The sequence below is a fragment of the Streptacidiphilus jiangxiensis genome (genome assembly GCF_900109465.1).
GTDB lineage: Bacteria > Actinomycetota > Actinomycetes > Streptomycetales > Streptomycetaceae > Streptacidiphilus > Streptacidiphilus jiangxiensis.
The window spans coordinates 1-55,144 of the sequence record NZ_FOAZ01000026.1; the positions used below are offsets into that span (position 1 = coordinate 1).

56 protein-coding genes and 1 rRNA gene (1 of these 57 cut by a window edge) are annotated in these 55,144 nt (G+C 71.9%); 25 read left to right on the plus strand and 32 right to left on the minus strand.

Annotated elements, in window-relative coordinates:
- Positions 1-88 (plus strand): 5S ribosomal RNA (gene rrf / locus BMY61_RS35790); the annotation flags it as partial.
- A 130-nt stretch (positions 89-218) separates the two neighbouring features.
- Here the strand turns inward: rrf and BMY61_RS35795 are convergent.
- The 7 genes from BMY61_RS35795 to BMY61_RS35825 form a co-directional block, all read right to left on the minus strand.
- Positions 219-1,268 (minus strand): hypothetical protein, encoded by a 1,050-nt coding sequence (locus tag BMY61_RS35795; RefSeq protein WP_042460161.1) that lies wholly within the window; start codon positions 1,266-1,268, stop codon positions 219-221.
- Between the two features lie 206 nt (positions 1,269-1,474).
- Positions 1,475-3,721 carry a TraM recognition domain-containing protein gene (locus BMY61_RS48510; protein WP_052439525.1) on the minus strand — a complete coding sequence of 749 codons (2,247 nt, stop codon included), beginning with the start codon at positions 3,719-3,721 and terminating at the stop codon, positions 1,475-1,477.
- On the minus strand, positions 3,721-5,076 hold the full coding sequence (locus tag BMY61_RS35805) for an ATP-binding protein (RefSeq protein ID WP_042460164.1): 1,356 nt from the start codon (positions 5,074-5,076) through the stop codon (positions 3,721-3,723). Before BMY61_RS35805 ends, BMY61_RS48510 begins: the two co-directional genes overlap by 1 nt.
- A gap of 39 nt (positions 5,077-5,115) precedes the next feature.
- Complete coding sequence (locus tag BMY61_RS35810) at positions 5,116-6,654, minus strand: SCO6880 family protein (RefSeq protein WP_042460167.1); 1,539 nt, start codon at positions 6,652-6,654, stop codon at positions 5,116-5,118.
- Positions 6,651-7,934 (minus strand): hypothetical protein, encoded by a 1,284-nt coding sequence (locus BMY61_RS35815; RefSeq protein ID WP_042460170.1) that lies wholly within the window; start codon positions 7,932-7,934, stop codon positions 6,651-6,653. Before BMY61_RS35815 ends, BMY61_RS35810 begins: the two co-directional genes overlap by 4 nt.
- Positions 7,924-8,724 carry a hypothetical protein gene (locus BMY61_RS35820; RefSeq protein ID WP_042460173.1) on the minus strand — a complete coding sequence of 267 codons (801 nt, stop codon included), beginning with the start codon at positions 8,722-8,724 and terminating at the stop codon, positions 7,924-7,926. The genes BMY61_RS35815 and BMY61_RS35820 overlap by 11 nt, the downstream gene beginning before the upstream one ends.
- Positions 8,725-8,906: 182 nt before the next feature.
- Complete coding sequence (locus BMY61_RS35825) at positions 8,907-9,215, minus strand: hypothetical protein (RefSeq protein ID WP_042373303.1); 309 nt, start codon at positions 9,213-9,215, stop codon at positions 8,907-8,909.
- Positions 9,216-9,528: 313 nt separating this feature from the next.
- Here BMY61_RS35825 and BMY61_RS35830 point away from each other — a divergent pair, with 313 nt between their 5' ends.
- Together BMY61_RS35830 and BMY61_RS35835 are read left to right on the plus strand one after the other, a co-directional pair.
- Positions 9,529-10,563, plus strand: coding sequence for a C40 family peptidase (locus tag BMY61_RS35830; RefSeq protein ID WP_042460176.1), 1,035 nt, complete (start codon positions 9,529-9,531; stop codon positions 10,561-10,563).
- A 209-nt stretch (positions 10,564-10,772) separates the two neighbouring features.
- Complete coding sequence (locus BMY61_RS35835) at positions 10,773-11,480, plus strand: phosphatase PAP2 family protein (protein WP_052439527.1); 708 nt, start codon at positions 10,773-10,775, stop codon at positions 11,478-11,480.
- Positions 11,481-11,497: 17 nt separating this feature from the next.
- Here BMY61_RS35835 and BMY61_RS35840 read toward each other — a convergent pair whose 3' ends face one another.
- Complete coding sequence (locus tag BMY61_RS35840) at positions 11,498-13,114, minus strand: FAD-binding oxidoreductase (protein ID WP_075004195.1); 1,617 nt, start codon at positions 13,112-13,114, stop codon at positions 11,498-11,500.
- A 202-nt stretch (positions 13,115-13,316) separates the two neighbouring features.
- A complete protein-coding gene (locus BMY61_RS35845) occupies positions 13,317-13,511 on the minus strand; it encodes a hypothetical protein (RefSeq protein ID WP_042460183.1) in 195 nt (64 codons plus the stop codon).
- Positions 13,512-13,609: 98 nt separating this feature from the next.
- Here BMY61_RS35845 and BMY61_RS35850 point away from each other — a divergent pair, with 98 nt between their 5' ends.
- Positions 13,610-14,500, plus strand: coding sequence for an SCO4651 family lipoprotein (locus tag BMY61_RS35850; protein ID WP_042460186.1), 891 nt, complete (start codon positions 13,610-13,612; stop codon positions 14,498-14,500).
- A gap of 108 nt (positions 14,501-14,608) precedes the next feature.
- Positions 14,609-14,803 (plus strand): hypothetical protein, encoded by a 195-nt coding sequence (locus BMY61_RS35855; RefSeq protein WP_042460189.1) that lies wholly within the window; start codon positions 14,609-14,611, stop codon positions 14,801-14,803.
- Positions 14,804-14,844: 41 nt separating this feature from the next.
- On the opposite strand, the gene BMY61_RS35860 is transcribed toward BMY61_RS35855, so the two are convergent.
- Entirely contained in the window at positions 14,845-15,198 is a 354-nt protein-coding gene (locus BMY61_RS35860; protein ID WP_042460192.1) for a metal-sensitive transcriptional regulator, read from the minus strand.
- 207 nt (positions 15,199-15,405) lie between these two features.
- On the opposite strand from BMY61_RS35860, the gene BMY61_RS35865 reads away from it, so the two are divergent.
- Together BMY61_RS35865 and BMY61_RS35870 are read left to right on the plus strand one after the other, a co-directional pair.
- Positions 15,406-16,026, plus strand: a complete 621-nt coding sequence (locus tag BMY61_RS35865) for a DUF47 domain-containing protein (protein ID WP_042460195.1) — start codon at positions 15,406-15,408, stop codon at positions 16,024-16,026.
- A gap of 7 nt (positions 16,027-16,033) precedes the next feature.
- The gene (locus BMY61_RS35870; RefSeq protein WP_042460198.1) at positions 16,034-17,029 is read left to right on the plus strand and encodes an inorganic phosphate transporter; all 996 of its coding nucleotides are present in this window, start codon (positions 16,034-16,036) and stop codon (positions 17,027-17,029) included.
- A gap of 153 nt (positions 17,030-17,182) precedes the next feature.
- Here BMY61_RS35870 and pstB read toward each other — a convergent pair whose 3' ends face one another.
- The 9 genes from pstB to BMY61_RS35915 all read right to left on the minus strand — a co-directional run bounded on the left by pstB (position 17,183) and on the right by BMY61_RS35915 (position 29,162).
- Positions 17,183-17,959, minus strand: coding sequence for a phosphate ABC transporter ATP-binding protein PstB (pstB, locus tag BMY61_RS35875; RefSeq protein ID WP_042460201.1), 777 nt, complete (start codon positions 17,957-17,959; stop codon positions 17,183-17,185).
- 48 nt (positions 17,960-18,007) lie between these two features.
- The gene (gene pstA / locus BMY61_RS35880; protein WP_042460204.1) at positions 18,008-19,075 is read right to left on the minus strand and encodes a phosphate ABC transporter permease PstA; all 1,068 of its coding nucleotides are present in this window, start codon (positions 19,073-19,075) and stop codon (positions 18,008-18,010) included.
- Positions 19,075-20,121, minus strand: a complete 1,047-nt coding sequence (gene pstC / locus BMY61_RS35885) for a phosphate ABC transporter permease subunit PstC (RefSeq protein WP_075004196.1) — start codon at positions 20,119-20,121, stop codon at positions 19,075-19,077. The genes pstA and pstC overlap by 1 nt, the downstream gene beginning before the upstream one ends.
- Positions 20,122-20,311: 190 nt before the next feature.
- A complete protein-coding gene (pstS, locus tag BMY61_RS35890; RefSeq protein ID WP_042460210.1) occupies positions 20,312-21,472 on the minus strand; it encodes a phosphate ABC transporter substrate-binding protein PstS in 1,161 nt (386 codons plus the stop codon).
- 271 nt (positions 21,473-21,743) lie between these two features.
- On the minus strand, positions 21,744-22,142 hold the full coding sequence (locus tag BMY61_RS35895; protein ID WP_042460244.1) for an NUDIX hydrolase: 399 nt from the start codon (positions 22,140-22,142) through the stop codon (positions 21,744-21,746).
- Between the two features lie 59 nt (positions 22,143-22,201).
- Positions 22,202-23,284, minus strand: coding sequence for a CHAD domain-containing protein (locus BMY61_RS35900; RefSeq protein WP_042460213.1), 1,083 nt, complete (start codon positions 23,282-23,284; stop codon positions 22,202-22,204).
- Between the two features lie 57 nt (positions 23,285-23,341).
- Positions 23,342-25,561, minus strand: coding sequence for an RNA degradosome polyphosphate kinase (locus BMY61_RS35905; protein WP_042460217.1), 2,220 nt, complete (start codon positions 25,559-25,561; stop codon positions 23,342-23,344).
- A 183-nt stretch (positions 25,562-25,744) separates the two neighbouring features.
- Positions 25,745-26,581 (minus strand): mycothiol synthase, encoded by an 837-nt coding sequence (mshD, locus tag BMY61_RS35910; RefSeq protein ID WP_236656664.1) that lies wholly within the window; start codon positions 26,579-26,581, stop codon positions 25,745-25,747.
- Between the two features lie 199 nt (positions 26,582-26,780).
- Positions 26,781-29,162, minus strand: a complete 2,382-nt coding sequence (locus BMY61_RS35915; RefSeq protein WP_042460247.1) for a tetratricopeptide repeat protein — start codon at positions 29,160-29,162, stop codon at positions 26,781-26,783.
- Between the two features lie 197 nt (positions 29,163-29,359).
- On the opposite strand from BMY61_RS35915, the gene BMY61_RS35920 reads away from it, so the two are divergent.
- Both BMY61_RS35920 and BMY61_RS35925 read left to right on the plus strand, forming a co-directional pair.
- Positions 29,360-29,815 carry a carboxymuconolactone decarboxylase family protein gene (locus BMY61_RS35920; RefSeq protein ID WP_042460223.1) on the plus strand — a complete coding sequence of 152 codons (456 nt, stop codon included), beginning with the start codon at positions 29,360-29,362 and terminating at the stop codon, positions 29,813-29,815.
- 59 nt (positions 29,816-29,874) lie between these two features.
- On the plus strand, positions 29,875-30,321 hold the full coding sequence (locus tag BMY61_RS35925; protein ID WP_042460226.1) for an iron chaperone: 447 nt from the start codon (positions 29,875-29,877) through the stop codon (positions 30,319-30,321).
- On the opposite strand, the gene BMY61_RS35930 is transcribed toward BMY61_RS35925, so the two are convergent.
- The 6 genes from BMY61_RS35930 to BMY61_RS35955 form a co-directional block, all read right to left on the minus strand.
- Entirely contained in the window at positions 30,318-31,538 is a 1,221-nt protein-coding gene (locus tag BMY61_RS35930) for an MFS transporter (protein ID WP_042460229.1), read from the minus strand. The genes BMY61_RS35925 and BMY61_RS35930 overlap by 4 nt on opposite strands.
- 66 nt (positions 31,539-31,604) lie before the next feature.
- A complete protein-coding gene (locus tag BMY61_RS35935; RefSeq protein WP_042460232.1) occupies positions 31,605-33,059 on the minus strand; it encodes a sensor histidine kinase in 1,455 nt (484 codons plus the stop codon).
- Positions 33,056-33,775: a response regulator transcription factor gene (locus BMY61_RS35940; RefSeq protein WP_042460235.1), complete on the minus strand. Its 720-nt coding sequence runs from the start codon at positions 33,773-33,775 to the stop codon at positions 33,056-33,058. Before BMY61_RS35940 ends, BMY61_RS35935 begins: the two co-directional genes overlap by 4 nt.
- A 61-nt stretch (positions 33,776-33,836) precedes the next feature.
- Positions 33,837-35,069 carry a S1C family serine protease gene (locus BMY61_RS35945; RefSeq protein ID WP_083555242.1) on the minus strand — a complete coding sequence of 411 codons (1,233 nt, stop codon included), beginning with the start codon at positions 35,067-35,069 and terminating at the stop codon, positions 33,837-33,839.
- Positions 35,070-35,142: 73 nt separating this feature from the next.
- Positions 35,143-36,174 (minus strand): LacI family DNA-binding transcriptional regulator, encoded by a 1,032-nt coding sequence (locus tag BMY61_RS35950; protein WP_042461519.1) that lies wholly within the window; start codon positions 36,172-36,174, stop codon positions 35,143-35,145.
- A 134-nt stretch (positions 36,175-36,308) separates the two neighbouring features.
- On the minus strand, positions 36,309-37,037 hold the full coding sequence (locus tag BMY61_RS35955; protein ID WP_042461514.1) for a response regulator transcription factor: 729 nt from the start codon (positions 37,035-37,037) through the stop codon (positions 36,309-36,311).
- Positions 37,038-37,220: 183 nt separating this feature from the next.
- Between BMY61_RS35955 and BMY61_RS35960 the strand changes: the two genes are divergently transcribed.
- The 11 genes from BMY61_RS35960 (at position 37,221) to ygfZ (ending at position 45,353) form a co-directional block, all read left to right on the plus strand.
- On the plus strand, positions 37,221-38,054 hold the full coding sequence (locus BMY61_RS35960) for an alpha/beta hydrolase (protein ID WP_042461511.1): 834 nt from the start codon (positions 37,221-37,223) through the stop codon (positions 38,052-38,054).
- 46 nt (positions 38,055-38,100) lie between these two features.
- Positions 38,101-38,382 (plus strand): MoaD/ThiS family protein, encoded by a 282-nt coding sequence (locus BMY61_RS35965; RefSeq protein ID WP_174514580.1) that lies wholly within the window; start codon positions 38,101-38,103, stop codon positions 38,380-38,382.
- Positions 38,383-38,390: 8 nt separating this feature from the next.
- On the plus strand, positions 38,391-40,277 hold the full coding sequence (locus tag BMY61_RS35970; RefSeq protein WP_143094689.1) for a hypothetical protein: 1,887 nt from the start codon (positions 38,391-38,393) through the stop codon (positions 40,275-40,277).
- 89 nt (positions 40,278-40,366) lie between these two features.
- Complete coding sequence (locus BMY61_RS35975; protein ID WP_042457755.1) at positions 40,367-41,029, plus strand: LmeA family phospholipid-binding protein; 663 nt, start codon at positions 40,367-40,369, stop codon at positions 41,027-41,029.
- A 190-nt stretch (positions 41,030-41,219) separates the two neighbouring features.
- Positions 41,220-41,300: an Ms5788A family Cys-rich leader peptide gene (locus BMY61_RS48905; protein ID WP_369405619.1), complete on the plus strand. Its 81-nt coding sequence runs from the start codon at positions 41,220-41,222 to the stop codon at positions 41,298-41,300.
- Between the two features lie 168 nt (positions 41,301-41,468).
- Positions 41,469-42,311 carry a sulfurtransferase gene (locus tag BMY61_RS35980; RefSeq protein WP_042457758.1) on the plus strand — a complete coding sequence of 281 codons (843 nt, stop codon included), beginning with the start codon at positions 41,469-41,471 and terminating at the stop codon, positions 42,309-42,311.
- A gap of 36 nt (positions 42,312-42,347) precedes the next feature.
- The gene (locus tag BMY61_RS35985) at positions 42,348-42,638 is read left to right on the plus strand and encodes a DUF1416 domain-containing protein (RefSeq protein ID WP_042457762.1); all 291 of its coding nucleotides are present in this window, start codon (positions 42,348-42,350) and stop codon (positions 42,636-42,638) included.
- A gap of 82 nt (positions 42,639-42,720) precedes the next feature.
- Positions 42,721-42,975, plus strand: a complete 255-nt coding sequence (locus BMY61_RS35990) for a DUF3099 domain-containing protein (RefSeq protein WP_042457765.1) — start codon at positions 42,721-42,723, stop codon at positions 42,973-42,975.
- A gap of 200 nt (positions 42,976-43,175) precedes the next feature.
- Complete coding sequence (locus BMY61_RS35995; protein WP_042457768.1) at positions 43,176-43,778, plus strand: heme-binding beta-barrel domain-containing protein; 603 nt, start codon at positions 43,176-43,178, stop codon at positions 43,776-43,778.
- Positions 43,779-43,890: 112 nt separating this feature from the next.
- Positions 43,891-44,352 carry a Fur family transcriptional regulator gene (locus BMY61_RS36000; RefSeq protein ID WP_425314730.1) on the plus strand — a complete coding sequence of 154 codons (462 nt, stop codon included), beginning with the start codon at positions 43,891-43,893 and terminating at the stop codon, positions 44,350-44,352.
- Positions 44,349-45,353, plus strand: coding sequence for a CAF17-like 4Fe-4S cluster assembly/insertion protein YgfZ (gene ygfZ / locus BMY61_RS36005; RefSeq protein ID WP_082015556.1), 1,005 nt, complete (start codon positions 44,349-44,351; stop codon positions 45,351-45,353). Before BMY61_RS36000 ends, ygfZ begins: the two co-directional genes overlap by 4 nt.
- Positions 45,354-45,356: 3 nt before the next feature.
- Here ygfZ and BMY61_RS36010 read toward each other — a convergent pair whose 3' ends face one another.
- Both BMY61_RS36010 and dtd read right to left on the minus strand, forming a co-directional pair.
- Positions 45,357-45,851 carry a hypothetical protein gene (locus BMY61_RS36010; protein WP_052439400.1) on the minus strand — a complete coding sequence of 165 codons (495 nt, stop codon included), beginning with the start codon at positions 45,849-45,851 and terminating at the stop codon, positions 45,357-45,359.
- 1 nt (position 45,852) lies between these two features.
- Complete coding sequence (gene dtd / locus BMY61_RS36015; protein ID WP_042457774.1) at positions 45,853-46,278, minus strand: D-aminoacyl-tRNA deacylase; 426 nt, start codon at positions 46,276-46,278, stop codon at positions 45,853-45,855.
- Between the two features lie 195 nt (positions 46,279-46,473).
- On the opposite strand from dtd, the gene BMY61_RS36020 reads away from it, so the two are divergent.
- The gene (locus BMY61_RS36020; RefSeq protein ID WP_042457777.1) at positions 46,474-47,016 is read left to right on the plus strand and encodes an RsiG family protein; all 543 of its coding nucleotides are present in this window, start codon (positions 46,474-46,476) and stop codon (positions 47,014-47,016) included.
- Positions 47,017-47,062: 46 nt separating this feature from the next.
- Complete coding sequence (locus tag BMY61_RS36025; RefSeq protein WP_042457779.1) at positions 47,063-48,049, plus strand: asparaginase; 987 nt, start codon at positions 47,063-47,065, stop codon at positions 48,047-48,049.
- A gap of 143 nt (positions 48,050-48,192) precedes the next feature.
- Here BMY61_RS36025 and BMY61_RS36030 read toward each other — a convergent pair whose 3' ends face one another.
- Complete coding sequence (locus tag BMY61_RS36030) at positions 48,193-48,720, minus strand: type III secretion system chaperone family protein (protein WP_082015566.1); 528 nt, start codon at positions 48,718-48,720, stop codon at positions 48,193-48,195.
- 10 nt (positions 48,721-48,730) lie between these two features.
- Complete coding sequence (locus BMY61_RS36035) at positions 48,731-50,062, minus strand: glycosyltransferase (protein ID WP_082015557.1); 1,332 nt, start codon at positions 50,060-50,062, stop codon at positions 48,731-48,733.
- A gap of 180 nt (positions 50,063-50,242) precedes the next feature.
- Between BMY61_RS36035 and BMY61_RS36040 the strand changes: the two genes are divergently transcribed.
- Both BMY61_RS36040 and BMY61_RS36045 read left to right on the plus strand, forming a co-directional pair.
- Positions 50,243-51,067 carry a class I SAM-dependent methyltransferase gene (locus BMY61_RS36040; protein WP_042457787.1) on the plus strand — a complete coding sequence of 275 codons (825 nt, stop codon included), beginning with the start codon at positions 50,243-50,245 and terminating at the stop codon, positions 51,065-51,067.
- Positions 51,068-51,251: 184 nt separating this feature from the next.
- A complete protein-coding gene (locus tag BMY61_RS36045) occupies positions 51,252-52,286 on the plus strand; it encodes a C40 family peptidase (RefSeq protein ID WP_042457791.1) in 1,035 nt (344 codons plus the stop codon).
- Positions 52,287-52,370: 84 nt separating this feature from the next.
- Here BMY61_RS36045 and BMY61_RS36050 read toward each other — a convergent pair whose 3' ends face one another.
- On the minus strand, positions 52,371-52,943 hold the full coding sequence (locus BMY61_RS36050) for an O-acetyl-ADP-ribose deacetylase (RefSeq protein WP_042457794.1): 573 nt from the start codon (positions 52,941-52,943) through the stop codon (positions 52,371-52,373).
- 249 nt (positions 52,944-53,192) lie between these two features.
- Between BMY61_RS36050 and BMY61_RS36055 the strand changes: the two genes are divergently transcribed.
- Entirely contained in the window at positions 53,193-54,683 is a 1,491-nt protein-coding gene (locus BMY61_RS36055) for a PP2C family protein-serine/threonine phosphatase (RefSeq protein WP_063773389.1), read from the plus strand.
- Here BMY61_RS36055 and BMY61_RS36060 read toward each other — a convergent pair.
- A complete protein-coding gene (locus tag BMY61_RS36060) occupies positions 54,613-54,972 on the minus strand; it encodes a DUF2516 family protein (RefSeq protein ID WP_042457797.1) in 360 nt (119 codons plus the stop codon). The two genes, BMY61_RS36055 and BMY61_RS36060, sit on opposite strands and share 71 nt — an antisense overlap.
- Before the next feature lie 133 nt (positions 54,973-55,105).
- Positions 55,106-55,144, minus strand: partial view of a hypothetical protein gene (locus tag BMY61_RS36065; RefSeq protein ID WP_042457800.1) — the end only. 528 nt of this gene lie beyond the right edge of the window; 39 of the gene's 567 nt are visible here — the last part of the coding sequence; its start codon lies beyond the right edge, outside the window; it ends in the stop codon at positions 55,106-55,108.

Below are 55,144 nucleotides of genomic sequence, written 5' to 3' on the forward strand. Positions count from 1 at the left end.
CGGTTACATTCCGAACCCGGAAGCTAAGCCTCACAGCGCCGATGGTACTGCAGGGGGGACCCTGTGGGAGAGTAGGACGCCGCCGAACAACCTTTACAGTGAAGCCCCCTGACCATTAGTCAGGGGGCTTCACTGCGTTGTGGGCATGAAATGAAGAACGAAGTGTGGGGCCTGGCGGACGCTTTCGCGTCCGCCAGGCCCCACACGTTTCACACGTTTCAGCCGGCCGGGGTGGCGGGCGGCGGAGGGGCGTGGAAGGGGATGCCGGCTTCCTCCGCGAGCTGGATGTCCAGGCTCTCGCGACGGATGCGGCGGTCGATGTAGTGCAGTCCCTGGGCGAGCGGCGTGAGGGGGAGCGTGAGGAGGCTGGTCAGCAGGCTGACCGGCACCATGGCCGCGATGATCACCAGCTCGGTCAGCAGGACGTGCTTCGCGTTGGCCGGGTCGGTGGTGTTGATCGTGCCGGGGGTGGCGCTCAGGCCCAGTGCGCCGAGGTAGAAGAGGGAGAGGATCTGGTTGACTCCGTACTGGATGACCCCGCCGATCAGGGCGGCCAGGAGGGTGACGCCGAGTGCGCGTCCCCAGGATCCCTCGTTCAGGCGCCAGGCCCGCCTGATCGCCTCGACCGGGCGCTTGCCCTCGAGGACGACCGTGGCGTTGACCGGCACGAGCCGGATGTAGGAGTACAGGTACCACACGAAGGACGCCGCGGCGAGCAGGAACCCGAGCAGGGCGATCAACGCCGCAGCGCCGGAGCCGTTGGCGACGAGCGCCAGGGCCAGGACCACACCGAACGACAGCAGGAACGGGCCGCCGCAGAGCAGCTGCGTCAACAGCGTCGTGCCGGTGAGCCGCCAGATGTACGGGGTGCACTCGGAGAGGATCTGGCGGAACCCGACCCGACGGCCGACGACCGCGTGGCGCAGGGTCGCGATGCTGCTGAGCGTCCCGCTGATCAAGGTGGCCAGGTAGGTGACCAGGATGAGCAGGGCCAGCACGACGACGGCGACGACCACGTTGGCGATCTCGGAGCCGCTGGGGGTCCAGTCGTAGTTGTCGACGTTGGCCTTGGCATCCAGATAGAAGTTGTGGAGCGGGGTCCACTCGATGGCGCCGAAGACGGCGAAGAGCACCGTGCAGCCGACCCCGGTGATCAGCGGGAGCCCGTAGACCGCAAGGAAGTTGTAGCGGATCGTCGCGAAGACCGCGTTGAGGATCTCGCCGATGTCGAGGGGGCGGAGCGGTATGACGCCGGGCTTGGGCGCCATCGGAACCCGCCCCCACGGGCCGGGCCCCATCGGCCCCATCGGCCCCATCGGGCCGTTCGGGCCCCAGGATCCGCCGGGCGGTGGGCCCGGCGGTGTGGGTGGTTGCCACCAACCCCCGTTGCTGCTCATTGCTTTCGTGGTCCTTCGTCGGAGTGTCAGGACCACTGAGCGTACGGCAGGGCACCAGGGGTGGGCAGGGGCGCGGTTCACACCCCCGGGAGGGTGATACGGAAACGTTGCGGCGTCGTCGTCAGCTGCCGGCCGGGCAGCAGCAGGAGCTCGTCCTCGGCCAGGCCCGGCTGGGGGGCGTACTCGGCGGCGCCGACGGAGGCCAGGAGCGCCGCGAGCGGGGCCGGGGAGAGGGGGCCGAGGACGGCGCGGTGGTCCGCACTTGTCCACAGGCTGTGGACAGCGCGCTCGCCCCAGCGGGCGCGTGCCTGCTCGGGGGAGCGCAGCAGGGCGAGGGCGCGCAGTCCTTGGGCGCTGCCATCGGCCATGAGCTGCGGCAATGTCGGAAAGGGCGCCACGGCGGCGATGTCGTCGAGGACCAGCAGCGGCCCAGGGGCGGGGTCCTCGGAGCCCTTCTGCGGGGACGCGTGCCAGGCGCGCTGGACCACGTCGTCCACAAGCGCGGAGAGCAACGGCATCGCACTGTGGGCAGCAGGGCCGAGCGGCACGGCGTCGGTCCGCGGCTCGCGGAGCCGACCGTCGCCGGCGCGGCCGAGGACGTAGAGGCTGCCGGCGGCGCCGCCGGTCAGCAGTGCCTCCGGGTTCAGCGCGGAGTCGGGGGTGCTGGGGGTGCAGGCGGCGAGCACGTGCAGTTCCGCGACCGCGCCCAGCGCCGCGCGGACGCGGCCCAGGGCCGCGTCGAGAGCGGGTGCGGACTGCAGCAGAGCCGACTGGAGCTGCCCGGCCCAGGGCTCCTCCCCGGCTGCCACGTCCACCGGGGTCGCGGCCGACTGCAGGACCGCGACGGCCTCCTGACGCCCCGTGCCGGCACCCGTGCCGGTCACGCCCCCCACCCACCGGGCCACGTGGCGGAAGGGGCGGCCGTCCAGTGCGGCCGCGCGCAGCCAGCAGCGCAGCAGGGTCTCCGCGAGGGCGCGGGCCGCTTGCTCCTCGCGGTCGGCGACCGGTCGCACCGTCGGCAGGAGCAGGGCGCGGGCGCGTGCCGACGCGACGACCGGCTCGGCGCAGCCGCTCTGCGGCGCCCACCGGCCGCGGGTGACCGTGCCGTCCAGGGTCTCCGCAGCGTCCTCGGCGTCCTCGGCGGTCAGGTGCTGGGGATCGAACCGCAGGGCGTGCCGGTAGGGGGGCCGGACGTCCCACAGGTGCGTGTCGGCCGTGACGACCACCAGCGGCCCGCTCGTCGCCCCTGCGATCACGCCGCTGACCAGCGCGCGCCGCGCGACGCTGCCCGCTTCCGGCGCGAAGACGCAGAGTGTGCCGTGCGCCGGCATGGTGAAGCGCCGCACGACGGCGGGTTCCCGATCGGTGCGGGCCCATCCGGCGGCCGTCGCCCCTGCGGGCCGGGGGACGAGCCCGCCGGGGGCCGGTGCCCCGACAGGCCCGGTCGGCGCCGGGGTTGCCTGGGAGGCTCCGGCGATTTCGGCCACGTCTGCCACCACGGTCGCGTCCGCCCAGCCGCCGGTCGGCACGCCTGCTGTCCCCGCTGCTGCCCCGCCCGCCGTCCCGGCCGCCGTCCCGGGTGCCGACGCCCAGTCGGCCTCGGCCGCCCGGCCGGTCGCCGGGCGGGTGCCGCTGCCGTCGGGCCGGCCGGAGGAGGCCCGGTGGTCCGGGTGCGGCACGGTGAGTGGAGCGGTCGGCTGCGCGGGGCCACCCGCACCCGGTGCGCGGCGCGGTCCTGGCGGACCGACCTGCGGTCCCCAGCCCCCGGATGTGTCGGGTACGCCCGATGCGCCCCAACCCTCCGGGTGGGTCGGACGGGCGACCGGTGCTGCGCCGGGCGGCCGCTCCTGGTAGGCGCCGTCGTGTCCTGGCTCCCCGTCGCCTCCTGCCGCGCTCTGTCCCCCCGGGGCCCCGGCGCGCCACGCGGCCTGCGCCTGGTGCGCGGCGCGACGCTTGGCGCGGGCGGCGGCTGCGGAGAGCAGCAGCGTCAGGGCCACGGACAGCAGGGCGAAGAAGGTGAGCCAGAAGGCGGCGGGCGAGGGCAGGTCGGCTCTGGGAGTGCCGGGCCAGGCGCCCGCGAGGTCGTTGGGGGCCGTGGCGAGGTGGCGGATCGCGACCGCTGTGGACAGGAACGGCAGCGGGTGCGGGAGATGCCCGTGCGAGACGAGGGCGCCGAGCCCCGTCGCCGCCCAGACCAGGGCGGTCGTGCCGAGCAGGACGGCGAGCAGACCGACGATCGCGCCGTCGGGAACGCCTCCGGTCCGCCGCGGTGTCTGAGGCGTGGCGGACCGGGGAGGCAAGGACGGGGAGCGCTGGTCGGACATCACGCTGCCGGGTCGTCCGCGAGCTGTTGGGAGGCGCGGGTGCGTTCGGCGATGGCGTCCTCCGTCATGGCACGGTCGGTGTAGACCAGGGGCCGCTCGTGCTCGGTGATGATGTGTTTCACCACCTGCACGTTGCCGTTGACGTCCCAGACCGCGATGCCGGGCGACAGCGTCGGGATGATCTCGACCGCCCAGCGCGGCAGGCCCAGCACCCGGCCCGTTGCCCGGGCCTCGTCGGCTTTCTGCATGTAGATGGTGCGGGTGGAGGCCATCTTCAGGATGGCCGACGCCTCCTTGGCGGCCGCGCCGTCGACCACGTCGGAGAGGTGGTGCACGACCGCGATGAACGACAGGCCGAGGCGCCGCCCGAACTTGAGCAGGCGTTGGAAGAGCTGGGCCACGAAGGGCGAGTTGATGATGTGCCAGGCCTCCTCGACGAGGAAGATGCGCTTCTTCCGGTCGGGGCGGATCCAGGTGTGCTCCAGCCAGACGCCGACGATCGCCATCAGGATCGGCATGGCGATCGAGTTGCGGTCGATGTGCGAGAGGTCGAAGACGATCAGCGGCGCGTCCAGGTCGATACCGGTCGTCGTTGGGCCGTCGAACATGCCGCACAGGTCGCCGTCGACGAGGCGGTCCAGGACGAGGGCGACGTCGAGGCCCCAGGTCTGGATCTCCTCCAGGGAGACGCCGAGCGCGTCGATGGAGTCGGTGTTGGGGGAGCGCAGGGAGTCGATGATGTCGCCCAGGACGGGCTGGCGTTCCGTCACGGTGGCGATGACGTGCGCGTGCGCGGCCTTGAGCGCGAAACCGGCGCGCTCCTCCAGGCCGCGCCCCATCGCGACCTCGATGATGGTGCGCAGCAGAGCCAGCTGCCCGTTCAGGGTGATGGACGGGTCGAGCGGGTTGAGCTTGACGCCGCCGTCGAGGGCCGCCATCGGGTCGAGCCGGATCGGCGTTATCCCCAGGGCGCGGGCGATGAGGTTCCATTCGCCGACGCCGTCCTCGCCCTGCGCGTCCAGGACGACGACCTGCCGGTCGCGGAAGCGCAGCTGCCGCAGCACGTAGGTCTTCTCCAGCGCGGACTTGCCGTTGCCGGACTCGCCCAGCACCAGCCAGTGCGGAGCGGGCAGCTGCTGGCCGTAGAGCTGGAAGGGGTCGTAGACGTAGCCCTTGCCGCTGTAGACCTCACGACCGATGATCACGCCGGAGTCGCCCAGGCCGGGGGCGGCTGTCGGCAGGTAGACGGCTTGGGCCTGTCCGGTGGAGGTGCGCACCGGAAGCCGGGTCGTCTCGTTCTTGCCGAAGAGAAAGCTGGTGAACCCCTCGGTGATGCCTCCGAGCGGTGCTGCCATGGCCGGCCTCCAGGGATGGTTCGGGGGTGCGGGTGGGGGTCAGCGGCGGATGCCGGTGGCGAAGGGGAGGGTGTTGACGAAGGCACGGTGGTGTTCCCGGTCGCACCATTCCAGCTTGAGATAGCTCTTTCCGGCAGAGGCGCGAATGGTGCGCTTGTCGCGCGCCAGCGCTTCGGGGGAGCGTGAGCTGACGGTGATGTACCCGACCAGGTTGACCCCGGCGGCGCCGGAGGCGAGGTCCTCGCCGCGCTGGTCGACGCGGCCGCTGTGGGCCAGGTCGCGCGGGTCGATGGTGCGGTTCATCTTGGCGGCGCGGCTGGCTTCGGCGTCGTCGTTGGTCTTCTCGGTCAGCATCCGCTCGATGGCGACGTCGGTGGGCTCCAGGTCCATGCAGACGGCGACGGTGCGGATCACGTCCGGGGTGTGCACCAGCAGCGGCGCGAGGAAGTTGACGCCGACGGGGGTGAGCGGCCACTCCTTGACCCACGCGGTGGCGTGGCACCAGGGCTCCCGGGTGACCGACTCGCGGGTCTTGGCCTGGAGGTAGTTGGCGTTGGTGGCGTCCAGCTCGGCCGGCCAGGCGTTGCGCTTGGACATGGCCTGGATGTGGTCGATCTGGTGGTCCGGGTCGTACATCGAGTGCAGCAGTGACGCGAGCCGGGCCTGCCCGAGCGGCTGGCGGACGCGGATGTCGGCCTCGGCGAGGCGGGCGCAGATGTCGGTGAGCTCGCGAGCCATGACGGCGGCCAGGCCCTCGTCACCGCGGGCGCGACCCAGTGCCGTGCGGCCCATCGCCTGGGCCTCGGCGGCGAGCTCGCGGGTGTAGGGCATGCAGGCGACCAGGTAGGCGCGGTGCTGCTCGGAGGAGGTGGAGACCATCGCCTGGAGCTGGTCGTAGGACTCCTTGAGCCACTGCGGGGAGGCGTCGTCGCCGCGCCGGGCGACGTCCTTGGCGTGCGCGTCGGGGTCGGCGGGAAGGGTGCGGGCGAGCATCTGCAGGCGCGTCACGAAGCCGTCGCCGTTGGCGACGTGGCGCAGCAGCGTGCCGAACCGTTCCACCAGGGCTTCCTGGTCCTCGCTGTCGCGCAGGCCGACGCCGGGGCCCTCGATCTCGATGGCGGCGGTGACGGTGCGGCGGTCGAGGTGCAGCAGCACGGCCACCTCGTCCGGCCCGAACGGCGCGGCGAGCCAGCGGATCCGTCCGATGCCGGGCGGCGGGCCGATCTCGACCTCGTCGCCGGAGAGCCGGGTGCCGGCCTCCATCGCGGGGGAGCGGTAGCCGGCGGCGGGGGAGCGGGCGATCCGCTTGTAGCTGCGGTTGATCTCCGCCCACTTGTAGAACGTCCGCTTGCGGTAGGGCACGTAGACGATGCCGAAGCCGAGCAGCGGGAACCCGATCAGGCCGATCAGCCGGATGAGGAGGATCGGGACGAGGATCCCCCACATCATGCCGAGGAAGGCGCAGAAGATGATCAGGAAGACCTCGCCGCCTTCGCGGTTCCGCCCGATCACCGCATTCGGCTTGGCCTTGCCGATGAGGTAGGTGCGCCGGTACTGCCCGACGGGTGGGGTGGTCACGGCTGGCTTCCGCCTCCCTTGGCGAACGTGCTGGTGGTACTGGTGCTTCGGGTGGCGTCAGGGCTGCCGCCCTGCGCGGGCGGGGCCGCGGGGGCCGGCGCGTTGCGGGTCGCGTGCGCGGCGATGCCCGGCGTGACACTCCCGCCGCCTGCGGCTGCGCCGCCGCTGCCCCCACCGTTCTCGCCGTCGCGGCCGGCGTGGGTGCTGATGCCCTGCTTCATGAAGTTCGCCGGCCCGTTCACGACGGCCCGGCCGGCGCTCACCGCTTGGGCGCGGGCGCGCCGCATCGCGACCATGTCGTCGCCGAAGCCGGGCACGAACCGGTAGATCACGGAGCTGGCGAAGATGGACAGCACGAGGATCGCCACACCCGAGGTGACGGTCGCGAACGCGTCATTGGCCCCGGCGGAGGACGCGACGGCCCCGGCCAGCCCGAGCACGATCACGATGACGGGCTTGACGAGGATGACGGCGATCATCAGCCCGGCCCAGCGGCGGACGTGCTTCCACAGCTGCTTGTCGACCATCCCGGCGTAGACGACGGTGCCGAGCAGCGCCCCGACGTAGAGCATGGCCGCCCGGACGAACATCTCCAACCACACCATCGCCGCGGCGACGATCGCGATCAGGCTCACCAGCACGAGGATGATCGGCCCACCCCCGATCTTCCCCGAGGTGAGGGTGTCCGCGAAGGTCCCGAGGTACGTCGCGGTATCGGTCTTCGTCCCGGCGGCGATGCCCTGGGTGATCCCGTCCGTGGCACTGACGACGGTGTACAGGATCAACGGCGTGAACGCGGAGGCGAGCACGGTCAGCCACAGGTAGCCGATGGCCTCCCCGAACGCGGTGTGCAGCGGGACCCCACGCGCGGCGCGCTTTATCACGGCGAGGAGCCAGAGCAGCAGCGTGAGGAAGGTGGCGGCGGCGAAGACGATCGCGTACTGCTTGAGGAAGGCGGAGTTGGTGAAGTCGACGTTGGTGGTGCTGTCGATCCCGTCGGAGAGCTTGCGGACGATCCAGGCGGCGGCGTTGGCGCAGCTGTTCGCAAGCGACTGGACCGGGTCGATGGAGCCGGGCAAGGAGCCGGACGTGTTCGTGTTCTGGCCGGCCTGGCACGCCTGAGCGGCCATGCCGAAGAGCCCCTTGCAGTCCTTCGGGCTGGCCGACGGCGACGGTGAGATGGGCCCCGGGGCGGCTGCGGCGGTTCCTGCCAGGACCAGGAGCTGCAGCGCGGACAGTCCTGCCGCGACAGGGACGATCCTGCGGAGGTCAACGGGCATAGCGGAAACCTCCGAACTGGTTGACGGCACTCGCCAGATCCCCATAGCTGGAGACAGCCTGACTTCCGCTGATGGGTGTCGGACCGGACACCTGAGAGAAGTCGTTCACCTTCCAGTCATTCCCGGACCAGACGAGCCTGAGGGTGAGCGTGTACCAGTACTCGGTTACTGGCCGGGTGGATCCCTGGCCGGCGAGCCCTCCGATTGACGTGCTCCAAATCTCGACGGTGGCCCCCGAGTCGGTGAAGCCGTCGATCTTGGTGCCCACGGGGACCGAGCGCGAGACGAAGGTGAGCCCGCTCGGTGCCCGGCCGTTCGTCAGGCCGAACTGTGCGGCTTCAGCGCTGTACGAGGCATCGAAGCGACTGTTTAGGGTGGCCATCGCACTGGGGTCGGCGACGGTCGCGATGATCGCGTGCCGCGACGCCGTCGCGTACATCTCGCTCGAGCCCAGCGCCACCGAGTAGTTCGCCGCGGCGCTCTGCGCGCCCTCGCTCGTGTGGGGGTACTGGACGCCGATGCCGTGGGCCGTCGTGGTGACCGGTTGGGTGCCGGTCGGGGCGGTGGGGGAGACGGCTGTGCCGGCGTCGTTGGAGTGGGTGGCGGGGCCGGTCGTGGGGGAGCCGTTCGTGCGGTTGATCACCGCGACCGCGATCACCAGGAGGAAGACGACGACGAAGACCCCGCCGAGCATGCGGAGGCGTCCGAAGCCAGGGGCCTGCGGCCCCATGGGCTGCTCGCCCGCCGGGAGGCGGGTACGCGTGTGCGGCTGGTCGTCGGACACGGACACGGCAGCCCCCTTGGGACGAGGGTGGGCGGGCAGTCGGGCAAGCGGGCGCACACCCCGGGAAGGGTGTGTGTCAACTCTGTCACCCGGACGGTGGCCCGTGGGCGGGGATTCACCGAACCGGACTAGTCATTTCGGGCTAGTCCACCCGAAGTGGACAGCAGAAACGGGATTCAGACGACTAATCAGATCGCCATCCCATAGACAATGGTGAAGAGAGTCCCCAGCGAACCGATGATGAACACGCCGGTCAACCCGGCGATGATCAGCCCTTTGCCCTGTTCCGCACTGAACGTGTCACGCAGCGCCGTCGCGCCGATCCGCTGCTTGGCGGCGCCCCAGATGGCGATCGCCAGGCAGCCGAGGATGGCGACCGCCATCACGACCTCCACCATCGTCCGGGCCTGGTTGCCCAGGTTGGCGAACGGGCCCCAGTTGGGCGCGATGCCACCGATGATGGTGTTGATGTCACCCTTGCCAGCACTCAGATACACAGCAACCACCCACCTGATCATCATTCAAAGCCCAGCGCCCGGCCATGGCGAAGGGCCCAGCCCTATTCTTGGCCAGATCCGATGTCGACTTGGCCACTTCTTGGCAGTTCCCTGCCGAGGCTCTCGTCACAACTGCCACGATGGGGCCTGATCGCGCAATGACTGCAATGACGTCGCTCCGTCGCTCGCCCGACCCTACCGCTTACTGTCTGTATCACCGGTGATTGCCATGGGCAACGCTCTCACCGACACTGGCGGATGACGCACCGTAACCTCGCCCGAACCACCTGGACCACGCTGGGAGGAGGCCCTGATGGCGGTTCGGCGGAAGGCGCTGCTCGGTGGCGGGCTCGCGGCCGGGCTGTGCGGGTTGTTCGGGTCGTTCGTCGTCGCCGTGATGATCACCGCGGGGAACCTGGACCAGGCCGCCGCGCAGGGGGCGACCACGCTCGCGCCGGGGACGGTGCCCACCGCCTACACGAGCCTCATCCAGAAGTGGGGCAATCTCTGCCCGGAACTGACGCCGCCTCTGCTGGCCGCTCAGCTGTACCAGGAGAGCGGGTTCACGCCCGGCGCCGTCAGTCCCGTCGGTGCGCAGGGGATAGCGCAGTTCATGCCGGGCACGTGGAAGATCTACGGCATCGACCCGACCCACACCCACACCCCCAGCGTGTGGAACCCGGCCGACGCGATCCCTTCCGCCGCCTCCTACGACTGCCAGCTCGCCAAGGACGTCGCGAGCGTGCCCGGCGACCGCACCGCGAACATGCTGGCCGCCTACAACGCCGGTCCGTACGCGGTGATCAGCGCGGGCGGTGTCCCGCCGATCCCGGAGACGCAGCACTACGTCGAGAACATCAAGAAGCTGGCGCTCTCCTTCACGGCCGCGACGACCGTCTCGTTCTCCTCGCAGGCCGCCGGGGCGATCTACTTCGCGCAGAGCAAGCTCGGCACGCCCTACCTGTGGGGCGGCGAGGGCCTGGCCTCCCAGGGCTACCGCTTCGACTGCAGCGGCCTCACCCAGGCGGCGTACGCGAGTGTCGGGATCAAGCTGCCGCGCGTCGCCGCCGACCAGTGGTACGCCGGTCCGCACCCGAGCCGGGATCAGCTCCAGCCGGGCGACCTGGTGTTCTTCTCGCACGACCCGAACGACCCCTCGCAGATCCACCATGTCGGCATCTACGTCGGCGGCGGCTACATGATCAACGCCCCGCACACCGGCGCGGTGATCCGCTACGACTCCATCGACTCCGAGGGCGACTACTTCGGGGCCACCCGCGTCACCACCGACGGCGCGGCGGCCCTGCCGACCGTGCAGACCAACGGCACGATCGCCAACGGACGGTGACCGTCCCGCAGACGTGCGTGCGGCACCCGTGTCGGTTGTGCCGGTCCCGTGAGCGAAGCGCAACATTCCGATAACTTCCGGGGTGAGCGGAACACTATGGGGCATTCGCTCCGTTGTGCCCGCTGTCAGGCGAGCACACTTGACCTTGGTGCAACGACGCAACGGGGGTTGCTCAACGGGTATGGGCTTGAGGCGCGGAGGTGTGCGGGGTGGTCACGCTACTGGCGGACGGCGGTGGCGGGGGAAGCCTCGACTGGTCGCTGGTCTCCGCGGTCAACGGACTGGCGACGAGCCTGCCGCAGGCCCTGGACTCGGCGCTGGCCTTCCTCGGTGAGTACGGCGTCCCGCTCGGCTCGGTCCTGCTGCTGCTCGCCGCGTGGGCGCGGGCGAGACGCGGCAAGGGCGCGCCCGTCGCCGTGGCCGGGGTCCTGTGGGCGGGCCTCGCGGCCGGTATGGCGCTGCTGCTGAACCTGCCCGTACGGGCGATGGTCCAGCGTCCGCGTCCCTTCGTCTCCCACCCGGGCCAGCTCGACCTGCTGATGAGCCACCAGGCCAACGGGTCCTTCGCGAGCGACCACGCCACCTTCACGATGGCGCTGGCCGTCGGCCTGCTGCTGGTCGACCGGCGGCTGGGGCTGGTCGGGATCGCGCTCGCCTTCTTCGAGGGCTTCCTGCGGGTCTTCATGGGCGTGCACTACCCCTCGGACGTCCTCGGCGGCTTCGCGCTGGGCACCGCGACGGTGCTGCTGCTCGCCCCGGTCGCGATGGCCGTGCTGACGCCGTTCACGCACGCGCTCACGCGCACGGCGCTGCGTCCCCTGGTCACCGCCCCCAAGGCGGTCCGCTCCCGCGCCGCCCGGACCGGGAACCCCGCGGAGACCGCCCCGGAGGAGCCCCCGCACGACCTGGCCGCCTGACCCGTTCGGGCGGACGGTCACGCGAGCGGGACGCCCTGGGGGAAGCGGAACAGGCCCGTGGGGTCGTACTGCTTCTTCACCTGCCGCAGCCGGGCCGCGTTCGCGCCGTAGTAGGCCTGCTCCCAGCCGTGCAGCTGCGGGTCGACGTAGTTCTGGTAGGCCTCGCCGCTCGCGTACGGGCGCATCGCGTCCCAGGTGTTGTCGACCCAGGCCCAGCTGTGCTTCGCGGCGGTGCCGCCGGTCACCCCGGCCGGGTAGTCCGCCGAGTACTGGGCCAGGAAGAGCCCGCTGCGGTGGACGAACGCGGTGTTGTGCGCGCCGACGCGGTTGATCGCCCCGCCGAGCGCGTCGAAGGCCACCGCGGCGTGGCCGCCCTTCGGCGCGTAGCTGCGGTAGCGGGCGACCGCGGCGACGACCGCCGCCGCGCCGGCGCCGGTGAGCGGCTGGGTGAAGAAGTCCGAGCGGGCCCCGTACGAGGAGCGGGTGACGCGGCCCGCGGGGCTGTGGCCGGGCAGCACACCGGGGACGTGGGCCTGCGCCTCGGTGTCCCCGGCGACGCCGCCCATCACCTGCATCGTCGTCAGGTACGAGGCGCTGTGGAAGGACGCGCTCGAGGGACGCTCCGTCAGGCGGTCCACCAGGTTGGCCAGCTCCGCGCGGGAGCCGCCGTAGAGGTTGACCGTGGACTCGACCCGCAGGGTGCCGTCCCAGTCCGCGGTGAGGTGCAGGTTGGCCCAGAGGTTGTCCTGCGCCTTCGGCGCCCACCGCTGCCAGGCCTCGATGGCCTGCCGGGCGCGCGACCACGGCCAGGACAGGAAGCCGTAGGCGCAGTCGTCGGCCGCGTGGGTGCGGAAGTCCAGGCGGGTGACCACGCCGAAGTTGCCGCCGCCCGCGCCGCGCAGCGCCCAGAAGAGGTCCGGGTCCTGGCCGGCGCCCGGGCCGACCTCGCGGATCTGGCCGTCCGGGGTGACGATCTCCGCACCGATGAGGTTGTCGCAGGTCAGGCCGTTGGCGCGGCCGGTCACGCCAACGCCGCCGCCGAGCGTGAGGCCGCTGACGCCGACGCTGGGGCAGGACCCGGCCGGGATGGTGCGGCCGGAGGCCGCGAGGCCGGTGTAGACGTCGATCAACCGCGCGCCCGCGCCGACGCTCGCGGTGGCGCCGCCGGCGTGGACGGTGTTCATCCGGCCCACGTCGACCACCAGGCCGTTGCTCACGGTGGACCAGCCGGCGTAGTTGTGCCCGCCGTTGCGCGCCACGATCGGTACGCCGGCGCTGCGGGCGAACGCGAGGCACGCGGCGACGTCCTGCGCGGAGGCCGCGTAGGCGACCGCAGCGGGACGCACGGTGTCGAACCGCGGCTGGAAGAGCTCGGCGGCCTCGGCGTAGTCGGCCTGACCGGGCCGGATCAGCCGACCGGAGAGGCGGTGTGCCAGCGCAGCCCAGTCGGGGGTGCTGCCGGCCAGATTCCGGCCGGTGCCCGCGGCGGTGCCGCCGGTGCCCGCGGGCCGCCCGGACGGGGTGGCCGCGGCGGCCGGCCGGGACTTCGCCCCGCACGCCGCGACGCCCGCCACGGCCGCGAGCGCGCCGCCGGCCCGCAGCAGATTGCGGCGGGTGGTTCCCTGGTCGCCCATGCTCTTCCTTCTACCGTCCCGAGAGGGGGTTACGCGGGAGTAGACGTGCAATCCCCCGCGAGGGTTGCAGAGCCCCCGGCGACCGGACCACTCGATTTCCCATCCCCTGTGTTCCCCGACCCCTGCCTGTCCCCTCGTGCGTCCCCTGCGCGCACGTCCCGCACGGCCCGAACGCCCCGCACGTCCCGCACGTCCCGCCGGGCTACGTGGCCGTCGCCTCGGCGTGGTGCTCCTCGGCGTCCCGGCGGGCGCGGTCGCGTGAGCGACGGGCCGGGGAGTACCACCCACAGCTGCAGCGGGCGAAGGCGAACGCGCCTCTCTCCGTCACGGACGTCAGATGCTCAGGCCTTCCCTCGAGCCGCTGGTGCGGAAAGACCTGCCACGCGTCGTGGGTCACCCCACCACGGTAACCCGGACGGCCGTAACTTCCCCCAGGACGGCTCGTTGGGCACTACGCGCACGCCACGCCGCGCACGCCGTGCCCAGGAGGACCGTATGTCTCGCCCGTACCGCCGCGCCGCTCTTCACACCGCCGCAGCCGCCACCGCGGTCGTCGCGGTGCTGGGTCTGGCCGCCTGCTCCTCCTCGGGGCAGACGAGCACCAGCAGCGACGCCCAGGCGGCCAAGGTGAACCCGGCGGACGACCGCCTGGCCGCCGATCCGCTGTCGGCCGTCCGCGCGGCCGCGGACATCACCGGCCACAACGGCTCGCTCCAGGACGTCACCACGCTCCACACCGTCGCGGCCAAGAAGCAGATGCTGCTGCACGGCACGGGCGTGTACGACTACTCCGCCCACCTCGGTCGACTGGAGGTGTCCGTTCCGGCCGGCAGCGGCTCCGCCCCGGCGGGCCGGCTGACGGAGATCGTCAGCCCGGGTGTGGTCTACCTGCAGAACAGTGGGGCCAAGGTGCCGGCCGGCAAGTGGGTCAAGCTCTCCGTGCAGCAGCTCGGCGACGGCAACCTGGTGAGCAGCGGCGCCACCGATCCGGCCAGCGCGGCCGACGCGCTGCGCGGCGCGCAGACGGCCACGCTGGTGGATTCGGCCACGGTCGACGGCGTCGTCCTCAAGCACTACCGGGGCACGCTCGACCTCACCGCCGCGGCCAAGGCCACCGGCGGCCCCTCCAGTGCGGGCCTGGCGCTGGCGGCGCACACCTTCACGGTGAAGGCAGTCCCCTACGACGTGTGGCTGGACGAGCACGGCCGGATCAACAAGATCGTCGAGGTCTTCACCTTCGCCCAGGTCCCGGGCTCCACGGCGCCCAAGGACCAGACGATGGTCACCTCGACGAGCGTCTTCTCCGGGTTCGGCTCGCCGGTGCAGGTCACCGTGCCCTCCGACGCGGACATCGTCGCGCCGAGCGCGGCCGCCGGCAGCAAGTGAGCGCCCTGCCGTAAAAGCAAAATGGCCCAGACGTGCCATGCACGCCCGGCACGGCATGCCTACTCTGTAAGGAGTTGACTGCCCGTCGACGGTGAGGAGGTGGCACGCATGGCTGCGGACGACCTGGTCGCCCTGGCGGAGATCGAGATGTACAGCGATCTCATCATCGCGGCGGCCGCCACCCCGGGCGAGCGGCTGACAGCCGAGCGGATCGACACCATCCTCTGTGTGGAGCGGGACCCGAAGCAGCCTCGGGTCCCGCAGCAGCGCGTCAGCGACGAGGACCTCTCGCAGAGCAACTGACTCGCAGAGCAACTGATCAGGAGCGGATCAGGAGCAGCGGATCAGGAGCGCAGCAGTCGGGAGATCGCGGCGGTCGCCTCGGCGACCTTCTCCTCCGCCTCGGCCCCGCCCTTCTCCATCGCGTCCGCGACGCAGTGCCGCAGGTGCTCCTCCAACAGGCTCAGCGCGAAGGACTGCAGCGCCTTCGTGCTCGCGGAGACCTGGGTGAGGATGTCGATGCAGTAGGTGTCGTTCTCGACCATCCGCTGCAGGCCGCGGACCTGGCCCTCGATCCGGCGCAGCCGTTTGACGTGGTCGTCCTTGCGCGCGCTGTACCCGTGCGGTCCGCTGTGTGCCGAGTGCGTCGTCTCGGCGTGCGGCGTCTCCTCGGTGGCCAGGGCTTCCACGGCGTCCATGCCCCCATGGTAGGTGGCCGGGACGCGATCCGGTCACGGGTGGATATCGAATGGCCGCGTTGTCGGCACTTCCTGGTGACCGCCGTGCCAGTGCGTACGCAAGGATGATTTCCGTTGCTCCGTGGCGGCCGTCGTACCCCGGTGTGCGCAAAGTGCGGACGCAGCGCCTAGCATCGCTACGTCCGCCCCTGTACTTCGGAGACTTTTGTGCGTATTCGTCTGACCCCTCGGGAGACGAGCTTCTATGACTTGTTCGCCTCCTCGGCGAGCAACCTCGTCAATGGCTCCAAGCTCCTGCTGGAACTGCTCGGCGCAGACGTCGCCGGGCGGGCGGAAATCGCCGACCGGATGCGCGCCGCCGAGCACGCGGGCGACGAGTTCACCCACGCGATCTTCCACCAGCTGAACTCGTCCTTCATCACCCCGTTCGACCGGGAGGACATCTACGCGCTGGCCTCCTCGCTCGACGACATCATGGACTTCATGGAGGAGGCCGTCGACCTGACGGTCCTCTACGAGGTCGACAGCCTGCCCAAGGGCGTCGAGCAGCAGATCGAGGTGCTGGCCCGGGCGGCGGAGTTGACCGCGGCCGCGATGCCGAACCTGCGCACGATGGAGAACATGACGGAGTACTGGATCGAGGTCAACCGGCTGGAGAACCAGGCCGACCAGATCCACCGCAAGCTGCTCGCGCGGCTGTTCAGCGGGGAGTACGAGGCCATCGAGGTGCTGAAGCTCAAGCAGATCGTCGACGTGCTGGAAGAGGCCGCCGACGCGTTCGAACATGTGGCGAACACGGTGGAGACCATCGCCGTCAAGGAGTCCTGAACCGCTCGTGGACATCTTCGGACTGGTCCTGGTCATCACCGTTGCCTTCGGCTTCGCCTACACCAACGGCTTCCACGACTCGGCGAACGCGATCGCGACCTCGGTGTCGACGCGCGCGCTGACCCCCAAGGCCGCGCTGTTGATGGCGGCCGTGATGAACCTGCTCGGCGCGTTCCTGGGCGAGGGTGTGGCCCAGACGGTCAGCAAGGGCATCATCGCGACGCCGTCGGGCAGTCACGGCATGGTCATCCTGTGGTCGGCGCTGGTCGGTGCGATCGCCTGGAACCTGATCACCTGGTACTTCGGCCTGCCCTCCTCGTCCACGCACGCCCTCTTCGGCGGCATGGTGGGCGCGGCCCTGGCCGGTGGCACGACGGTCTACTGGTCCGGCCTGCTGGACAAGGTGATCATCCCGATGTTCACCTCGCCGATCGCCGGTCTGGCGCTCGGCTTCCTGGTGATGGTCGGGGTCATGTGGATCTTCCGCCGGGCCAACCCGCACCGCGCCAAGCGCGGCTTCCGGATGGCCCAGACGGTCTCCGCGGCGGCGATGGCGCTCGGCCACGGCCTGCAGGACACGCAGAAGACCATGGGCATCGTGGTGATGGCGCTGACCATCTCCGGCCACTACTCCGGCAGTAACATCCCGACGTGGGTCAAGATCTCCACGGCTCTGGTGATGGCGCTCGGCACCTGGGCGGGTGGCTGGCGCATCATGCGGACCCTCGGCCGGCGCATCATCGAGCTGGATCCGCCGCAGGGCTTTGCGGCGGAGTCCGTCTCGGCCCTGATCCTCTACGTGACCTCGTACGCCTACAAGGTGCCGGTCTCCACGACCCACGTCATCACCTCGGCGATCATGGGCGTCGGCGCGACGAAGCGGGTGCGTGCGGTGCGCTGGGGCGTGGCGAAGGACATCGTCCTGGGCTGGTTCATCACCCTCCCGGCCGCGGGTCTCGTGGCCGCGATCGTCTTCTGGATCAGCTGGGCGATCGTCGGCTGACGCCGGGCGAGCAGGGGAAGCAGGGTAAGCAGGGCACAGAGCGAAGGGTCCGATCCTCCCGGAGGGGAGAATCGGACCCTTCGTTGTTTGGCCTCCGCGGCGGCACCGCCTAGTAGCGCCGCGGAGGGGTCATGGGGCCTGCTGCCTCGACGATCAGCCGAAGCGGCCGGAGATGTAGTCCTCGGTGGCCTGGACCGACGGGTTGGAGAAGATCTTCTCCGTCGAGTCGATCTCGATCAGGCGGCCCGGCTGACCCACACCCGACAGGTTGAAGAACGCGGTGCGGTCGCTGACGCGCGCGGCCTGCTGCATGTTGTGGGTCACGATGACGATCGTGTACTGCTCCTTGAGCTGGCCGATCAGGTCCTCGATGGCGAGGGTGGAGATCGGGTCCAGGGCGGAGCAGGGCTCGTCCATCAGCAGGACCTGCGGCTCGACCGCGATCGCGCGGGCGATGCACAGACGCTGCTGCTGACCGCCGGACAGGCCCGCGCCGGGCTTGTCGAGGCGGTCCTTGACCTCGTTCCAGAGGTTGGCGCCGCGCAGCGAGCGCTCGACGGCCTCGTCGACGACCTTCTTGTTGCGGACGCCGTTCAGCTTGAGGCCGGCGGCGACGTTCTCCTTGATGGACATCGTGGGGAACGGGTTCGGCCGCTGGAAGACCATGCCGACGGTGCGGCGCACGGCCACCGGGTCGATGTTGGAGCCGTAGAGGTTCTCGTCGTCGAGCATGACCTTTCCCTCGACGCGGGCGCCGGGGATCACCTCGTGCATGCGGTTCAGGGTCCGCAGGAAGGTGGACTTGCCGCAGCCGGACGGGCCGATGAAGGCCGTCACCGTGCGGGGCTCGACGACCATGGAGATGTCCTCCACGGCCCGGAAGTTTCCGTAGTACGCGTTCAGTCCGCTGACGTCGATGCGCTTGGCCATGATGTTCTTTCGCTTTCCTTCAAGTCTTCTGGATTCGAGATGCGCACGTCAGCGCGAGAGGCCCTTGGGCGCCTTCCAGCGGGCGAGCCCGCGGGCGACCAGGTTGAGGACCATGACCACGGCGATCAGGACCAGTGCACCGCCCCAGGCACGGGCCTGCGACTGGTCCGTGCCCTTCCCGTACTCGGTCCACACGTAGAGCGGGAGCGAGGACTGCGGGTTGCTGAAGGGGTTGTAGTTGATCGTGTCGGCGCCGAAGACCAGCATCAGGATCGGCGCGGTCTCGCCGACGATGCGGGCGACGGCCAGCATCACACCGGTGACGATGCCGCCGAGCGCGGTCGGCAGCACGACGCGGGTGATGGTGAGCCACTTCGGCACGCCGAGGGCCAGGGAGGCCTCGCGCAGCTCGTTCGGGACGAGCTTGAGCATCTCCTCGGTGGAGCGCACGACCACCGGCAGCATCAGGATCGCCAGCGCCATGGCGCCCGCGAAGCCGGTGAACGGCATGTTGAGGATGATGATCCAGAAGGAGAGGATGAACAGACCGGCCACGATGGACGGGACACCGGTCATGACATCGACGAAGAAGCTGATCGCCTTGCCCAGCCGGTTGCCCCGGCCGTACTCGACCAGGTAGACGGCGGTCAGGATGCCGACCGGCGCGGCGAACAGGGACGCCAGGGCGACCTGCTCCAGGGTGCCGATCAGGGCGTGGTAGAGGCCGCCGCCGTCCTGGTTGATCGCGACCCCGTTCATGGAGTGCGTCAGGAAGTCGGCGTTGATGACGCCGATGCCCTTGCTGATGGTCATCCACAGCACGGAGATCAGCGGCAGCAGGGCGAGCAGGAAGGCGACCCAGACAAGGCTGGTGGCCACGGTGTTCTTCGCGTGGCGGCGACCCTCGACGAGGGCCGAGGCGGTGTACTGGATGGCGACGAAGAGGATCGCGCCGATCAGGCACCACTGGAGCTTGCTGCTGAAGCCGAAGCCCGCGCCGAGGGCGATGGCGATCAGCGCGGCCAGCGCCAGGTTGGCGACCGGCATCCAGCGCGGCAGGCGTCGCTCGGTCAGGGAGGAACCGAGGGAGCGGGACGAGGTGGCGAGGCTGCTCATCAGGCGTCAGCTCCCGAGTATTCCTTGCGGCGGGCGATGATCATCCGGGCGCCGCCGTTGACGACCAGGGTGATCACGAACAGGACCAGGCCGGCGGCGATGAGCGCGTCACGGCCGGTGCCCTGGGACTCGCCGAACTGGCTGGCGATGGTCTGGGCGATGGTCGAGCCTGCGGGGTCCAGGATGTGCAGGTTGATCACGTAGGACGGGGAGAGCACCGTCGCCACGGCCATGGTCTCGCCGAGCGCGCGGCCGAGGCCGAGCATCGAGGCGGAGATGATGCCGGAGCGGCCGAACGGGATCACCGCGGTACGGATCATCTCCCAGCGGGTCGCGCCGAGCGCGAGCGCGGCCTCCTCGTGGGCGCGGGGCACCTGGAGGAAGATCTCGCGGCTCACCGCGGTGATGATCGGCAGGATCATGATCGCCAGCACGACGCCGACGGTGAACAGGGAGCGCGGCTGGGTGCCCGGCTCGTTCTGGTGGAAGACGTACGTCCACCCGAAGTACTGGTTCAGCCAGGCGTTGACGCCCAGCATGTGCGGCACCAGGAAGAGCGCGCCCCACAGACCGAAGACGATCGAGGGCACGGCGGCCAGCAGGTCGACCACGTAGCCGAGGGCCTGGGCGATGCGGCGCGGCGCGTAGTGCGAGATGAACAGCGCGATGCCGAGGGCGACCGGCACGGCGATGACCATCGCGACGACGGCGCTGACGATCGTGCCCGTGGCGATGGCCGCGATACCGAAGGTGATCGGGTCGGCCTGGGTCTGCCAGTCGGAGGTGGTGAGGAAGTTGCCGTGGTCGGCGCTGATCGCGCTGATGGCGCGGACGGTGAGGAAGGCCGCGATGGCGGCCATGATCACCAGGAGCAGGATGCCGCTGCCGCTGGACGCGAACTTGAAGATCGCGTCACCGCGGCGGCCGGTGCCGCTGCTGTCGGCCAACGACGAACGACCCCGCCGCGGCGAGGAGCCGGCGAGGTTGGGGGTCTTGTGGGGCTCTCGGTCGCTCGGGGGAGCGCTGGTTTCGCGTGGGGTTTCCATGAGATCTCCGGTCTGGTGGCGCGGGCCCTGCTGGGGCTGCGCCTGGCGGCGGTGCACCGGACGTGAGGGAGCGTTCGAGGCTCGGTGTCGTGACATTCGCGGGGATTCGGTACCGGGCCCAGGGGGCCGGCGCGGACGCCGGCCCCCTGGCCAGGTTCAGGGCCTACTGGGTCCTGGACCCTTCCGACCCTTAGGAGAGGGAGGAGATGGTCTGCTGGACCTGGGTCTGCAGGGCGGCCGGCAGCGGGAAGTAGCCGAGGCTGGAGACCGAGTTCTGACCCGCGGTGCTGGAGATGTAGGTCAGGAAGGACTTCAGGGTCGGCAGCGTGGAGGCGGCGTTGCCCTTGTCGCAGGCGATCTCGTAGGTCACCAGGACGATCGGGTAGGCGCCGTCCGTCTTGGTGGTGTACGCGGCCTTCAGGTCCAGCGCCAGGTCGGGGGCGGTGCCGACGACCTTGGCGTCACCGACGGCCTTGGAGGCGGCGGCGGTGGAGACCGCGACCGGGGCGGAGGCACCGGTGTTGACCTGGACGGTGGAGATGCTCTGCTGGGTGGCGTAGGAGAGCTCGAAGTAGGAGATCGAGCCCTGGACCTGCTTGACCTGGGCCGCGAGACCGGCGGAGCCGGCCGCAGCCTGGCCGCCCTTGGCCTGCCACAGCTTGTTCGGGGCGAAGGTGTAGTCCGCCGGGGCCGCCGCGGCCAGGTAGGCCGTGAAGTTGGCGGTGGTGCCCGAGCCGTCCGAACGGTGGAAGGTCTGGATCGGCAGGGAGGGCAGGTTCGCCGAGGAGTTCAGCGCCTTGATGGCCGGGTCGTCCCACTTGGTGATCTTGCCGGTGAAGATCTGGGCCAGCGTCTTGGCGTCCAGGACCAGGTTGGTGACACCCGGCAGGTTGTAACCGATGGCGATGGGGCCACCGATCATCGGGATGTTGATGCCCTTGCCGCCGTTCTGGCAGGCGGTGCCCTGGGTCTTGGCGACGTCGGCGGCCTTCATCGCGGCGTCGGAGCCCGCGAAGGCGACCTTGCCGGTCTGGAAGGACGTGATGCCCGCGCCGGAGCCGGTGCCCTGGTAGTTGATGGTCACGCCGGAGCAGGCGGCCTGGAAGTCCTTGACCCACTGGGTCATGGCGTTCTGCTGCGCGGTGGAGCCCGCGGCGAGCAGCTGGCCGGTGGCGCCGTTGCAGGCGATCGAGCTGGCCGAGGCGGCCGAGGAGCCGGCGGCGGCCGGGCTGCTGCTCGAGTTGGAGCTGGAGTTGTTGTCGGAGCCGCACGCCGCGAGCGTCAGCGAGCTGACGACCGCAAGGGCGCCGATGGCGAGGGCCTTGGTGCGGCCGTTGCGCTGGAGCTTCACTTGGTGTCCCTTTCTGGGTCCGCCACCACGGGGAGGAAGTGGGCGGCGGTACATCACTGAGAGGAGGAGAACCGGTCGGCGGCCTCCGATGACACTGAAGTTAGGCAGACGAGGTGAAGCGTTCGGCCTGCGCAAATGAACGGAAAGTGAACCTGTGTCGGACACCGGGATACGCAGACCAGTAGTAACGGTTTCGCCACGACGAGAGCACGGCAAGAGCACGACCCGGGCGCGGGTCAGGGGCTTGCCTCAGCCGTCACATCCGTTACGCTCAGCGCCCGAGTTGCTCCAGCAGAGCGTCCACCAGGGCGCGGTCGTGCTCGTAGCTGAGCCGGGCCCGCGCCTCCGCGACGGGCAGCCAGCGCAGGGCGTCCACCTCGCGGTTCGGGACGAAGCGCCCCGTCAGGACCGTCGCCGCCCAGTAGCGCACCCGCTTGATCCGGTCCCGGACGAGATAGTGCTGGGTGGGCAGCCTGCGGCCGAGCACCACCGTCATACCGGTCTCCTCGCGCGCCTCGCGCAGGGCGGCCTCGCGGTGCTTCTCGCCGAGCTCCAGCTTGCCCTTGGGAAAACTCCAGTCGTCGTACTTGGCCCGGTGGACCAGCGCCAGTTCGACGCCGTGCCGTCCCTCGCGCCACAGGACGACGCCTGCGGCCTTGATCAGCTCCATGCTGCGCGGTGCCCGGTCCTTCTTGGAGTTCTTGGCCTTCTTGCCAGTGGTGCCAATGGTCAGGTCGATCGGGCGAGCCATGGGTCGGTGAGCCATCCGGAGCTGTGGAATGCGGGCCAGGACACGCTGAAGGCGTGGCGCGCGGCTTCCACCTCCAGACGTTGATCAGCATGCACCACTCCGAGCACGTACGCGGTCGCCGGGGTGATTCTCGGCGTGCGCGCCGCGAGCGCGGCCGCCTCGGCCGCGTCCGCGGCCTCCTGCTGCCGCTCCAGATGCGCGGCCAGCGCGGCCAGGCCCGTCAACGGCTCCTCGGTGCGCTCGCCCAGCAGCGGACGGCACACCTCCAGGGCGTAGCGGGCGTAGCGCACCGCCGCGCCGACGCGCGTCCAGGCGGCGTCCTCGTGCGCGGCCATCGCCGGGGAGTCGGCGGCCGGGACCACCGCGACCCGGTGCAGCGCGTCACCGTTGTAGGGCTGCGCGGCGCGCTGCAGCGGCAGCCGGGAGACGGTCAGCTCCAGCGCCTCGCCCAGTCGGGCGGTGTACGCGAGCAACTGCTCCGGCTGGTGGGCCGTGCCGGGGGAGCGCAGTGGCAGGTCGGAGACGAGCAGCGTCATCCGGTCCGCCAGGGAGTGGAACCGGGAGGAGCCGAGCTCCTGCAGGGCCGCGGTGTGGCTGCGGGAGCGGGCCAGGGTGAGCTGGCGCTCCAGCATCGCCCGCGCCTTCGGGGCTCCCGGGTGGTGCGCCAGCAGGCCGCCCACCATGTGCTCGGTCGCCACGCCCCCCTCCGCGCCGCGGGCCGCCTCGCCCGTCCGTGGGGTCGGCACGGTCGTGTCGGTGCAGGTCAGCGAGTCGACGGCGGCCAGCAGCCGGGCCAGACGGCGGCTGTAGCCGCGCTCCTGGCCCAGCGTGACCACCAGCGCGGCCAGGTCGCCGCGCATCGTCTCGGCCCATATGGGTTCGAGCAGGGAGCCGAATGCGTGCAGGGCGCCGTCCACCCGGCGCAGTGTCCCCAGGTCGACGTCGGGCAGGGCTCTCAGGAAGCGCCCGGCCTGCTCGGCGAGGTGCGCGGCCAGCAGGTTCTCGGCCGAGGACGCCCCGGACAGCGGCTGTCCGGGGGGCGTCTCGTTCTCGGTCGTCATTCGGTCAGTCCCCGTTGCTTGCTGGGCCCGGTCCCGGGCGTGGGTAAGGGAGTGGGTTCAGCTGGGGCCGGCATGCTGGCCCCAGCCGTCGTCGCCGCGGCGGGAACGGCGACGGGAGTCGATGAGCAGCTCCTGGACGTTGCGCAGCGACCGCCCGTCGGCGTCGTGCGCGTGTCTGGTCCAGACCCCGTCCGGGCCCAGGTGCCAGGAGGAGGTGTCCTCGGCCATGCCCAGCTCCAGCAGCCCGGACAGCTCCGCGCGGTGCCCCGGGTCGGTGACCCGCAGCAGCGCCTCGATCCGGCGGTCCAGGTTGCGGTGCATCATGTCGGCGCTGCCGATCCAGACCTCCGGATCCCCGCCGTTGGCGAACAGGAAGATCCGCGAGTGCTCCAGGAAGCGCCCGAGGATCGAGCGGACCCGGATGTTCTCGCTCAGCCCCGCCACGCCCGGGCGGATCGCGCAGATGCCGCGCACCCACACGTCCACCGGCACGCCCGCCATCGAGGCCCGGTACAGGGCGTCGATGATCGCCTCGTCGACGATCGAGTTGAGCTTGAGCTGGATCCGCGCCGGGCGCCCGGCCCGGTGGTGCGCGATCTCGTCGTGGATCCGCTTGACCAGGCCGTTGCGCAGTGAGCGCGGGGCGACCAGCAGCCGGCGGTAGGACTCGCGGCGCGAGTAGCCCGACAGCCGGTTGAACAGGTCCGACAGGTCCGCGCCCACCTGCGGGTCGGCGGTCAGGATGCCGAGGTCCTCGTAGAGGCGGGCGGTCTTGGGGTGGTAGTTGCCCGTGCCGACGTGCGCGTAGCGGCGCAGCGTCTCGCCCTCCTGGCGGACCACCAGGCTCAGCTTGCTGTGCGTCTTCAGCCCGATCAGGCCGTAGACGACGTGGCAGCCGGCCTCCTCCAGCTTGCGGGCCCACTTGATGTTGGCCTGCTCGTCGAAGCGCGCCTTGATCTCGACCAGGACGAGCACCTGCTTGCCCGCCTCGGCGGCGTCGATCAGGGCGTCCACGATCGGCGAGTCGCCGGAGGTGCGGTACAGCGTCTGCTTGATCGCCAGCACCTGCGGGTCGGCCGCGGCCTGCTCCAGGAAGGCCTGCACCGAGGTGGAGAAGGAGTCGTACGGGTGGTGCAGCAGCACGTCCCGCTCGCGCACGGCGGCGAAGATGTCCGGCTGGGACGCCGACTCGACGTCCGTCAGTCCGCGCGCCGTCCCCGCGACGAACGGCCGGTACTTCAGCTCCGGCCGGTCGGCACCGGCGATGGCGAACAGACCGGTCAGGTCCAGCGGACCGGGCAGCGGGTACACCTCGGCGGCGGAGATGTTCAGCTCGCGGACCAGCAGGTCCAGCACGTACGGGTCGATCGACTCCTCGACCTCCAGGCGCACCGGCGGGCCGAAGCGGCGCCGCATCAGCTCCTTCTCGAGCGCCTTGAGGATGTTCTCGGTGTCGTCCTCCTCGACCTCCAGGTCCTCGTTGCGGGTGACCCGGAAGGCGTGGTGGGCGAGCACCTCCATGCCCGGGAAGAGGTACTCCAGGTGGGCGCCCATGACGTCCTCGAGCGGGACGTACCGGTTGGGCGAGGCCTCCAGGAACCGGGACAGGGACTGCGGCACCTTCACGCGGGCGAAGTGCTTGTGCCCGCTGACGGGGTTGCGCACGACGACGGCCAGGTTCAGGGAGAGCCCGGAGATGTACGGGAACGGGTGCGCCGGGTCGACCGCCAGCGGGGTCAGCACCGGGAAGATCTGCTGGCGGAACAGCGCGAGCAGGCGCGCCTGCTCCTTGTCGCTCAGCTCGCCCCAGCGCACCACCTCGATGCCCTCGGCCGACAGCTCCGGCAGCACGTCCTGGTGGAAGCAGGCGGCGTGCCGGGCCATCAGCTCGCGGGACCGTGTCCATATGAGGTCGAGCACCTCGCGCGGCTGCAGACCGCTGGCGCTGCGCTGGGCGACGCCGGTCGCGATGCGGCGCTTGAGGCCGGCGACGCGGACCATGAAGAACTCGTCCAGGTTGCTGGCGAAGATCGCCAGGAACTTGGCGCGCTCCAGCAGCGGCGTCTCCGGGTCCTCGGCGAGTTCCAGGACGCGCTCGTTGAAGGCGAGCCAGCTGCGCTCGCGGTCCAGGAACCGGTTCTCCGGCAGCGCCTCGGCGTCGAAGCCGTCCGGCAGCGTCGTGTCCTCGGGCGTCAGCGAAGTGGTGGGGAGCCCGCCGGAGGCGGTGGCGAGGCTCGGCTTGGCGGGGAAGGGCGACGGGGCAGGCTGGGCGGTCATGGTCGGTGGCTCCTCCTGCGCGGCGTCATCCGCCCGCCGCCGCGGTGACGGGACGGATCGCATTTCGTGATCTTTGCAACGGCGATTGAACTCAAGGTAAATACAGCGTGGCCTGCAGGAAAGCTGAGGCGGTCGCCTGTGCTTCGGCTGCAGGCCTCTTCGGCAGCGTGGTTCAGGCGTGGTTCAGCTCGGCACGCCGAACATCAGGTCCACCTCGTGCACCGTGAACCCCGCCCTTTCGTATACCCGCAGCGCGGCCGGGTTATCGGCGTCCACGTACAGCAGCACCGTCGCAAGTCCGCGAGCCTCACCCAGATGGCGCAGTCCCACGGCCGTCAGCGCCTTGCCCAGGCCGCTGCCCTGCTCGGTCGGGCTCACCCCGACGACGTACACCTCGCCGAGACCGCCCTCCGCCTTCGTCCAGTGGAAGCCGACCAGCTCGCCGTCGCGCTCGGCGAGGAAGAAGCCGGCCGGGTCGAACCAGCTCTCCGCCTCGCGTTCCTCCAGGTCGCGCCGGGTCCAGGACCCCTGCTCCGGGTGGTGCGCGAAGGCGGCGGCGTTCACCTTCAGCCACGCCTCCTCGTCCCGCCCCGGCTCGAAGGTCCGCAGGGTGACCCCGTCGGGCAGCGCGGGCACCGCCGGGGCGGGCCCGGTCCGCCGCAGCTGGCGCAGCTCGCGCACCAGCTCAAGGCGGAACTCCGCGGCCAGGTGCGTCGCGGCGGGGTGCCCGCCGTGCGCCCACAGCCGCCGCGCCCCGCTGTTCAGCGTCCGCCGCAGCAGGGCACGTCCGTGCCCCTCGCGGCGACGGGCCGGGTCGACCACGAGCTCGGCGGACCACTCGGCGTCGATCTGGGCGTAGCCCACGAGCGCGCCGTGCTCGTCCCTGCTGGTCAGGTGCGCGACGTCTTCCCGACCACTGCGCAGGGCCAGCCTCCCCTGCTCCGAGACGGCCTGCCGCCCGTCCCCCTCCGCCGCACGCGCCAACAGCGCGGCGATCTCCTCACGCTCCGCAGTGTCCATACGTTCGACCATAGGGGCAGTTGCACCACCTGGGCGGCGTAGCCGCCAGGGGCGCGGGGAACCGCGCGAGCAACCACGCGGTGCGGGTGGCCCTGCGCGCGCGAGCAACCACGCGGTGCGGGTGGCCCTGCGCGGGCGGGGCGCTACGTGGGCGGGTGGCTTGTCGCGCAGTTCCTCGCGCCCCTGAGGTCGCGGCAACTCACTCGGGTGTCTGGGTGAGCGCAGCGATCCCGGCGCGGGCGGCGGCCTCCTCATGGCGGTAGCCGAGCTTCGGGGCCAGGTCCAGGGCCTCCCGGTAGAGGGCCAGGGCCTGGTCGGGGAGGCCCGCGAGGCTGCACGTCTCCGCGTAGCCGTTCAGGAAGTGGATCTTCCAGTGTTCCTCGAACAGCTCCTCCAGCAGTGCGAACGCCTCCCGGTGCGCGGCGAGTGCCTCCTCGTAGCGGCCCATCCGCCGCAGTGCCACACCCAGACAGTTGAGGCCCCAGGCCTCGTTGTGCCGGTGGCCGTCCGCGCGGGCCGCGGCGAGCGCCTGCCGGAGGTGGTCCTCCGCCGCTTCGGGCTGTTCGTGGGCGATGGCCACCCCGAGCGTGATCCGGGCGGTCAGCGCCGGAGGCCATGACGGGTCCGGATGCGGGACGGCCAGCGTCTCGCGGGCCATCGACGCCGCCTCCTCGGTGCGGCCGAGCTGCAGCAGGGCCCACGCCTCGTACGCCGTCGCGTGGGCCGTGCCGGTCGGGCAGCCCGCGGCCTCGTACAGGCGGCCTGCCTCCCGGAACAGCTCCAGCGGCTCGTCGACGTCGCCCTCGTCCCATCGCAGGAAGCCGCGGCGCATCGTCAGCTCGGCCTGCGACCAGACGTCGCCGGTCTCGGCCACCAGTACGGCGGCCGAGGCGTAGGAGTCCGCCGCCTCCGTCATCCGACCGGCGTTGTAGCGGGCGAAGCCCAGATCGCTGTGCGCTTCCGCCAGCTGGTGCGGATCACCGAGGCGCTGCGCGGCGACGAGCGAGCGTTCGAAGAGGAAGTTGAGGTGGGTGGTGCCGCAGCGGCGTGCGAAGAAGGCACGCATGAATCGCGGCAGCTCGCACGCGTGGACGTCGGCGCCGATCGCCATCGCCGTCTCGAAGACGGCGATCAGGTTCTCGTACTCGGTGGCGTACCAGGCGAACGCCGCCTCCTTGCCGGCGAAGTCCGGCAGCTGCTGCGGGGCCTCGCCCGCGGTGACCGCGCGGCTGCGGGCCAGGAACGGCATGGCGGCGTCCGCGGCGGCGGCCGCGTGCACGTAGTAGTCGAGGAGCCGGCCCAGCGCCCGGGCGCGGTCGGCGGCCGCGTCCTGCTGCTCGCAGGCGCGGCGCGCGTGCTGGTGCACCAGGTCGTGCATCCGGTAGCGGCCGGCCGTCGGCTGCTGGACCAGGTGCGCGTCGAGCAGGTCCTCCAGCATGGCCCGGGCACTGCGCACCGGCACCTGCGCCAGGGCCGCCGCCAGGTGTTCGTCGAAGGACGAGCCCGGCAGCAGGCCCAGCAGGCGGAAGAAGCGGCCCGTCGCCCGGTCCAGCTGGCGCACCGACATGGCGAAGGCGGTGTCGAACTCGTCGACGCCCTCCGCCATCCGCTCGACGAGGATGCCGACCGTCCAGCCCGGCCGGTGCCGCAGCCGCGCCCCGGCCAGCCGCAGCGCCAGTGGCAGCCGCCCGCACAGCCGCAGCACCTCGGCCGCGGCCTGCGGATCGCGGGCCAACCGACCCTCCGGCCCGGCGGGCTCGCCGCTGGCGCGGGCCAGCAGTTCGGCGCTCTCCTCGGCGGAGAGCACGTCGAGGGAGACCGGGGGTACCTCGTCCAGCCCCACCAGCCGGTTGCGGCTGGTGATCAGGACGACGGACGGGCCCGCGCCGGGCAGCAGCGGACGGACGTGCTCGGCGTCGGCGACGTTGTCCAGCACCACCACCGCCTTCCGTCGTGCCAGCTCCGCGCGCCAGCAGGCGGCCAGCTGCTCCACGCCCTCGATCGGCACCTTCTCCGAGGGCACGTCGAGCGCGGTCAGCAGCGAGCGAAGCGCGGGATCGGCGTCCAGCGGGTCGCGGCCCTCGGTGAAGCCGTGCAGATCCAGGTAGAGCTGCGCGTCCGGGTAGTCGGCGGCGAGGTGGTGCGCGGCGTGCACGGCCAGGCAGGTCTTGCCGACGCCCGCCATACCGTCCAGGGCCACGATCCGGCTGTCCTCCACCGCATCCAGTACGGCGGCCAGTTGGTCTTCTCGCCCGGTGAAGTCCGGGACGTCGCGCGGGAGGTCGTTGCGCGGCGGGAAGTGCACCTGGCGGCTGCTCCTCGGCGGCGCCGGCAGGGGGTTCTGGGCCTGCTCCCACAGCGGGCGCAGCGGCCGGGGGTCGCGTTTGACCAGGCGGCACAGGGCGATGACCGCGGGCCAGGGCGGCACGGTTTGGCCGCTGAGGTACCGCGACAGGGAGGAGGAGCTGAGCCCGGTGTCCCGGGCCAGGGCCCGCAGGCCGAGCCCGGACAGCTCCTGCAGCAGCCGCAGCCGGGCTGCGAGCTCGTCCTGTGGGTCCGCCTTGGCTGACCTGGGTTGCACGACCACCGTTCCCCCGTCTCCGTGTCCCGCCCCCGCGGAACTTTCCCCGGTCCAACTCGCCCTGCTCACAGCCGTTCCGGCTGTCCCACAGTGTCCCACCGCCATCGTCCGGGCGCGCGGAAACGGCTGTCATGGAGTCACCGGAGCACGGAAGCCCGGAAGCACGCAAAACCCACCAGCCAAGGAGCACAGCAGAGATGCAGCCCCGCATGCAGAACCCCGCGTCCGTCCTGCCCGACGCGATGCAGCCGGTCCAGCAGATCTTCAAGGCCGCCCACTCCGCGGGCGTGGACCACCAGATCCTCGAACTGGTCCACCTGCGCGTCAGCCAGATCAACGGCTGCAGCGCCTGCGTCGACGCCGGCGCCAAGACCGCCCGCAAGGCGGGCGTCTCCGACGAACGCCTCGCCACCGTCGCCGCCTGGCGCGAGACCCCCTACTTCACCCCCGCCGAGCGTGCCGCCCTCGACCTCGCCGAGGCCGCCACCCGCCTCGCCGACCGCCCCGACCCCGTCAACGACCAGGTCTGGGACGCCGCCGCCACCCACTACGACGAGAAGCAGCTCGCCGCCCTGGTCCTCATGATCGCCGTCACCAACCTCTTCAACCGCCTCAACGCCACCACCCGCCAGATCGCCGGCGCCTGGGGCTGAACCCCACCGCCACCGTCCGGCGCCCGTCGTCCACCGTTCCTCGAAGGAGTGCTGCCGCCATGACCGCCACCAGGACCGCCACGAGCTTCTCCGCCGAGGAGCGCGCGGCGATGAAGGACCACGCCGCCGAGCTGAGGACCGCCGCCCGGCGCGGCGCCCGCGCCACCAAGGCCGACGGCGAGGCCGATGTGCTCGCCAAGATCGCCGAGATGGCGGACACGGACCGCGCCCTCGCCGAGCGGGTGCACGCCCTCGTCCGATCCGCCGCGCCCGGGCTCGCGCCCAAGCTCTGGTACGGGATGCCCGCCTACGCCAGGGACGGAAAGACCGTCTGCTTCTTCCAGAGCGCGGAGAAGTTCAAGGCCCGCTACGCCACGCTGGGCTTCAACGACCCGGCCCGGCTGGACGACGGCTCCCTGTGGCCCACCGCCTTCGCCCTGACCGCCGACCTGACGGCCGCGGACGAGGAGCGGATCGCCGACCTGGTGCGGCGGGCGGCGGGCTAGTCGGTGGTCGGGACCCGCGGCGGCAGCACCGCGATCGACGCCAGAGCGCAGCCGGCCGCGACCGCGAACGCGGAGCCGAAGCCGGCTGCGGTGATCAGTGCGCCGACCGCCGGCGGGCAGAGGGAGGCGGTCAGGTTCTGGCCGGTGTTCTGCACCGCCAGGGCCCGGCCGGCCCATCCCGGGCCGGCCAGCTCCGCGACCGAGGTGAACGACAGGCCGTTGGTGCTGGCCGACAGGCCGGTCAGCACGATCAGCAGCACCACCCCGACCGCGCTGTCCCCGGCCGCGGCCAGGACCGCGCCGAGCACGGCGACCGCCCCCGCCAGCCACCGCATCGGCCGCAGCCGACTGCCGACCGCGTCCGACCAGCGCCCGGCCGCGATCCGGCAGACGGCGGCCAGCGCCTGCCCGCAGGCCATCAACTGGCCGGCCGCGACGGCCGGCCAGTGGCGCACGTCGGTCAGGTAGACCAGCCCGAAGGCGCCGACGGTGAACTGCGGCCACACCATCAGCGCGCTCGCGCCGTGGATCCGCCACAGGGTCGCGCCGCGGTACGGGCTCGCCGGCTTCTCGTCCTTCTGCTTCGCGGTGGGCGCGGGCCTCGGCGGATCCACCACGAACAGGGCGGTCAGCACGGCCATCACCCCGGACAGGACGGCAACGAACAGCACGGCCCCGGGCAGTCCGTGCGCGGCCGAGATCGGCGGTACCGCCACGGCCGCGACCAGCATCCCCAGCGGGGTCGAGGTCTGCCGCACGCCCATCGCCAGCCCCCGCCGCTCGGGCGGGAACCACCCCAGCACCACGCGTCCGCTCGCCGCCGACACACTGGCCCCGGCCGCCCCCGCGACGGCGAACAGCAACCCCAGCACCACCAGCCCGTGCGCGGCCTGAGCGCCGACCAACGCCGCCGTCGCCAGCCCCAACCCGCCCGCCAGCACCCACCGCTCCCCGTACCGATCCGTCGCGGCCCCCCACGCGTACAGCGCCAGCAGCAACCCGACGGTCGGACACGCCACCATCACCCCGGCCTGCGCCAGCGTCAGCCCCTCCGCGCTGCGCAGCGACGGGATCAGGTACGGCATCCCGTACACGAACGCGCACGCCGCGGTCTGCGCCGCGGTCCCGAGCGCGAGCATCACCCAACGCCGATGTGCGGGCGGCTGGTTGACGACAGCGGACGGGGATGCGTGGGACTCGCGCTGACTGGTGGTCATGTCAGCATGATGGCGCAGTATTCATATGGTGGGACAGATTATTTCCCTATGTGAGACGCGTTCGCGTCAGACCGCCGAGGGCAGCTCCGGGGGAGGGGTGGGCGCGCCGGGGAGCTTCATGGTGGCCAGGGTGCCCGGGTCGGCGTTGGAGAGGGAGACCTCGCCGCCGCAGGCCTGGACCGTCTGGGAGACGATCGCGAGCCCCAGGCCCGAGCCCGGCATCTGCCGCGCCGCGGGCGAGCGCCAGAAGCGCTCGAAGACGTGGGAGAGGTCCTCCTCCGGGATGCCCGGGCCGTGGTCTCGCACGGTGAGGGTGCCGAAGCGCAGGCCGAGGTCGATGGTGCCGCCGGCGGGGGAGAACTTCACGGCGTTGTCGAGCAGGTTGATGACGGCCCGTTCGAGCGCGTGCGCGTCCGCGCGGACGTACCAGGGGTCTATCGAGACGGTGAACTCCAGCCCTGGACCGCGCAGGCGCGCGCGGTCGAGCGCGCGGGCGGCGATGTCGTGCAGCGCCACGACCTCCAACGGCTTGGCGCCCTGCTGCCGCGTCGGCCGGGACAGCTCCAGCAGGTCCCCGATGAGGGTGGACAGCTCGCCCATCTGGGCCTTCATGTTCCGCAGCAGCCTGGCGTGCGTCTCGGGCGGCAGCGGGCGGCCGGTGTCCTCGCTGCGGACCAGCAGGTCCACGTTCGTGCGCAGGGAGGTCAGCGGCGTCCGCAGCTCGTGCCCGGCGTCGGCGATCAGCTGCGACTGCCGCTCGCGCGAGGACGCGAGGGCGGTCGACATGCTGTTGAAGGACGACGAGAGACGAGCGATCTCGTCCTCGCCCTCACCGACCTCGATGGTCGTCCCGACCTCCTCCGTCCGCGCGATGTGCTCGACGGCGGCGGTCAGCTTGTCGACGGGCCGCAGCCCGGCGCGGGTGACGTACCAGGCCGCGAGCAGCGCGCCGGCGATGACGAGCAGCGCGAGCAGGGTGAGGATGACCGCGAGCTTGGCCAAGGCTCTGTGCATCGGCTCAAGGGGCTGCGCGAACGAGACAGCGAGCGTCGTCTGCGGCCCGTTGATGCCGAGCTGCACGGGGCCGAGGCTCACCGTGTAGACCCTGACCGGTGTGCCTGCCAGAGTCCGCCCGTCGTGCAGGACCGTCGTGGCGTCGTGCTCACGCGTGCCGGATGCCGCGACGGCGAAGTCAGCCGGGGTTGGTTGGATCGCGCTGCTGCTGTTGCCGCACGCGATCTCCTGGGGAGTGATGACCGTGGTCACGGCCTCCGTGTGGTCGAAGGGCCGCGCTCCGGCCGTCTGGCACCACGCACGTAGCTGAGTGGCGAAGCTGCTCGGGTCGGCGACGGCTGTGGGCGACCACGACTGCCTGAGCGTGTCGTCGACCTGGTTGCTCATCTGCTGCCGCGCCGCGAACCACGCCAGCGCGCAGCACAGGATCACCGCCACCGAGACGACCACGGCCGTCAGCGTCGCCAGCCGGCCGCGGAGGGTCAGCCGGCGCCAGCGGGTTCTCATGAGGCACGCAGCGCGTAACCCACACCGCGGACGGTGTGCACGAGGCGCGGCATGCCGCCGGCCTCGGTCTTGCGGCGCAGGTACATCACGTAGACGTCGAGGGAGTTGCTGGAGGGCTCGAAGTCGAAGCCCCAGACCGCCTTGAGGATCTGCTCCCGGGTCAGCACCTGGCGCGGGTGGGCCATGAACATCTCCAGCAGCATGTACTCGGTGCGCGTCAGCTCCACCGGGTGGCCCGCGCGGGTCACCTCCCGGGTGGTGGTGTTCATGGCGAGGTCGTCGAAGGTGAGGATCTCGTCCGCGTCCGCCGCGCCCGTGGAGGTGGAGATCGCCGAGCGGCGCAGCAGGGCGCGGACGCGGGCGAGGAGCTCGTCGAGTTCGAAGGGCTTGGCGAGGTAGTCGTCCGCGCCGACGTCGAGGCCGGTGACGCGGTCGCCGACCGCGTCGCGGGCGGTGAGCATCAGGACGGGGACGGTGTCCCCGCGGCCGCGGAGCCGACGGACGGCCGTGAGGCCGTCCATGCGCGGCATCATGATGTCGAGCAGGACCAGGTCGGGCTGCTCCGCCGCCACCGCGTCCAGCGCTTCGAGGCCGTCCGAGGCGGTCAGCACCTCGTAGCCCTCGAAGGCCAGACTGCTCTCCAACGCGTCCCGCAGTGCCGGCTCGTCGTCCACGACCAGGACCCGGGCGGGCGCGTCGGACTCGGTGGCTGTCATCCCCGTTGCTCCTTGAAGGTTCTATCCGTCGTTGTGAGGCAATTGTCGGCCAAGAACGGCGTCAGCTGTTGATGCTCTGGCCGGACTGCAGCTGCGGAAGCACCGCCTTGGCCGCGTTGATCGGGATCGAGAAGCCGAGGCCGACGCTCCCCGCCTCCGAGCCGGAGCTGGAGCTGCTGCTCGAGGAGTACATCGAGGCGTTGATGCCGACGACCTGGCCGGCGGCGTTCAGCAGCGGGCCGCCGCTGTTGCCGGGGTTGAGGGAGGCGTCGGTCTGGATCGCGTTGTAGGACGCGGTCTGCGAGGAGTTGCCCTGGTAGGAGCGGCTGGAGTCGCCCTGCCAGAACGGGAGGCCGAAGCCGCCGTTGCCCTGCACGGTGCTGGGGCTGACGTCGACCTTGACCGGGCGGTTGAGCGCGCTGACGATGCCGGAGGTGACCGTGCCGGTGAGGCCGTCAGGGTTGCCGATGGCCACGACCTGGTCGCCGACGGCGACCTGGCCGGAGTCGCCGAGGGAGACGGTCGGCAGGCCGCTGACGCCGTTGGCCTTGATCACGGCGACGTCGAGGGAGGCGTCCGTGCCGACGATGGTGCCGGTGGCCGTCTTGCCGTTGCTGAAGCTGACCTTGATGGTGCCGCCGTTGCCGCCGACCGCGTCGGAGATCACGTGGTAGTTGGTGAGGATCTGGCCGGTCGAGGTCAGCACCATGCCGGTGCCGAGCTCCTCGCTGCTGCCGTTGTCGACGGTGATCTGCACGACGGCGGGGGAGACCGCCTTGGCGATCGCCGACACGGTGTTGGTGCTGGACTTGTCGCCGGTGACCACCGCGTTGGTGGCGTAGGAGGCGTTGTTGCCGGTCCTCTCGCTGATGAGGCCACCCGCGACACCGCCCGCGAGAGCGGAGAGCACCGCGACCGCGGCGACGAGCGCGACCGGGCGCTTCATCCGGCGCTTGGCCTGCGGCTGCTCCGGCTGCTCCGGCGGCGGCCACGCGGCGCCCGCCGGGTCGACCGGCGGCTGCGCCGGCGGGGCGGGCGGGCCGACCGGCGGCGCGGCCGGGGGCTGCTCGGCGCTGAAGTAGTAACCCTGGGGCGCCTGAGGCTGCTGCGGCCAGCCCTGCTGCTGCGGAGCCTGGTGGCCCTGCTGTGCGTAGCCCTGCTGCTGTGCGGTGGCGGACGGGTGGACCGTGCCCTCCAGGGGCTCGGTCTCGTGAGCCGTCGGCCGGTACTCCGGCAGCGGCGGCACGGACGAGGAGTACGGGTCGTCTGCGTGGTTCCGGGGCGCTTCGCTCATGGCATTACCGTCGGGCCCGGAGATGAGAGGTCCCTGAGAGCACCGTCAGAACCGGGGTAGAAGCTGTGAGACCTCAGCAGCCGCAGCTGCGCCGGACCACCAGGCGGCTCGGGAACGTGCGGATGCGGGGCGTCTCCGAGCCGGGGACGGCCAGGGAGTCGTCCAGCACCAGGTCGACCGCGGCCTTGGCCATCGCGTCGCGGTCCGACGCGATCGTCGTCAGCGGCGGGTCGCAGAACGCCGCCTCCTGGATGTCGTCGAAGCCGATCACCGCGAGGTCCTCGGGGACCCGCAGCCGGACCTCGCGGGCGGCCCGCAGGACGCCTATCGCCTGGTCGTCGGTCGAGCAGAACAGCGCCGTCGGGCGCTGGTCCGCCGGGGTGCTCAGCAGTTCCAGGGCCACCTGGTAGGCGCCGTAGCGGTCGAATGGCGCGTCGATGAGACGGCCCTCGGTGGGGATGCCGGCGGCGGCCATGGCGCGGCGCCAGCCCTCGATGTGGTCGACGACGGGGTCGCCGGGAGCAGGCGCGTTGACCGGGCCGCCGAAGCAGGCCACGTACGGGTGCCCGTGCAGGTTCAGCAGGTGCTCGACGGCCAGCTGGGAGCCGCCGATGTCGTCGGTGACCACGGCGATGTCGTCGGAGGCGTCCGGCCTGCGGTGCAGCAGCACCACGCGGGCGTCGCTGTGCGCGGCGAACTCCTCCTCGGCGCGCTGCGAGGGGCCCTCGGAGATCAGGATCAGCCCGGAGACACGCATGCCGAGGAAGGCCCGCACGTAGTGGATCTCCCGGTCACCGGTGTAGTCCGAATTACCGATGAGGACGATCTTGCCGCGTTCCGATGCGGCGCGTTCGACCGCATGGGCGAGTTCGGCGAAGAACGGCTGGCGCGCGTCGGGCACGACCATGCCGATCAGGTTGGTCCGCCGGCTGGCCATCGCCTGGGCGACGCTGTTCGGGCGGTAGCCGAGCTGGGCTATGGCTGCGAGAACGCGCTCACGCGTCGCCGGAGCGACGGGACGCGGTCCGTTGTTGATGACGTAGCTGACGACCGCGGTCGACGTCCCCGCCAGTCGGGCCACATCGTCGCGGGTCACCTTGGGCATGAGCGGAATTCTACTGGGAAGGCGCCATGTCCGGACCAGAGGGCGGTCGGCGCCCTCGGCCCACGAACGGTCTGTGCGGTCGCTGTGACCCGCGCGTCCGAGCCCCGCGCGGGCGAGGCCGCGCGGGGCTGGGCTCAGACCTCGATCTCGACCTCGGCGTCGACCTCGGCGCGGGCCGCGCCCTTCTCCGACTTGTCCGGCACCACGAAGCGGTAGCCGACGTTGCGGACGGTGCCGATCAGCTGCTCGTGCTCCGGCCCGAGCTTGGCCCGCAGCCGACGGACGTGGACGTCCACCGTCCGGGTGCCGCCGAAGTAGTCGTAGCCCCAGACCTCCTGCAGCAGCTGGGCGCGCGTGAAGACGCGGCCGGGGTGCTGCGCGAGGTACTTGATGAGCTCGAACTCCTTGAAGGTCAGGTCCAGCACCCGGCCCTTGAGCTTGGCGCTGTAGGTCGCCTCGTCGACCGAGAGGTCGCCGTTGCGGATCTCCATCGGGCTCTCGTCGGTCACGACCGACTGGCGTCCGATGGCCAGGCGCAGCCGCGCCTCCACCTCGGCCGGGCCGGCCGTGTCGAGCAGGACGTCGTCGACGCCCCAGTCGGCGGTCACGGCGGCGAGGCCGCCCTCGGTGACGATCAGCAGCACGGGCGCGCCCGGACCGGTGGACCGCAGCAGCTGGCACAGGCTGCGGATGTGGGGCAGATCACGGCGCCCGTCGACGAGGATCACGTCGGAGCTGGGGGTGTCGACCAGGGCGGAGCCCTCGGCCGGTGCGACGCGGACGTTGTGCAGGAGCAGGCCGAGGGCGGGCAGCACCTCTGCGCTGGGCTGCAGGGCGTTGGTCAGCAGCAGGAGAGAACTCATACCCGGTTAGTCCCCTTTCCGGGTGGGCCGGTGACACTTCGTACTACGCCGACCGCGCACGTCTTCGGGCGCAGCCGGTAACGTCCGGCTTTCGCACGAACGTCCGTATCTCGCGTTCACAAAGCACAAAAGGACCCGGGGGCGACACTGCCCGGATCCCTCTCGACTAGGAGAATAGCCCACATGGACGCCCCAGCGAAGAGTGAAGTCCGCCTCTCGGACACCTGGCGTTCCTGGCGCTCTCCCGCGCAGGCGCGGCTGACCACGGCCGACGGCGTCTCCCTGCACGCGGAGTACCTCCCGCCGAGCGGCACGTCTCACGATGTGGCGGTGGTGCTCGCGCACGGGTTCAGCGGGGCGGTGGAACGCCCGGCCGTGCGGCGCGCGGCGCGGATCTTCGCCCGGCACGGGGGCGTCGTCACCTTCTCCTTCCGCGGCCACGGCCGCTCCGGCGGACTGTCGACCGTCGGCGATCGGGAGGTTCTCGACCTGGACGCGGCCGTCGCCTGGGCCCGGACGCTCGGCTTCGCCCGCGTCGCCACCGTGGGTTTCTCCATGGGCGGCGCGGTCGTCGTCCGGCACGCGGCCCTGCGCGGCGGCGTCACCGCGGTCGCCGCGGTCAGCGCGCCGGCCCGCTGGTACTACCGGGGCACGGTGCCGATGCGCCGCCTGCACTGGGTCGTGATGCGCCCCCTCGGACGGGTGGTCGGCCGGGTCGGGCTGAGGACGCGCATCGACCCGAACGAGTGGACCGAGATCCCGCTGCCACCCGTGGAGGCGGCCGCACGGGTCGGCGTCCCGCTGCTGGTCGTCCACGGCGACGCCGACCCGTACTTCCCGCTCGACCACCCGCGCTCGCTGGTGGAGGCCGCGGCCTCCACCGGGGCCTCGCCGAAGCCGGAGCTGTGGATCGAGCCCGGCTTCGGTCACGCGGAGAACGCGGCGCCGCAGGAGCTGCTGGAGCGTGTCGCGGCGTGGGTGACGACGCACGCGCAGGAGCCGGGAGCAGGCCGCTGACCTGCCGCGCGTGACGGTTCTGTGTGTGATTGGCGATGATGGCCCGATGCAAGGTGCGACGGAGACAGTCAAGAACGGCGTGATCCGCTACTGGGCGGCCGCCAAGGCCGAGGCGGGCACGGCCGAGGAGGCGTACGCGGCGGTGACCCTCGCCGAGGCGCTGGACGCCGCGCGGGCCCGTCACGCCGACCACCCGCGCTTCGCGCAGGTGCTGGCCCACTGCTCGTTCCTGGTCGACGGCGCTCAGGTCGGCTCCCGCGACCACGCCGTGGTCGCCCTCACCGAGGGCGGCACCGTCGAGGTCCTCCCGCCGTTCGCGGGCGGGTGAGCGGCGCGATGAGCGAGTACCCGCAGAGCTGGTCCGGCTATCCGATCGACCCGGCGGCCACACCGGCCCCGTCCGAGGGCGACGCGGCGGACGCGGCCGCCCGGACCGCGTACCTGCCGCCCGTCCCGGCCGCGCCGCAGGGCTACCCGGAGCACCCGCAGTACCCGCCGTACCCGGCGCCGCCGCAGGAGGCACCCGCGGGGCTCCCGCCGTACCCGGCGCACCCGCTGGCGGAGCAGCCCCCGGGCTACCCGGCGCCCACGCCGTCCGCCCCGGGCGCCGGCTTCCCGGCGCACCCGGCCGATCAGGCTTTCCAGGGCCACCAGGGCCAGGGCCACCTGGGTCAGGACTACCAGGGCTACCAGGGTCACCCGGCAGCCGGCCTGGCCGGCCAGGGTTACCCCGGGCAGGCGGGGGCCGACCAGACGGCGCTGCTGCCGCCGATCCCGGGGCAGCCGGAGTCGGAACCGGAGTCGTCGTCGACGGGTCAGTCGCGCTTCGACCACATCCAGGCGAAGTACGGCGCGGCGGCCGAGCAGCCGCAGACCCCCGCGCCTGCCGCGCCCGCGCCCGTCGAGGCGGGCCAGGGTCCGTCCTGGCCGGACGGTTGGGACCGTCCGGCGTCGCCGCCGCGCGCCTGGGCCCCGGCCCCGCAGCCTGCGGCACCGTTCCCTCCCGGCGGGTACGGGCACGACCCGCTCTCGCCCACCACGGACCCGCTCGGCGCTCCTGCGGGGGCGCACCAGCCGTACGCCGGGCCCGGCCCGTCCTTCCCCACGCCCGGCCCCGTCCCGCAGGCGGCCGCCTACACCGGCCCGGCGCCGGTGGGTGACCCGCTGGGTGCTCCCGTCGGGCCCCACCAGCCTTTCCCGCCGCAGGGGCCGTTCCCCGGCCCGGGTGCGCCGCAGCAGTCGTTCGGGCAGGACGCGGCCGGAGGTGGTTCGCTGCGTGAGGCCTTTGCCGCTGCGCAGCCGACCGGCCCCGGTGCGGGTGCCCCGCAGGGCCCGTTCGCGGGTCCCGGCGCACCGCAGCAGGCGTTGGGGCAGGACGCGGCCGGGGGTGGCTCGCTGCGTGAGGCGTTCGCGGCCGCGCAGCCGACCGGACCCCGGGCCGGGCAGGCCGCTGCTGTCGTCGCGCCCGCCGTCGCGGCTGCGCCGCCCGCGCGGAGCGGTTCGCCGATCATCGACCCGGGGGTGCAGCCGGGCGCGATCACGCTCGTGCTCGGCGCGCTGATCGGTGTCGCCGCGCTCGCGGGCAAGTTCGGGCTGGTCGTGCCGGTGGCGCTGCTGCAGGCGGTGACGGCCGCCGGGTGGTTCCGGCTGAACGGCATGTGGCCCGCCCGGCAGGGCATCGCCCTGGCCGCGCTCGGCGGGTTCGTCGCCGACGCCGCGATCCTCGCCGCGTCCGCGCACTCCACCGGGCCCGCGATCCTCGCGGGGGCGCTCGGCGGGTTCTTCCTCCTGGTCCTGATCCTGCAGATCTTCCGCCCGAGCAACCCGGACGAGCGGTTCTACGCCCTCACCGTCTGCGCCTCGGCGACCGTGGTCACGGTCCTCGCGGGCGCGTACCTGGCCGTGGGCTCGGGCAAGGCCGTCCTCGCGGGCGCGATCGCCGCGGGCGTCAGCGCGGCCGTCTCGGCGGCGCTGCGCAAGCCCGCCGTGGCCGGCTTCGCCGCGGGCGGCCTGCTGGGCGTGCTCGTGGGCGGCGGCCTGGGCCTCGCGACGGGGCTGGGGCTGACGCAGGGCCTGCTGCTGGGGCTGGGCGCGGGCGTCTGCGCCCTGATCGGGCGGCGCGTCGCGGCGTACGACTTCCCGTCGCGCTTCGTCCACATGACGGCCGGCATCGCCCTGCCGCTGGCGCTCGCCGCGCCGATGGTCTACCTCATCGCCCGCTGACCAGGGTGATCGCGGGACCGGGCAACCACGGGAGCCCGGTCCCGCGTCTTCTCCACGTCGAACGAGAGCAACCGAAGGGATCCGACACGATGCGCAACCTGCGTCGCCTGCTCATCATCCTGGTGCTGCTCTTCGGGGTGTTCGTGACGGTGGACCGCGTGGCCGTGCGCTTCGCGGAGGACCAGGCCGCCGCGAAGATCCAGTCCGCGCGCGGTCTGGCGAGCAAGCCGGACGTCACGATCGAGGGCTTCCCGTTCCTGACCCAGCTGATCGGCTCCAAGCTGGACGAGATCAAGGTCCACGCCAACGACGTGAAGGACCAGCAGAGCAAGGTCCAGATCGCCTCACTGGACGCGGACCTCACCGGGGTCCAGGTCTCCAGCGACTACTCCAGCGCCGTGGCGGACCGCGCCACCGGCCGGGTGCTGCTGACCTACGAGGCCCTCACCGCCGCCCTGCCGAACGGCACGACCGTGGCCTACGGCGGTTCGCCGGGCAAGGTCAAGGTGAGCACGAACATCGGCGGGCAGACGCTCTCGGGCAGCGCGGACATCTCCGTCACGGGCGGCAACCAGGTCCAGCTGTCCCACCTGGACACCGGCGACGCCGGCCTCGACATCCTGGGCAACATCTTCTCGCCCACGGTGCCGGTGGCCGGCCTGCCGAGCGGCCTGCGGCTCGACTCGATCGAGGCCCAGGAGAACGGCGTCTTCATCAACGCGTCCGGCACGAACGTCAGCCTCAACGGCTGACCAAGCCGTCCGGATTCTGAGACGCACTGTCCATGGCGGCGCCCCTGACGGCCCGGACGCCCCTCCGGGGCGGTGCCACTTCGGCTCCGCGACGCCCGCAAAGGCTGTCGCGTCCCGAATCGTGGATACTTTTGTCTCACCATTCAATACTTCGGTGACAGCGCTCCGCTGGTTCCCTAGCATCGTTCTCATGAAGCGACAGGCGGACCTCACGAAGCGGCGGGCAGTAGACCTGTGCCGCGTCGCTGCCTGCCTCTGTCGAATGCGCTGATCGGGCGGTCCTGCCCCGCTTTCGCGCAGATCTCCCGCGCTGCTCCGCACCGCCGAGCGGCGCCTTTGAAACACTTCCTGCCGCACGTCCACGATCCGGACTCCCCTCCGGACGTTCCACCACGCGCGGCGACCAACCTTCCGCAACTGCCCCGGAGGAGTTTTTCCCATGAGCCGTAGTGACGTCCTGGTCAGCGCCGACTGGGTTCAGGACCACCTGGACGACCCGAAGGTCGTCGTGGTCGAGGTCGACGAGGACACCGCCGCCTACGACAAGAACCACATCCGCAACGCCGTGCGGATCGACTGGAAGAAGGACCTCCAGGACCCGGTCCGCCGCGACTTCGTGGACCAGGCCGGCTTCGAGGCCCTGCTCTCCGCCAAGGGCATCGCCAACGACGACACCGTCGTCCTCTACGGCGGCAACAACAACTGGTTCGCCTCCTACGCGTTCTGGTACTTCAAGCTCTACGGCCACGGCGACGTCAAGCTCCTCGACGGCGGCCGCAAGAAGTGGGAGCTCGACTCCCGCGAGCTGGTCGACGGCGCCAACGTCCCGAACCGCGCCGCCACCGAGTACAAGGCGCAGGCCCAGGACACCTCCATCCGCGCCTTCCGTGACGACGTCGTCGCCGCGATCGGCAGCAAGAACCTCGTCGACGTCCGTTCGCCCGACGAGTTCTCCGGCCGCCTGCTCGCCCCCGCGCACCTGCCGCAGGAGCAGTCGCAGCGTCCGGGCCACGTCCCGACCGCGCGCAACATCCCGTGGTCCAAGAACGCCAACGACGACGGCACCTTCAAGTCGGACGACGAGCTGCGCGACCTCTACCAGGCCGAGAACGTCGACCTGTCCAAGGACACCATCGCCTACTGCCGCATCGGCGAGCGCTCCGCGCTCACCTGGTTCGTGCTGCACCAGCTGCTCGGCCAGACCAACGTCAAGAACTACGACGGCTCGTGGACCGAGTACGGCAGCCTCGTCGGCGTGCCGATCGAGCTCGGCTCCAACTGAGCAGGCCGCGCCAAGCGAAGCAAGGAGAGTACGGACATGTGTGGAGCCAAGGCCGGTGGGCCCGAGCTGGCAGGAGTTGACGTGGCCAACGAGACGATCATCCAGGGTTCGGTGACCCGCGACGGCGAGCCGGTCAACGGCTACGTCCGGCTGCTGGACGCGAGCGGCGAGTTCACCGCGGAGGTCCCGACCTCGGCGACGGGCCAGTTCCGCTTCTTCGCCGCCCCGGGCAGCTGGACGCTGCGTGCCCTCGTCCCGGGCGCCACGGTCGACCGCTCGGTCGTGGCCCAGCAGGGCCAGTTCACCGAGGTCGCCATCACCGTCTGAACGAGGTGACGATGCCCCCTTCCGGCCCAGCCGGAAGGGGGCTCGCGCGTTCCAGGGCCGCGTCAGCGGGAAGACTGGGGGTATGCAGTCGCGACGTCGGCACGTGTACTACGCCCTGATGGGAGCCTGCCTGCTGCTCATCGTGCTGGCGTGGAACGTGGTGCGGTTGTGGTCCGTCCCCGCGGCGGTGGTGATGAGCCTGGTCGCCATGGTCATCCCGCCGGTCGCCGCGATCGTGGCGAACCGGCGCGGCCCCGACGACCCCTGGTGGGACGACCCGTCGGTGAGCCGGCGCGTCCCCGGTCCGCGACGGCCGCGCCAGCCCCGGTCTCGGTGACCGAACCGTCGGCTCTCGTATGGCGGGCCTCACCGTGAGCGGGGGAGAGGCGCCGACTAGACTCGGCGCAGGACTGTTCCCCACCGATGAGGACATGCAATGACCACGTTCTTCGAGATCCTGCTGGGCGTCATGGCGGTCGCCATCGTGTGGTTCGCGTACTACTCCGTCACCAAGCTCTACCAGGGTCAGCGCTGAACATGATCGAGATCCCCTCCGGCCTGCACCAGGACGTCGTCTCCCTGGCCTTCCTCCTCGGTACCTGGGAGGGTGCGGGCGTCTTCGAGCCGCTTCCTGGACAGACGAGCCCCGGCGAGGAGAAGTGCAACTTCGGCCAGGAGATCGTCTTCCGGCACGACGGCCGCCCGTTCCTGGAGTTCCGCTCCCGCACCTGGGTGCTGGACGAGCAGGGCGAGAAGGTCCGCCCGCTCGAGAACGAGCACGGCTTCTGGCGCGTGACCAGCAACGCCCACGGCACCTCCGGCGTCCGTGAGATCGAGTTCTCCTCCGTCCGCGACGACGGCACGGTCGAGATCTGGTACGGCGAGCTGGCCGACGGCAAGCCGCAGATCGACATCGCCACCGACGCCGTCGCCCGGATCGAGGGCGCGCCCGCCTACAGCGGCGGCAAGCGCCTGTACGGGTACGTCAACGAGGACCTGATGTGGGTCGGCGAGAAGGCCGCCCCCGAGGTGCCGCTGCGTCCCTACATGTCGGCGCAGCTGAAGAAGGTGCTCAGCCCCGCCAAGCTGATCGAGGACATCGCGGACCTCCCGGACGACGGCATCGCCTTCTTCCGCTGAGCCGCGGCCGACCCACCGCTCAGGACGCTCCTGTCCCGTACCCCCCTAGACTCGGGGGTACGGGACTTTTGCGTGCGCGGACGTGCGTGGACCAGACAGGGGCTTGTTTCTCGTGAGCAGCGGCATCGACTGGCAGACGGATCTGCGCCAACGCGGCTACCGGCTCACCCCGCAGCGTCAGCTGGTGCTGCAGGCCGTCGACGAGCTGGAGCACGCCACGCCGGACGAGGTGCTCACCGCCGTGCGGCGCACGGCGGCCGGCGTGAACATCTCCACCGTCTACCGCACCCTGGACCTGCTGGAGGAACTGGGCCTGGTCACCCACGCCCACCTCGGTCACGGCGCTCCCACCTACCACCTGGCCAGCCGCGACCAGCACATGCACCTGGTCTGCCGGGACTGCGACGCGGTCATCGAGACCGATGTCGCGCTGGCCGCGCCGTTCGTGGAATCCCTGCGGCGCGCCCATGGTTTCGAAACTGACATGAAGCACTTCGCCATCTTCGGCCGCTGCGCGTCCTGCACGGCGAAGGCGGAACGTGCCCAGGAGACGGCTGAGGAGAACGACGCGTGACCACCCCCGCGACGACGAGGACCGAGACCACCGCCTACCGCAGTCCGCTGCTGGACCGCCTGCCCGGCGCGGTCGTGGCCGACGGCGTGGACGTGGGCGTCGCCGCCCACTACGGCGACCTGTTCCGCGAGCAGCGGGCGCTGGCCTCCGGTCAGGGCTTCGTCGACCTCTCCCACCGGGGCGTCGTCACCGTCTCCGGCCCCGAGCGCCTGAGCTGGCTGCACCTGCTGCTGACGCAGCACGTCAGCGAGCTCCCGCCGGGCCGCGCCACGGAGGCGCTGATCCTCTCCCCGAACGGGCACGTCGAGCACGCCCTCTACCTGGTCGACGACGGCGCGACGGTGTGGATGCACGTCGAGCCCGGCACGACCGGGGAGCTGGTGGCCTACCTGCAGAAGATGAAGTTCTTCGCCCAGGTCGAGATCGCCGACGCGACGGCCGAGTACGCCGTCGTCTTCGCGGCGCCGGATGCTCCGGCCGTCCCCGAGGCCGCGGCGGTGCGCGAGCTCGCCCACGGTCGGGACCTGTTCCTCCCCCGTGCCGTTCTGGCGGACGCGGTCACCGGCCTCGGCCCGGCGGCCGGCCTGTGGGCCTACGAGGCCCTGCGTGTCGAGGCACACCGCCCCCGCTTGGGCTTCGAGACCGACCACCGCACGATCCCGCACGAGCTGGGCTGGCTGGAGACCGCCGTCCACCTCCAGAAGGGCTGCTACCGAGGTCAGGAGACGGTCGCCCGGGTCCACAACCTCGGCCGCCCCCCGCGCCGTCTGGTCTTCCTCCACCTCGACGGCAGCGAGGAATCCCTTCCCTCGCACGGTGACCCGATCCGCGTCGCCGCCGACGGCCCGGACAGCCGCCCGGTCGGCTTCGTCACGACGGCGGTCCGGCACCACGAGCTGGGGCCGATCGCGCTGGGTCTGATCAAGCGCAACACGGCGCCGGAGGCGCAGCTGCTCGCCGGCACGGTGGCCGCAGCGCAGGAGCTGATCGTCGAGCCGTAAGGGCTACGGGCAGGTGTGCCAGGCGTGGGAGACGACCTTGACCAGCTCGGGGTCGTCCAGGAGCGGACCGTTCTCGAAGCCGTCGGCGGTGGCGCCGAAGACGAACGACGTCCGGATGCCGCCCGACTCGCGGTCGAGCAGGAGTTGGCTCCGCAGTTTCGGCGTCGGCGGCTCGGTGTAGCCCGCGGCGGTCAGCACCGGGCGGAGGAGCGAGAGACCGACGCCCTCGGCGGGGTGGTCGAGCACCTGGCCGTGCCAGACCGGCACGACCATCATCTCCACCACCCGGCAACGGCAGACCTCGAGCTGCAGGTTGCCGTAGCCGAACCAGCGCGGCCACCTGCTCCTCTCGTGCACCGGGCCGCCCTCCCCGGCCGGGCCGTGGCGATCGGCCAGTTCCGCCAGGGAGGCGCGGCAGCCGATGCCGTCGATCCGGTCGGTGCGGGCCAGCTCGACCAGCAGGCGCACCGCCGCGTCGATCTCCCCCGGGTCGCCCACGTCAGAACTCCAGCACGACCGTGAAGGGCCCGTCGTTGGTCAACGACACCTTCATGTCCGCGCCGAAGCGTCCCGTTGCCACCGTCGCGCCGAGGGCGCGGAGTTGGGCGACGACCTCGTCGACCAGGGGCTCGGCCACGGGGCCGGGCGCCGCCGCGTTCCAGGTGGGGCGACGGCCCTTGCGGGCGTCGCCGTAGAGGGTGAACTGGCTGATCACCAGCAGCGGGGCGTTCAGGTCCGAGCAGGACTTCTCGCCCTCCAGGATGCGGAGCGACCACAGCTTCCGTGCCATCAGCGCGGCCTGTTCGGGGGTGTCCTCGTGGGTCACCCCGACCAGGACGCACAGACCCGGTCCCAGGATGGACCCGACGACCTCGCCGTCGACGGTCACGCTTGCCTCGGTCACCCGCTGAGCCACTGCACGCATGCCCCTATTCTCCGGCACGCCGGTACTGGGCCGTTCGTGGGGGCGTGCGGAGGATGTCCGCACGCCCCCACGCCGACCCCGCGAGGGCCGTGCGCTGGGGATATGCGGCGGTCGTACTTATCACCGTCATTCGCCACGGGCCCGATCGGGTGCAGCCGTCGACGAACCCTCGTCCGACGATGGCACGATGCACCCGTGGGACACCAAGACGACCTCGCCGCGCCCCTCGTGCCCGCTCCTCCCGGGACGGGCCTCGCCGCGCTGGGCCTGGACGAGCTGCGCACCCTACGGCGCGAGGCCCAGCAGGAGGAGGCCGACCTGTCCTACCTGCGGCGCCTGCTGCAGGGTCGGGTCGACATCCTGCGCGCCGAGCTGGACCGGCGCAGCGCGCTGGCCGAGGCGCCTGCGGACACCCTTCTGGAGCATCTGCCGGAGATCCTCGCGGACATCCCGTCCCAGGTGCGGCACTCCGCCCGCCACCTCACCGTCTCCACACCGAGCAGCCGCCAGTACCGGGCGCTCGCGGACGAACTCATGGCCGACGCCAGGCTCGCGGACCTCACCGGTCAGAGCGACGGGCAGCTGCTCGCGGCCTGCCGCCGGCTCAGCGCGCACGAGCGCGGCATCTCCCGGCGGCGTCACCGGCTCCAGCGGACGGTGGACGAGTGCAGCGCGGAGATCGCACGCAGGTACCGTGAAGGGGAAGCACGCGTCGACGACCTGCTCACCGGCGGGTGACCCCGGCCGAGGGCGGTCCCCCTGGAAGGTTCCAAGGCACACCCTCATGTCTGCACCCTCTGCTCCCTCCTCCGCCTCCCTGCCCGCCGACCTGCCGGTCCTGGCCGAGGTCGTCCGTTCCGGTTTCGTCGAGGGCCACCACCGCGGCTCGCTGGTGATCCTCGCCGCCGACGGCAGCGTCGACTTCGCCCTCGGCGTCCCCGAGCTCCCCGTCTTTCCGCGCTCCAGCAACAAGCCGATGCAGGCCACGGCCGTGCTGCGGACCGGCCTGGACCTGGACGGCGTGTTCCTCGCCCTCGCGGCGGCCAGCCACTCCGCGGAAACGTTTCACCTCGAGGCCGTCCGCAAGATCCTCGCCTCTGCCGGCCTGGACGAGTCCGACCTGCAGACCCCTCCCTCCCTCTCCCTCGACGAGGACGAGGCCGAGGCGTGGATACGCGCCGGCGGCCGGCGTGAGCGCATCCTGATGGACTGCTCCGGCAAGCACGCGGCGATGCTCGCGTCCTGCGTCCACAACGGCTGGGACACCGCGACCTACCTCGACGAGAACCACCCGGTCCAGGTCGAGGCCCGCGCCACGCTGGAGGAGCTGAGCGGCGAGCCGGTCGCCGCGGTCGGCACCGACGGCTGCGGCGCGCCGCTGATGGCCGTCAGCCTCGTCGCGCTGGCGCGCGCCTTCCGCGCCCACGTCCTGGCCGACCCCGGCACCCCGCAGCGCCGCGTCGCCGACGCGATGCGCGCGCACCCCGAGTACGTCGCGGGCACCCGCCGCATCGACACCTGGCTGATGCGCGCGGTCCCGGGCGCGATGGCCAAGATGGGTGCGGAGTCCGTCCAGGCCGTCGCCCTCCCGGACGGCCGCGCCCTCGCCTTCAAGATCGACGACGGTGCGAAGCGGGCCCTGGGCCCGGTCCTCGCGGCAGCCCTGCGCCGCATGGGCGTCACCACCGAGGACGACACTCTCGACCGCATCGCGGCAGCCCCGCTCCTCGGCGGCGGAGCGCCGGTCGGCGAGGTCCGGGCCGCGTTCTAGTTGCACTATCCAGGGGCGCGAGGAACTGCGCGAGCAACCATTGGCGTGCGGATGGCCCTGCGCGTTGAGGAGCATCCGCACGTCGGTGTCTTGTCGCGCAGTCCTCGCGCCCCTGGAGGTGCAACGACCCGCGGTGGCGAAAGCTAGCCCTCCGCCCCGGTGATCCGGCCGAAGGCCTCGAGGTTGCGGGTGGACTCGCCGCGCTTGACGCGCCACTCCCACTCGCGGCGGATCGCCGTCGCGAAGCCCAGCTCCAGCAGCTGGTTGAACGGCTCGTCCGCGTTCTCCAGGACCGTGCCCAGCAGCCGGTCGACCTCCTCCGCCGTCACGGCGGCCAGCGGGAGCCGACCCACCAGGTACACGTCCCCGAGCCGGTCCAGCGCGTAGGCGAGGCCGTAGATGCGGGTGTTGCGCTCCAGCAGCCAGCGGAAGAACTCCTCGAACTTCTCGTCCGGCCGCCGCACCACGAACGCGTTCAGTGACAGCGTCTGCTCGCCGACGCGCAACGAGCACGTCGTGGAGAGCTTGCGCGTGCCCGGGAGCTGGGCCACGAACGTCCACGGATCATCGGACGGCTGCTCCCAGGCGACCCCGGACTCCTCCAGCGCGGCCCGCAGCACCTCGGCCACCCGGACCCGCGCCGCCTGCCCTGTGTCCCGCTCTTCACCCATGCTCGGCACGTTACCGTGCCGTAGCCGCCGCCATCCCGTGGGACTGCGCCGCGCGCGTCCGGGCGATGGAGTCGGCGTACAGCTCGGCCGTGGTGCGGGCCGCCGCGTCCCACCCGAAGGCGCGCGCATGACGCGCGGCCGCCGCGCCCATGCGGGCGCCCAGCTCGGGGTGGTCGACGAAGCGGCGCAGGGTCCGCGCCCAGGCGCGGAGGTCGTGGCCGTGGACGAGGAAGCCCGTCTCGCCGTCGCGCACCGCGACGGGCAGGCCGCCGACCGCGGCGGCGACGACGGGGGTGCCGCAGGCCTGGGCCTCGAGGGCGACCAGGCCGAAGGACTCGCTGTGGGAGGGCATCACCAGGGCGGTCGCGGCCCGGTACCAGTCCGCGAGCTCCGCGTGCGAGACCGGCGGCTGGAAGCGGATGACGTCGCAGACGCCCAGCTGGGCCGCGAGCTTCTGCAGGGCCTCGGGCTTGGCCATGCCGCTGCCGCTGGGGCCGCCGACGATCGGGACGACGATGCGGCTGCGCAGTTCGGGTGACTCGTCCAGCAGTTGCGCGACCGCGCGGACGAGCACGTCGGGGGCCTTGAGCGGCTGTATTCGGCCCGCGAAGAGGAGGACCACCGCGTCGACCGGCAGCCCGAGCCGGGAGCGGATGGCCCGTACCCGTGCCGCCTCGGCGGCCGGGTCCAGCGGCTTGTCCAGGGCGTCGCCGACGGGGCCGGTGGGCGTGGCCGTGGCGGGACGGAAGACCTCCAGGTTCACACCCGGGTGGACGACGGAGAGCTGCTCCGGGTGCGCGCCGTAGTGGTGCGCGAGCTGCTGCGCCTCCTCGTCGGTGTTGGCGATCAGCCGGTCGGCCGCGGCGACGACCTGCGATTCGCCGATGACGCGGGCGGCGGGCTCGGGTGTGTCGCCCATCGCGAGGGAGGCGTTCTTGACCTTGGCCATGGTGTGCATGGTGTGCACCAGCGGCACGCCCCAGCGGTCGGCGGCGAGCCAGCCGACCTGGCCGGAGAGCCAGTAGTGCGAGTGCACGACGTCGTAGTGGCCCGGGCGGTGCCCGGCCTCGGTGCGCAGCACGCCGTGGGTGAACGCGCAGAGCTGGGCCGGCAGGTCCTCCTTCAGCAGCCCCTCGTAGGGGCCTGCCGTGACATGCCTCACCAGCACGCCGGGGGCCAGCTCCACGAGCGGGGGCAGCTCCGACGCGGTGGCACGGGTGAAGATCTCCACCTCGGTGCCCTGCTCCGCGAGGCGCTTGGACAGCTCCACGATGTAGACGTTCATGCCCCCCGCGTCGCCGGTTCCCGGCTGGTGGAGCGGGGAGGTGTGCACGCTCAGCATGGCGACTCGGGCGGGCTGATGGGTCACCGCTCGTCCTCTTTCCGGTCCTGGGCCGTCCTGCGTCGTCCTTCGACACTGGTGCAACCGCACTGTCGGCCCAGCGATTCCCGCCCACCTCCACGGTACCTGGACGCTCACCCGGGGTGCTGGCACGGCGGTCGCCCGGATACGCTGCGTGACATGGGTGCGGTGGCGGCGGGCAGGGGAGCGGGACGACCGGGAAAGCCGGTCGGCGCGATCACCCGGGGCACGACCAATCCGAACCGGCTCCGTCGCCAGGACCGCTGGATCGCCCACGCGCTCGCCCCCGCCCTGCGCCGCGCGGACGCCCCTCCGGTGGCGGTGGACCTCGGCTACGGCGCCGCCCCCTGGACGGCCGTCGAGCTCTTCGACCGACTGCGGGAAGTGCGGGCGGACGTCCGCATGGTCGGCATCGAGATCGAGCCGGACCGGGTCGCCGCCGCGCAGCGGGTTGCGCGGCCGCCGGCGCTGACCTTCCGCCGGGGCGGCTTCGAGGTGCCGCTGGACGGCCAGGAGCGTCCGCTGCTGATCCGCGCGGCGAACGTGCTGCGCCAGTACGAGGAGGACGAGGTCGAGGCGGTGTGGGCGCGGCTGTGCGCGCGGCTCGCGCCGGACGGGCTGCTGGTCGAGGGCACGTGCGACGAGATCGGCCGCAAGCAGGTCTGGGTCGCGCTCGGCCCCGAGGGCCCGCGCACGCTGACGCTCTCGGCGCACCTCGCCTCGCTCGACCGTCCCTCGGACCTGGCGGAGCGGCTGCCGAAGGCGCTGATCCACCGCAATGTCCCGGGCGAGCCGGTGCACGCCTTCCTCCGCGACCTCGATCGCGCGTGGGCGGCGTCGGCGCCCTATGCGGACTTCGGCGTCCGTCAGCGCTGGCTCGCCACGACCCGCACCGTCGCCGAGTCCTGGCCCGTCACCGACACCCCGACCCGCCGCCGCCTCGGCGAACTCACCATCCGCTGGGACGCCGTCGCTCCGGCGTGAGCCCCCCAGGGGCGCGGGGAACTGCGCGACGAGCCACTGACGAGCGGATGGTCCTCGTTGTGCAGGGCCATCCGCTCCGGGTGGTTGCTCGCGCAGTTCCCCGCGCCCCTGGATAGTGCAACTTATCCATGGCAGCATCTCGATCTGACGCACCGTCAGAACAGGTTGGCCCCGGGAGGCTGTCGTGGCACGCTCTCGTCGTTGGGACCTCGCGCTCCTCGCCGGTGTCGTGCTCGCGTTGGTGCCGACCGCTGCCCCGCCCGCCCAGGCCGCTCCGCCCGCCACCCGACTTGCCGCGCTGCAGGCGCAGATCGCCTCGCTCTACCAGCAGGCCGAAGCGGCGACCGCCGCCTACGACACCGCGACCCAGGCGATCACCCAGCAGCAGACCCAGATCCTCGCGCTGGCGCGCGAGATCGTCGCCGAGCAGGCGCAGGTGGACCAGCTCACCTCCGTCGTCGGGCAGATCGCCGCGGGGGAGTACGACGGAGAAGCCCTGGCCGGCAATCAGACGCTGCAGCTCCTGCTCGCGCAGGACCCGCAGGCCTACCTGGCCCAACTCCCGCTCGCCTCTCAGGCCATGGGGTCGGTTGCGAGCACGCTCCAGCAACTGCAGCAGGCCAGGGCGGCACTGGCCGCCTACGGGGAGCAGGCCACGGCCGACTGGGAGGCGCTCGCCAAGGACCAGGCGACCGCCGCCGGCGCCGTCGCGGAGATCAAGGCACGGCTGGCGAAGGCGCAGGCTCTGCTCGCCTCCCTCTCCGCGCCCGACCTGGCGGTGCTCCAGCAGCTCCAGGCCGCGTCGGCCTATGCCCGGCAGATGGCCTGGCGCGCCTCACTCACCGCCGCGCAGCTGGCCCGCCAGGCGTCCGGACCGGCGCAGGCGGCCATCGCGTACGCCGTGGCGCAGATCGGCAAGCCGTATCTCTGGGGCGCGGTGGGGCCGGGGAGCTTCGACTGCTCGGGGCTGACCATGCGGGCCTGGCAGGCCGCCGGCATCGACATCCCCCGGACCTCGCAGGAGCAGTGGGCGCAGCTGCGGCACGTCTCCGTCTCGGACCTGCGGCCCGGTGATCTCGTCGTCTACTTCCGCGACGCGACGCACGTCGCGCTCTATGTCGGCGACGGGGCGATCATCCAGGCCCCGCACCCCGGCGGGGTGGTGGAGCTGGCCGCCGCCGGCTCGATGCCCATTCTGGGCGTGGTCAGACCCGACTGACGAGAGCGCAGGAGGCGTAGGAGATCGCAAAAGCTAAGTTCACTCGAACGAGTTATCGAATAACCATGGTGGATTGACGCCCCATCAGTCCACCATGGGTCCGTGCGACAACTCCTGCAACACCTGCTCGAAGACGCCGTAGGCGTCCGCCCCGAACAGCACGAACCGCGCCTCGTCGAGGGCCTCGCCGAGGCTCCCCTTCCGTTCCAGCTCCAGCACCTCGCCCAGCGCGGTCCGCGCCGCGCTCTCCATCGGCCAGCCGTAGACGCCGGTCGAGACCGCCGGCAGGGCCACGCTGCGCGCGCCCAACTCCGCAGCGATCCGCAGCGACTCGCGATAGCAGGAGGCCAGCAGCTCCGTCCGCCGGGCCAGCTCCGGCGCCCCGTCCTCGGGGCGCGGATGGACGGGCCCGACGGTGTGGATCACCCAGCGGGCCGGGAGCCGGCCCGCCGTCGTGGCCACCGCCTGACCGGTCGGCAGGCCCTTGCCGTAGTGCCCGGCGCGCAGCGCGCGGCACGCGGCCAGGATCTCCGGTCCGCCCGCCCGGTGGATCGCCCCGTCCACCCCGCCGCCGCCCAGCAACGAGGAGTTCGCCGCGTTGACGATCGCGTCCACCCGCTGCCGGGTGATGTCACCCTGGGTCAGCGTGATCTCCATCACGGGCTCCCTTCGGTCCCTCGCACCGTATCCGGCGCCGACGCGGTGCCGCATCCGCAATACTGCCCAAGCGGCGCACGGAAACTGGCGTGTCACCGGGGGCTCGGCGGTCGTCCGGGGCCCGGAAGCGGATGGGGAGGCTTCGTGGAGCCTGCGTACCGGTCGCGAGGAGGCCGCCGGATCATGGTGTTGGGTGGGCACTGCGCACGCCGCCCAGCCGTTACCGACTCGGAGAGAGGGAGGTAGCCGATGTCCGCCCATGCCGGAGCTGCTTCCAGCGCGGCCGATCAGCAGCGTCCCGCGGGCGCGCCGATACCGCGTCCGCGCCTCTCGACCGCTGCCGTCGGCCGGACCGCGCCCTCGACCGGTTCCTCCGCCGCCGACCTCTCCCGCGCCGATGCCCGGGCCGACGTGGCCCGTGTCGACGCGCCCCGTGTGGCTGCCCGCGCTGACGCGGCCCGCGCCGGTGCCGCGTCCGCGCATCCGGCCAACCTCGCCGCCCTGCCCCGTCCCGCGGGCCCGGTCCCGCCGCTCTCGGTGCTGCTGATCGAGGCCGACGACGCGGGCGCGGAGTCCGTCCGCAACCTGCTGGCCGAGCTCGGATCCGAGGTGGCCTTCCGCTGGGCGCGGAGCCTCGCCGAGGCGCTGCCGCTGCTCGGCCACGACACCGCCTGCGTCCTGCTCGACCTCGAACTGCCGGACTCCAGCGGCCTGGAGGACATCCGCACGCTGCTGCGCCGGGCCCCGCACACCGCCGTCCTCGCCGTCACCGGCACCGTCGACGTGCACCTCGGTGCCGCCGCGGTCGCCGCCGGAGCCCAGGACTTCCTGGTCAAGCAGGAGATGGACGGCCGGCTGCTGACCCGCGCGGTGCGCTACGCCGTGGAGCGCAAGCGCGCCGACGAGTCCCAGCGCCGCCTGGTCGAGGCGGAGTTGCGCGGCCAGGAGAACGCCCGCCTGCAGCGCCACCTGCTGCCCACCCCGCTGCTCGACGGCTCCGGGCTGAGCTTCCACGCCCGCTACCGGCCCGGCCGCCGCCGCGCGCTGCTCGGCGGGGACTTCTACGACGCCGTCCGCACCTCCGACGGCACCGTCCACGTCGTCATCGGCGACGTCTGCGGCCACGGCCCCGACGAGGCCGCGCTCGGCGTCGCGCTGCGCATCGCCTGGCGCACCCTGGTCTTCGCGGGCCTCACCGGTGAGGCGCTGCTCGCGACGCTCCAGCGGGTGCTGGAGCACGAGCGGCGCAGCGAGGAGATCTTCGCGACGCTGTGCATGCTCGCCATCCGCCCCGACGAGGACGTGGCCGAGCTGCATCTGGCCGGGCACCCGGCCCCGCTGCTGCTGAGCGAGCAGGGCCCGCCCCTGCTGCTGCCCTACGACGAGGCCGGCCCCGCGCTCGGCCTGCTCGCCGACGGTCAGGGCCACTGGCCCGCGGCCGAGGTGCGACTCAGCGACGACTGGGCGCTGATGCTCTACACCGACGGCCTGATCGAGGGGCGGATAGGCGCCGGCACACGTCGCCTGGGCCAGGAGGGGCTGATCGACATGATCGGCGACCACCACCAGCAGGGCGGCCTGCGCGACGCCCTGCTGATCGACACCGCGATGTCCGAGGTCGAGGACCTCAACGGCGGCGCGCTGGCCGACGACGTCGCGGTGCTGCTGCTCACCAGGGCCCGTACGGCCCCATGTGATCGTGCTTCTTCTGGCCCTTCCGGCCGCCCCGGGCCGGGCTGACCCGCTTGACCGCGGGCCGCACGTCGACCATGTAGACGATCGAGGCCACCAGGCCGATCAGCCCGAGGAAGAGACCCATCCCCGGGACGAAGCTGACGGCGGTGCCGACGGCCAGGATGATCAGCCAGAACGGCTTGGTCTGCTTGTCCGCGGCGCGGAACGCGTCCTCGCGACGGAAGGCCGCGTCGATCAGGGTGAACACCTTGAACGCCACGAGCGCCAGCGACACCCAGCCCAGGAACGTGCCGAACGCGTCCGTGAGGATCCCGGAGGCGGAAAGCTGGTTCATCGCCACTCCTTGTTGCGGTTGCGCGGGCATCCCGGTGACACACTCATCGTGTCACGACAACGGCTGGGACACTCGAGACGTGCCCCAGCCGTTGCCTGCTCAAGCCTGTTCCCGGGGGAGATCCCGGGCGCGGTCAGCCGTTCGCGCGGGGCTTGCGCGGGGCCGCCTTGCG

Bases quoted from the DNA above. Each gene is read 5' to 3' on its own strand.
- BMY61_RS35925 (WP_042460226.1), top strand. From the start codon at position 29,875: ATGACCGCCACCAGGACCGCCACGAGCTTCTCCGCCGAGGAGCGCGCG.
- BMY61_RS35995 (WP_042457768.1), top strand. From the start codon at position 43,176: ATGATCGAGATCCCCTCCGGCCTGCACCAGGACGTCGTCTCCCTGGCC.
- BMY61_RS36030 (WP_082015566.1), bottom strand. From the start codon at position 48,720: ATGGGTGAAGAGCGGGACACAGGGCAGGCGGCGCGGGTCCGGGTGGCC.
- BMY61_RS36060 (WP_042457797.1), bottom strand. From the start codon at position 54,972: ATGAACCAGCTTTCCGCCTCCGGGATCCTCACGGACGCGTTCGGCACG.
- BMY61_RS35965 (WP_174514580.1), top strand. From the start codon at position 38,101: ATGCAAGGTGCGACGGAGACAGTCAAGAACGGCGTGATCCGCTACTGG.
- BMY61_RS36035 (WP_082015557.1), bottom strand. From the start codon at position 50,062: ATGCTGAGCGTGCACACCTCCCCGCTCCACCAGCCGGGAACCGGCGAC.
- BMY61_RS35900 (WP_042460213.1), bottom strand. From the start codon at position 23,284: ATGACGACCGAGAACGAGACGCCCCCCGGACAGCCGCTGTCCGGGGCG.
- mshD (WP_236656664.1), bottom strand. From the start codon at position 26,581: ATGGACACTGCGGAGCGTGAGGAGATCGCCGCGCTGTTGGCGCGTGCG.
- pstB (WP_042460201.1), bottom strand. From the start codon at position 17,959: ATGGCCAAGCGCATCGACGTCAGCGGACTGAACGCGTACTACGGAAAC.
- BMY61_RS35805 (WP_042460164.1), bottom strand. From the start codon at position 5,076: ATGGCAGCACCGCTCGGAGGCATCACCGAGGGGTTCACCAGCTTTCTC.
- BMY61_RS35920 (WP_042460223.1), top strand. From the start codon at position 29,360: ATGCAGCCCCGCATGCAGAACCCCGCGTCCGTCCTGCCCGACGCGATG.
- BMY61_RS36050 (WP_042457794.1), bottom strand. From the start codon at position 52,943: ATGGAGATCACGCTGACCCAGGGTGACATCACCCGGCAGCGGGTGGAC.
- BMY61_RS35950 (WP_042461519.1), bottom strand. From the start codon at position 36,174: ATGCCCAAGGTGACCCGCGACGATGTGGCCCGACTGGCGGGGACGTCG.
- BMY61_RS35930 (WP_042460229.1), bottom strand. From the start codon at position 31,538: ATGACCACCAGTCAGCGCGAGTCCCACGCATCCCCGTCCGCTGTCGTC.
- BMY61_RS36040 (WP_042457787.1), top strand. From the start codon at position 50,243: ATGGGTGCGGTGGCGGCGGGCAGGGGAGCGGGACGACCGGGAAAGCCG.
- BMY61_RS36055 (WP_063773389.1), top strand. From the start codon at position 53,193: ATGTCCGCCCATGCCGGAGCTGCTTCCAGCGCGGCCGATCAGCAGCGT.
- BMY61_RS35855 (WP_042460189.1), top strand. From the start codon at position 14,609: ATGGCTGCGGACGACCTGGTCGCCCTGGCGGAGATCGAGATGTACAGC.
- BMY61_RS35830 (WP_042460176.1), top strand. From the start codon at position 9,529: ATGGCGGTTCGGCGGAAGGCGCTGCTCGGTGGCGGGCTCGCGGCCGGG.
- BMY61_RS48510 (WP_052439525.1), bottom strand. From the start codon at position 3,721: ATGTCCGACCAGCGCTCCCCGTCCTTGCCTCCCCGGTCCGCCACGCCT.
- BMY61_RS35795 (WP_042460161.1), bottom strand. From the start codon at position 1,268: ATGGCGCCCAAGCCCGGCGTCATACCGCTCCGCCCCCTCGACATCGGC.
- BMY61_RS35935 (WP_042460232.1), bottom strand. From the start codon at position 33,059: ATGAGAACCCGCTGGCGCCGGCTGACCCTCCGCGGCCGGCTGGCGACG.
- BMY61_RS35970 (WP_143094689.1), top strand. From the start codon at position 38,391: ATGAGCGAGTACCCGCAGAGCTGGTCCGGCTATCCGATCGACCCGGCG.
- BMY61_RS35955 (WP_042461514.1), bottom strand. From the start codon at position 37,037: ATGAGTTCTCTCCTGCTGCTGACCAACGCCCTGCAGCCCAGCGCAGAG.
- pstA (WP_042460204.1), bottom strand. From the start codon at position 19,075: ATGAGCAGCCTCGCCACCTCGTCCCGCTCCCTCGGTTCCTCCCTGACC.
- pstC (WP_075004196.1), bottom strand. From the start codon at position 20,121: ATGGAAACCCCACGCGAAACCAGCGCTCCCCCGAGCGACCGAGAGCCC.
- BMY61_RS35985 (WP_042457762.1), top strand. From the start codon at position 42,348: ATGTGTGGAGCCAAGGCCGGTGGGCCCGAGCTGGCAGGAGTTGACGTG.
- BMY61_RS48905 (WP_369405619.1), top strand. From the start codon at position 41,220: ATGAAGCGACAGGCGGACCTCACGAAGCGGCGGGCAGTAGACCTGTGC.
- dtd (WP_042457774.1), bottom strand. From the start codon at position 46,278: ATGCGTGCAGTGGCTCAGCGGGTGACCGAGGCAAGCGTGACCGTCGAC.
- BMY61_RS35940 (WP_042460235.1), bottom strand. From the start codon at position 33,775: ATGACAGCCACCGAGTCCGACGCGCCCGCCCGGGTCCTGGTCGTGGAC.
- BMY61_RS36025 (WP_042457779.1), top strand. From the start codon at position 47,063: ATGTCTGCACCCTCTGCTCCCTCCTCCGCCTCCCTGCCCGCCGACCTG.
- BMY61_RS35945 (WP_083555242.1), bottom strand. From the start codon at position 35,069: ATGAGCGAAGCGCCCCGGAACCACGCAGACGACCCGTACTCCTCGTCC.
- BMY61_RS35815 (WP_042460170.1), bottom strand. From the start codon at position 7,934: ATGCCCGTTGACCTCCGCAGGATCGTCCCTGTCGCGGCAGGACTGTCC.
- BMY61_RS35990 (WP_042457765.1), top strand. From the start codon at position 42,721: ATGCAGTCGCGACGTCGGCACGTGTACTACGCCCTGATGGGAGCCTGC.
- BMY61_RS35850 (WP_042460186.1), top strand. From the start codon at position 13,610: ATGTCTCGCCCGTACCGCCGCGCCGCTCTTCACACCGCCGCAGCCGCC.
- BMY61_RS35840 (WP_075004195.1), bottom strand. From the start codon at position 13,114: ATGGGCGACCAGGGAACCACCCGCCGCAATCTGCTGCGGGCCGGCGGC.
- BMY61_RS35980 (WP_042457758.1), top strand. From the start codon at position 41,469: ATGAGCCGTAGTGACGTCCTGGTCAGCGCCGACTGGGTTCAGGACCAC.
- BMY61_RS35960 (WP_042461511.1), top strand. From the start codon at position 37,221: ATGGACGCCCCAGCGAAGAGTGAAGTCCGCCTCTCGGACACCTGGCGT.
- BMY61_RS35860 (WP_042460192.1), bottom strand. From the start codon at position 15,198: ATGGACGCCGTGGAAGCCCTGGCCACCGAGGAGACGCCGCACGCCGAG.
- BMY61_RS35895 (WP_042460244.1), bottom strand. From the start codon at position 22,142: ATGGAGCTGATCAAGGCCGCAGGCGTCGTCCTGTGGCGCGAGGGACGG.
- BMY61_RS35905 (WP_042460217.1), bottom strand. From the start codon at position 25,561: ATGACCGCCCAGCCTGCCCCGTCGCCCTTCCCCGCCAAGCCGAGCCTC.
- BMY61_RS35975 (WP_042457755.1), top strand. From the start codon at position 40,367: ATGCGCAACCTGCGTCGCCTGCTCATCATCCTGGTGCTGCTCTTCGGG.